The sequence below is a fragment of the Janthinobacterium sp. BJB401 genome (assembly GCF_013372745.1).
In the GTDB taxonomy this organism is placed as follows: Bacteria; Pseudomonadota; Gammaproteobacteria; order Burkholderiales; family Burkholderiaceae_D; genus Janthinobacterium; species Janthinobacterium rivuli.
The window spans coordinates 1-52,880 of record NZ_JABXFH010000043.1; the positions used below are offsets into that span (position 1 = coordinate 1).

Annotated in this window: 52 protein-coding genes, 4 tRNA genes and 1 pseudogene; 18 read left to right on the top strand and 39 right to left on the bottom strand. The window is 62.8% G+C overall.

What is annotated here, in order from left to right:
* Positions 1 to 279: pseudogene (locus tag HWE17_RS22295) on the top strand (hypothetical protein); the annotation flags it as partial.
* Positions 280 to 284: 5 nt separating this feature from the next.
* Here HWE17_RS22295 and HWE17_RS22300 read toward each other — a convergent pair.
* The gene (locus HWE17_RS22300; protein ID WP_176390286.1) at positions 285 to 1,076 is read right to left on the bottom strand and encodes an alpha/beta fold hydrolase; all 792 of its coding nucleotides are present in this window, start codon (positions 1,074 to 1,076) and stop codon (positions 285 to 287) included.
* A gap of 334 nt (positions 1,077 to 1,410) precedes the next feature.
* On the opposite strand from HWE17_RS22300, the gene HWE17_RS22305 reads away from it, so the two are divergent.
* On the top strand, positions 1,411 to 1,794 hold the full coding sequence (locus HWE17_RS22305) for a hypothetical protein (RefSeq protein WP_255206351.1): 384 nt from the start codon (positions 1,411 to 1,413) through the stop codon (positions 1,792 to 1,794).
* Between the two features lie 120 nt (positions 1,795 to 1,914).
* Here the strand turns inward: HWE17_RS22305 and HWE17_RS22310 are convergent.
* Positions 1,915 to 1,990 (bottom strand) — tRNA-Asn (locus HWE17_RS22310).
* 258 nt (positions 1,991 to 2,248) lie between these two features.
* On the opposite strand from HWE17_RS22310, the gene HWE17_RS22315 reads away from it, so the two are divergent.
* Entirely contained in the window at positions 2,249 to 2,956 is a 708-nt protein-coding gene (locus HWE17_RS22315; RefSeq protein WP_099400338.1) for a GntR family transcriptional regulator, read from the top strand.
* A 94-nt stretch (positions 2,957 to 3,050) separates the two neighbouring features.
* On the opposite strand, the gene HWE17_RS22320 is transcribed toward HWE17_RS22315, so the two are convergent.
* The 6 genes from HWE17_RS22320 to HWE17_RS22345 all read right to left on the bottom strand — a co-directional run bounded on the left by HWE17_RS22320 (position 3,051) and on the right by HWE17_RS22345 (position 9,887).
* A complete protein-coding gene (locus HWE17_RS22320; protein WP_099400337.1) occupies positions 3,051 to 4,349 on the bottom strand; it encodes an NCS2 family permease in 1,299 nt (432 codons plus the stop codon).
* A gap of 75 nt (positions 4,350 to 4,424) precedes the next feature.
* Complete coding sequence (locus HWE17_RS22325) at positions 4,425 to 4,826, bottom strand: GtrA family protein (RefSeq protein ID WP_099400336.1); 402 nt, start codon at positions 4,824 to 4,826, stop codon at positions 4,425 to 4,427.
* Between the two features lie 140 nt (positions 4,827 to 4,966).
* Complete coding sequence (locus HWE17_RS22330; RefSeq protein ID WP_176390287.1) at positions 4,967 to 6,436, bottom strand: c-type cytochrome; 1,470 nt, start codon at positions 6,434 to 6,436, stop codon at positions 4,967 to 4,969.
* Positions 6,433 to 8,091 carry a GMC family oxidoreductase gene (locus HWE17_RS22335; protein ID WP_176390288.1) on the bottom strand — a complete coding sequence of 553 codons (1,659 nt, stop codon included), beginning with the start codon at positions 8,089 to 8,091 and terminating at the stop codon, positions 6,433 to 6,435. The genes HWE17_RS22330 and HWE17_RS22335 overlap by 4 nt, the downstream gene beginning before the upstream one ends.
* Positions 8,088 to 8,747: a sugar dehydrogenase complex small subunit gene (locus HWE17_RS22340; RefSeq protein ID WP_176390289.1), complete on the bottom strand. Its 660-nt coding sequence runs from the start codon at positions 8,745 to 8,747 to the stop codon at positions 8,088 to 8,090. The genes HWE17_RS22335 and HWE17_RS22340 overlap by 4 nt, the downstream gene beginning before the upstream one ends.
* Positions 8,748 to 8,870: 123 nt before the next feature.
* On the bottom strand, positions 8,871 to 9,887 hold the full coding sequence (locus HWE17_RS22345; RefSeq protein ID WP_176390290.1) for a hypothetical protein: 1,017 nt from the start codon (positions 9,885 to 9,887) through the stop codon (positions 8,871 to 8,873).
* 150 nt (positions 9,888 to 10,037) lie between these two features.
* Between HWE17_RS22345 and HWE17_RS22350 the strand changes: the two genes are divergently transcribed.
* The 5 genes from HWE17_RS22350 to HWE17_RS22370 are packed head-to-tail and all read left to right on the top strand — an operon-like array spanning position 10,038 to position 13,296.
* The gene (locus HWE17_RS22350; RefSeq protein ID WP_176390291.1) at positions 10,038 to 10,526 is read left to right on the top strand and encodes a GNAT family N-acetyltransferase; all 489 of its coding nucleotides are present in this window, start codon (positions 10,038 to 10,040) and stop codon (positions 10,524 to 10,526) included.
* Positions 10,511 to 11,248 carry an aspartyl/asparaginyl beta-hydroxylase domain-containing protein gene (locus tag HWE17_RS22355; RefSeq protein WP_176390292.1) on the top strand — a complete coding sequence of 246 codons (738 nt, stop codon included), beginning with the start codon at positions 10,511 to 10,513 and terminating at the stop codon, positions 11,246 to 11,248. The genes HWE17_RS22350 and HWE17_RS22355 overlap by 16 nt, the downstream gene beginning before the upstream one ends.
* A complete protein-coding gene (locus tag HWE17_RS22360) occupies positions 11,245 to 12,267 on the top strand; it encodes a hypothetical protein (protein ID WP_176390293.1) in 1,023 nt (340 codons plus the stop codon). The genes HWE17_RS22355 and HWE17_RS22360 overlap by 4 nt, the downstream gene beginning before the upstream one ends.
* Positions 12,268 to 12,325: 58 nt before the next feature.
* Positions 12,326 to 12,706 carry a hypothetical protein gene (locus HWE17_RS22365; RefSeq protein ID WP_176390294.1) on the top strand — a complete coding sequence of 127 codons (381 nt, stop codon included), beginning with the start codon at positions 12,326 to 12,328 and terminating at the stop codon, positions 12,704 to 12,706.
* 17 nt (positions 12,707 to 12,723) lie between these two features.
* Positions 12,724 to 13,296: an alpha/beta fold hydrolase gene (locus HWE17_RS22370; protein WP_176390295.1), complete on the top strand. Its 573-nt coding sequence runs from the start codon at positions 12,724 to 12,726 to the stop codon at positions 13,294 to 13,296.
* 60 nt (positions 13,297 to 13,356) lie between these two features.
* Here HWE17_RS22370 and HWE17_RS22375 read toward each other — a convergent pair.
* The 5 genes from HWE17_RS22375 to HWE17_RS22395 form a co-directional block, all read right to left on the bottom strand.
* Positions 13,357 to 13,432: transfer RNA gene (locus HWE17_RS22375), tRNA-Asn, on the bottom strand.
* Positions 13,433 to 13,525: 93 nt separating this feature from the next.
* Entirely contained in the window at positions 13,526 to 13,852 is a 327-nt protein-coding gene (locus HWE17_RS22380; RefSeq protein ID WP_176390296.1) for a Dabb family protein, read from the bottom strand.
* Between the two features lie 123 nt (positions 13,853 to 13,975).
* Positions 13,976 to 14,051 (bottom strand) — tRNA-Asn (locus tag HWE17_RS22385).
* 134 nt (positions 14,052 to 14,185) lie between these two features.
* A tRNA-Asn gene (locus tag HWE17_RS22390) sits at positions 14,186 to 14,261 on the bottom strand.
* Between the two features lie 131 nt (positions 14,262 to 14,392).
* The gene (locus HWE17_RS22395; protein WP_176390297.1) at positions 14,393 to 15,607 is read right to left on the bottom strand and encodes an amino acid aminotransferase; all 1,215 of its coding nucleotides are present in this window, start codon (positions 15,605 to 15,607) and stop codon (positions 14,393 to 14,395) included.
* A gap of 112 nt (positions 15,608 to 15,719) precedes the next feature.
* Between HWE17_RS22395 and uvrB the strand changes: the two genes are divergently transcribed.
* Complete coding sequence (gene uvrB / locus HWE17_RS22400; protein WP_035820673.1) at positions 15,720 to 17,813, top strand: excinuclease ABC subunit UvrB; 2,094 nt, start codon at positions 15,720 to 15,722, stop codon at positions 17,811 to 17,813.
* Between the two features lie 137 nt (positions 17,814 to 17,950).
* Here uvrB and HWE17_RS22405 read toward each other — a convergent pair whose 3' ends face one another.
* On the bottom strand, positions 17,951 to 18,445 hold the full coding sequence (locus HWE17_RS22405) for a DUF3224 domain-containing protein (RefSeq protein WP_255206352.1): 495 nt from the start codon (positions 18,443 to 18,445) through the stop codon (positions 17,951 to 17,953).
* A 56-nt stretch (positions 18,446 to 18,501) separates the two neighbouring features.
* Here HWE17_RS22405 and HWE17_RS22410 point away from each other — a divergent pair, with 56 nt between their 5' ends.
* Positions 18,502 to 19,344, top strand: a complete 843-nt coding sequence (locus HWE17_RS22410) for a helix-turn-helix domain-containing protein (RefSeq protein ID WP_255206353.1) — start codon at positions 18,502 to 18,504, stop codon at positions 19,342 to 19,344.
* A gap of 8 nt (positions 19,345 to 19,352) precedes the next feature.
* Here the strand turns inward: HWE17_RS22410 and HWE17_RS22415 are convergent, their stop codons facing one another.
* Positions 19,353 to 20,267, bottom strand: a complete 915-nt coding sequence (locus HWE17_RS22415) for a LysR family transcriptional regulator (protein ID WP_176390298.1) — start codon at positions 20,265 to 20,267, stop codon at positions 19,353 to 19,355.
* A gap of 106 nt (positions 20,268 to 20,373) precedes the next feature.
* On the opposite strand from HWE17_RS22415, the gene HWE17_RS22420 reads away from it, so the two are divergent.
* The 3 genes from HWE17_RS22420 to HWE17_RS22430 are packed head-to-tail and all read left to right on the top strand — an operon-like array spanning position 20,374 to position 23,649.
* Complete coding sequence (locus HWE17_RS22420) at positions 20,374 to 21,465, top strand: porin (protein ID WP_176390299.1); 1,092 nt, start codon at positions 20,374 to 20,376, stop codon at positions 21,463 to 21,465.
* 17 nt (positions 21,466 to 21,482) lie between these two features.
* Complete coding sequence (locus tag HWE17_RS22425) at positions 21,483 to 22,280, top strand: substrate-binding domain-containing protein (RefSeq protein WP_035820681.1); 798 nt, start codon at positions 21,483 to 21,485, stop codon at positions 22,278 to 22,280.
* Between the two features lie 34 nt (positions 22,281 to 22,314).
* Positions 22,315 to 23,649, top strand: a complete 1,335-nt coding sequence (locus tag HWE17_RS22430) for an MFS transporter (protein WP_081922526.1) — start codon at positions 22,315 to 22,317, stop codon at positions 23,647 to 23,649.
* 2 nt (positions 23,650 to 23,651) lie between these two features.
* On the opposite strand, the gene HWE17_RS22435 is transcribed toward HWE17_RS22430, so the two are convergent.
* A complete protein-coding gene (locus tag HWE17_RS22435) occupies positions 23,652 to 24,278 on the bottom strand; it encodes a flavin reductase family protein (protein ID WP_035820683.1) in 627 nt (208 codons plus the stop codon).
* 197 nt (positions 24,279 to 24,475) lie between these two features.
* Here HWE17_RS22435 and HWE17_RS22440 point away from each other — a divergent pair, with 197 nt between their 5' ends.
* The 4 genes from HWE17_RS22440 (at position 24,476) to HWE17_RS22455 (ending at position 28,514) form a co-directional block, all read left to right on the top strand.
* The gene (locus HWE17_RS22440) at positions 24,476 to 25,537 is read left to right on the top strand and encodes an AI-2E family transporter (RefSeq protein WP_099400319.1); all 1,062 of its coding nucleotides are present in this window, start codon (positions 24,476 to 24,478) and stop codon (positions 25,535 to 25,537) included.
* Positions 25,538 to 25,540: 3 nt separating this feature from the next.
* On the top strand, positions 25,541 to 26,275 hold the full coding sequence (locus HWE17_RS22445; RefSeq protein WP_176390300.1) for a hypothetical protein: 735 nt from the start codon (positions 25,541 to 25,543) through the stop codon (positions 26,273 to 26,275).
* 278 nt (positions 26,276 to 26,553) lie between these two features.
* On the top strand, positions 26,554 to 27,012 hold the full coding sequence (locus HWE17_RS22450; protein ID WP_152598735.1) for a hypothetical protein: 459 nt from the start codon (positions 26,554 to 26,556) through the stop codon (positions 27,010 to 27,012).
* A gap of 74 nt (positions 27,013 to 27,086) precedes the next feature.
* Positions 27,087 to 28,514, top strand: coding sequence for a hypothetical protein (locus HWE17_RS22455; RefSeq protein WP_035820691.1), 1,428 nt, complete (start codon positions 27,087 to 27,089; stop codon positions 28,512 to 28,514).
* A gap of 73 nt (positions 28,515 to 28,587) precedes the next feature.
* On the opposite strand, the gene HWE17_RS22460 is transcribed toward HWE17_RS22455, so the two are convergent.
* From HWE17_RS22460 to ndk, 19 genes are all read right to left on the bottom strand, one after another.
* Positions 28,588 to 28,893, bottom strand: a complete 306-nt coding sequence (locus HWE17_RS22460; RefSeq protein ID WP_176390301.1) for an NIPSNAP family protein — start codon at positions 28,891 to 28,893, stop codon at positions 28,588 to 28,590.
* Complete coding sequence (locus tag HWE17_RS22465; protein ID WP_176390302.1) at positions 28,890 to 29,816, bottom strand: WD40 repeat domain-containing protein; 927 nt, start codon at positions 29,814 to 29,816, stop codon at positions 28,890 to 28,892. Before HWE17_RS22465 ends, HWE17_RS22460 begins: the two co-directional genes overlap by 4 nt.
* The gene (locus tag HWE17_RS22470) at positions 29,813 to 30,322 is read right to left on the bottom strand and encodes a GNAT family N-acetyltransferase (RefSeq protein ID WP_035820700.1); all 510 of its coding nucleotides are present in this window, start codon (positions 30,320 to 30,322) and stop codon (positions 29,813 to 29,815) included. Before HWE17_RS22470 ends, HWE17_RS22465 begins: the two co-directional genes overlap by 4 nt.
* 65 nt (positions 30,323 to 30,387) lie before the next feature.
* Positions 30,388 to 30,933 carry a phosphoribosyltransferase gene (locus HWE17_RS22475; protein ID WP_034752020.1) on the bottom strand — a complete coding sequence of 182 codons (546 nt, stop codon included), beginning with the start codon at positions 30,931 to 30,933 and terminating at the stop codon, positions 30,388 to 30,390.
* Between the two features lie 66 nt (positions 30,934 to 30,999).
* A complete protein-coding gene (locus tag HWE17_RS22480; RefSeq protein WP_034752021.1) occupies positions 31,000 to 32,313 on the bottom strand; it encodes an adenylosuccinate synthase in 1,314 nt (437 codons plus the stop codon).
* 3 nt (positions 32,314 to 32,316) lie between these two features.
* Complete coding sequence (locus HWE17_RS22485) at positions 32,317 to 33,477, bottom strand: ATP phosphoribosyltransferase regulatory subunit (protein WP_034752022.1); 1,161 nt, start codon at positions 33,475 to 33,477, stop codon at positions 32,317 to 32,319.
* A 266-nt stretch (positions 33,478 to 33,743) separates the two neighbouring features.
* Complete coding sequence (gene hflC / locus HWE17_RS22490) at positions 33,744 to 34,631, bottom strand: protease modulator HflC (protein ID WP_046685707.1); 888 nt, start codon at positions 34,629 to 34,631, stop codon at positions 33,744 to 33,746.
* Entirely contained in the window at positions 34,631 to 35,926 is a 1,296-nt protein-coding gene (hflK, locus tag HWE17_RS22495; protein ID WP_176390303.1) for an FtsH protease activity modulator HflK, read from the bottom strand. The genes hflC and hflK overlap by 1 nt, the downstream gene beginning before the upstream one ends.
* Before the next feature lie 2 nt (positions 35,927 to 35,928).
* On the bottom strand, positions 35,929 to 37,152 hold the full coding sequence (hflX, locus tag HWE17_RS22500; protein ID WP_035820708.1) for a GTPase HflX: 1,224 nt from the start codon (positions 37,150 to 37,152) through the stop codon (positions 35,929 to 35,931).
* Positions 37,153 to 37,266: 114 nt separating this feature from the next.
* The gene (gene hfq, locus HWE17_RS22505; protein ID WP_008450615.1) at positions 37,267 to 37,503 is read right to left on the bottom strand and encodes an RNA chaperone Hfq; all 237 of its coding nucleotides are present in this window, start codon (positions 37,501 to 37,503) and stop codon (positions 37,267 to 37,269) included.
* 241 nt (positions 37,504 to 37,744) lie between these two features.
* Positions 37,745 to 39,091, bottom strand: a complete 1,347-nt coding sequence (gene der / locus HWE17_RS22510; RefSeq protein ID WP_034752028.1) for a ribosome biogenesis GTPase Der — start codon at positions 39,089 to 39,091, stop codon at positions 37,745 to 37,747.
* Between the two features lie 4 nt (positions 39,092 to 39,095).
* On the bottom strand, positions 39,096 to 40,241 hold the full coding sequence (gene bamB / locus HWE17_RS22515; protein WP_176390304.1) for an outer membrane protein assembly factor BamB: 1,146 nt from the start codon (positions 40,239 to 40,241) through the stop codon (positions 39,096 to 39,098).
* 85 nt (positions 40,242 to 40,326) lie between these two features.
* Complete coding sequence (locus HWE17_RS22520; protein ID WP_176390305.1) at positions 40,327 to 40,995, bottom strand: tetratricopeptide repeat protein; 669 nt, start codon at positions 40,993 to 40,995, stop codon at positions 40,327 to 40,329.
* Positions 40,996 to 41,049: 54 nt separating this feature from the next.
* Complete coding sequence (gene hisS / locus HWE17_RS22525) at positions 41,050 to 42,411, bottom strand: histidine--tRNA ligase (protein WP_035820715.1); 1,362 nt, start codon at positions 42,409 to 42,411, stop codon at positions 41,050 to 41,052.
* Between the two features lie 33 nt (positions 42,412 to 42,444).
* Positions 42,445 to 43,713 carry a flavodoxin-dependent (E)-4-hydroxy-3-methylbut-2-enyl-diphosphate synthase gene (gene ispG / locus HWE17_RS22530; RefSeq protein ID WP_176390306.1) on the bottom strand — a complete coding sequence of 423 codons (1,269 nt, stop codon included), beginning with the start codon at positions 43,711 to 43,713 and terminating at the stop codon, positions 42,445 to 42,447.
* 38 nt (positions 43,714 to 43,751) lie between these two features.
* Positions 43,752 to 44,675, bottom strand: a complete 924-nt coding sequence (locus tag HWE17_RS22535) for a helix-turn-helix domain-containing protein (RefSeq protein WP_369681765.1) — start codon at positions 44,673 to 44,675, stop codon at positions 43,752 to 43,754.
* A gap of 67 nt (positions 44,676 to 44,742) precedes the next feature.
* Positions 44,743 to 45,474, bottom strand: coding sequence for a type IV pilus biogenesis/stability protein PilW (gene pilW, locus HWE17_RS22540; protein WP_176390308.1), 732 nt, complete (start codon positions 45,472 to 45,474; stop codon positions 44,743 to 44,745).
* 56 nt (positions 45,475 to 45,530) lie between these two features.
* A complete protein-coding gene (gene rlmN, locus HWE17_RS22545; RefSeq protein ID WP_034752035.1) occupies positions 45,531 to 46,706 on the bottom strand; it encodes a 23S rRNA (adenine(2503)-C(2))-methyltransferase RlmN in 1,176 nt (391 codons plus the stop codon).
* A 126-nt stretch (positions 46,707 to 46,832) separates the two neighbouring features.
* The gene (gene ndk, locus HWE17_RS22550; protein WP_034752036.1) at positions 46,833 to 47,249 is read right to left on the bottom strand and encodes a nucleoside-diphosphate kinase; all 417 of its coding nucleotides are present in this window, start codon (positions 47,247 to 47,249) and stop codon (positions 46,833 to 46,835) included.
* Positions 47,250 to 47,470: 221 nt separating this feature from the next.
* Between ndk and HWE17_RS22555 the strand changes: the two genes are divergently transcribed.
* Positions 47,471 to 48,157, top strand: a complete 687-nt coding sequence (locus HWE17_RS22555) for a Bax inhibitor-1/YccA family protein (RefSeq protein WP_035820723.1) — start codon at positions 47,471 to 47,473, stop codon at positions 48,155 to 48,157.
* 60 nt (positions 48,158 to 48,217) lie between these two features.
* Here HWE17_RS22555 and HWE17_RS22560 read toward each other — a convergent pair whose 3' ends face one another.
* The 4 genes from HWE17_RS22560 to HWE17_RS22575 all read right to left on the bottom strand — a co-directional run.
* The gene (locus HWE17_RS22560; protein WP_176390309.1) at positions 48,218 to 49,063 is read right to left on the bottom strand and encodes a LysR family transcriptional regulator; all 846 of its coding nucleotides are present in this window, start codon (positions 49,061 to 49,063) and stop codon (positions 48,218 to 48,220) included.
* Between the two features lie 28 nt (positions 49,064 to 49,091).
* The gene (cfa, locus tag HWE17_RS22565) at positions 49,092 to 50,267 is read right to left on the bottom strand and encodes a cyclopropane fatty acyl phospholipid synthase (protein ID WP_255206354.1); all 1,176 of its coding nucleotides are present in this window, start codon (positions 50,265 to 50,267) and stop codon (positions 49,092 to 49,094) included.
* A gap of 228 nt (positions 50,268 to 50,495) precedes the next feature.
* Positions 50,496 to 51,530 carry a cupin-like domain-containing protein gene (locus tag HWE17_RS22570; RefSeq protein ID WP_176390310.1) on the bottom strand — a complete coding sequence of 345 codons (1,035 nt, stop codon included), beginning with the start codon at positions 51,528 to 51,530 and terminating at the stop codon, positions 50,496 to 50,498.
* A 77-nt stretch (positions 51,531 to 51,607) separates the two neighbouring features.
* Positions 51,608 to 52,880 (bottom strand): glycoside hydrolase family 18 protein (locus HWE17_RS22575; protein WP_217916852.1); only part of this gene is annotated, 1,273 nt, incomplete at its 5' end.

Consider the following 52,880-nt stretch of genomic DNA (forward strand, 5'->3'; position numbering starts at 1 on the left):
ACGCCGCCGCCCGCGCGCCAGACGGCCGCGCGGCCACAAGGGACAAGGCCGGCTGCCGCGCCCGGCGACAGCGACGTCACCCTGCTGACGGCGATGGTGGCGCATGCGCACCGGCAAGAAGGCACGGCGGCACCCGCGCGCGACGTGGTGCTGCGCAGGCAGGAAGAAGAAACGGCGGAACTGTTGCAGCGCTGCAAGCAGCTGGGCCTGATCGAAGGCATGCTGTGCCGCTCGCGCATCTGCTCGGGCCGCTGGGACAGCGATCCCGCCTGCCATTGAGGAACTCATGTGTGTCTGGGATGCGTGGCCGCGTCCATGCGGCCTTGCAAGAAGCCTTCCATCAGCGCCAGCAATGCCTGCGGCTGCTCCTGGTGCGGCGTATGGCCGCATTGCTCGACCATGGCGGGCACGGCGTTGAGCGCCTGCGCCACGATGGTGTCGACCTGGGCCGCACTGCCGTACTGGTCCTCGCTGCCCTGCAGCACCAGCGCCGGGCATTCGACGGAGGGCAGCAGATACTCGATGTTCCAGAACTGGAAGCCATAGCTGAGCCACGTGTCCGACCAGGCCTTGAAGATGGCCTCCGTCTTGTCGCCATGGTATTTCGCCAGCGCGCGCAGCTTGCCCGCGCCAAACGCCGCGTCCGCCACGCGGATGCCATCGAGCGTGATGTCTTCGACAAACACGTGCGCCGCTTCGGTGATGATGCCGCGCAAGCGCGGCGGCTGCTGCGCCGCATAGATCAGGGCAATGCTGCCGCCATCGGAGTGGCCGACGAGAAAATGGTCCTGTCCCGGCAGCAGTGCCGCCAGCACTTGCGGCAGCTCGCACAGCGCATAGTCGTGCAAATAATGGAGCTGGCGGCGCGCCGCCAGCGGCGACGACTGCCCATAGCCGTGGCGGTCATACAGCAAGCCGCGACACCCCGTCGCCTGGCATAGCTGCGCGGGAAAATCTTTCCACATCGCACAGCAGCCGAGTCCCTCGTGCAGGAATACCAGGCAGGGCTTGGCGGGGTCGCCCTCGATCAATTCGTAATAGATATCGGTTTCGGCACTCAGGTTCAGTATCGGCATGGGCTAGGCTCGCAACGGGTTGCGTATCGGCAGGTGGCTGGGCCTATTGTGCCATTGTCCTGCCCGGCCTGCGTGGCGCCCCGTAAAAATAGCCTGCTGGAAAAGATATTGCCGCCTGTCTGCAAAGTGTTTGCGCCAGCACAAGCGAGCGCTGCTTTTCCGGCCGCCCGCCGCGCTTTCTCCTCCTGTGTACGCCTAGAATGAATTACTCCAACAGCATGGAGCAGGCGGCTACCTTATCAGCCAGGACGTGACACTGGCCGTCACGGCAATACAGATAGGGCGTCTTGCCGCACGACGACAGGCGCGGCGTCCAAACTATCAGGAGTACATCATGGAAATGAAAGTAGAACACCGCACCGGCAGCAACCTGGCCCCGGAAACCACCGACCTGCCAATGGAGCAGGACGGCCAAGCCGCGAAAGGCGCGGCCGCACAGGACTTGAACCTGAGCGCCGCCGCCTTCACCACCTACTACACGTGGACTGCCAATGGCGTCAATCCTTCGGTCAACTTCGCCAATGCCAACGTGCACGCCAATTCGCGCGTCTTCGTCAACATCAGCGAGTATGCCGCGACACCGCAAGACCGTTTCATCGGCGCCGCCCGCATGGCCGTGTACAACATCGCGCCCTATAACGGCGGTTTCCGCGCCTGGGTCGATATCTCGTGGGGCAGCCCGCTCAAGGTGCGTTTCGACGTGTTTGTCGATCCCTGATCCGGGAAACACCGCGCACGTCGCTGACGCATTGAAGCGATGACTGGCGTGAATGGGAAACCATGCGCGCATGACAAAAGGGCCACGTGTTGCCACGCGGCCCTTTGCTGCTGCTTGTTCTGGCTCCCCGACCTGGACTCGAACCAGGGACCTGCGGATTAACAGTCCGTCGCTCTACCAACTGAGCTATCAGGGAAAGGAGGCCGAATTATATACGTCAAAATTTCTCATGTCCAGTTGTTGCTGCATGACCAGCAAAACAGGCCGCCAGGAAGGACGCTTCACCGGGCGGTTGCGCCCGTCTGCGCGACGCCACGCAAGATAGTAGAATAGCCATGCCTTGCCGACACGCAAGGCGCACAACGGCATGCCGGCAGCGGAGCGTCACCACGCCGCCGCGCGGACATGCGCTTGCAAGGCTCACCTTGCTCTTGGCTTACTGCTCGCATCCGACATGACAGAATCAAGCGCAACCCTGGTGGACAAACCCGGCAGCGGCGACAGCTCGGCGGAAATTGCCCAGCATATCGCGACCGCCATCGTGGCGCGCCAATTGCCGCCCGGCACACGGCTGCGCGAAGAAGCGCTGTGCCGGCTGTATGGCGTCAGCCGCACGAAGATCCGCGCCGCCCTGCTCATCCTCTCGAAAGACAAACTCATACGCATGGTGCCCGACAAGGGCGCCTTCGTCAGCCAGCCGACCGAAGCGGAGGCGCGCGACATCTTTGCCGCGCGGCGCGTCATCGAGGCGGCCCTGGCGCGCGAATTCGTCGCGCGGGCCAAACCCGCCGACTACCGCATGCTGGAGCGGCACCTGAAAGCGGAACGCCTGGCGCTGGCGCAAGCGACGCCGCTGCGCTCGCAACTGCTGGGCGATTTCCACGTCTTGCTGGCGGACATCGCCGGCAACGCCGTGCTGCGCGACATCGTGCGCGAACTGGTGGGCCGCAGCTCGCTCATCACCATGCTGTACCAGTCGGGCCACGCCGCCGCCTGCTCATACGACGAGCACGGCCGCTTTCTCGAGGCGGCGCGCAGCGGCGATGCGGACCTGGCGGCGCGCCTGATGGTCGAGCACCTGACGCACGTGGAAGCGGCCCTGCGCTTCGACGGCAGCGCCGGCGAGGCCAAAAAAGATCTGGTGGCCGCGCTGCTGATGTAGGCGGCGCCATCAAAAAAGGCCGCCGGTGCGGATGCACGGGCGGCCTTGCCTTTTTACATGTCAGATGCAGCGGCAAGGCCGCTATTCGCCCACGCTACTCACCCAGGTAGATAAACTTGAACAGGAAGATGGCGGCGATGATGTAAGCCACCACGGATACCTGCTTGCCCTTGCCCGTCAACAGTTTCAAGACGGCATAGGTGATGAAACCAAACGCGACGCCGCTGGCCACGGAATAGGTAAACGGCATCATCAAGGCCGTGATGGCGGCGGGAATGCTTTCCGTGCTGTCATCCCAGTCGATGAAGGTCAGTTCGCGCAGCATCAGGCACGCCACGTACAGCAGTGCTGGCGCCGTCGCGTACGGCGGCACCGTGTGCGCCAGCGGGGCGAAGAACAGGCTGCCCAAGAACAGCAGCGCGACGGCCACGGCCGTCAAGCCCGTGCGTCCGCCCGCTTGCACGCCGGCCGCGCTTTCCACAAAGGCCGTCGTGCTCGACGTGCCCAGACAGGCGCCGGCGGCAATCGCCGTGCTATCGGCCAGCAAGGCCTTGTTCATGCGCTCCATCTTGCCGTCTTTCAGCAAGCCGGCGCGGTTGGCCACGCCCATCAGGGTGCCCGTCGCGTCAAACAGTTCGACCAGGAAAAACACCAGCACGACGTTGACGATGCCGATCGACAGCGCGCCCATGATGTCGAGCTTGAACAGTGTCGGTTCGATGGCCGGCGGCGCCGAGACGATGCCGTTGAACTGGTTGCCGCCAAAGAAGAAGCTGGCAATCGTGATGGCGAGGATGCCGATCAGGATGGCGCCCGGCACTTTCAGGCGATCCAGCGCGACGATGATGAAAAAGCCGAGGATGGCCAGAATAGGCGCCGCCTGGTGCAAGTCGCCCAGGGCGATGATGGTGGCCGGGTTCGACACCACGATACCGGCGCTTTTCAGCGAAATGATCGCCAGGAACAGGCCGATACCCACCGTGATGGCCGTGCGCAGCGCGGGCGGGATGCTGTTGATGATCATCTCGCGCACCTTGAACAGGCTCACCAGGATGAACAGGCAGCCGGAAATGAAAACGGCGCCCAGCGCCACTTCCCAGCTCATGCCCATGCCCTTGACCACCGTGTACGAGAAATACGCATTCAAGCCCATGCCCGGCGCCAGCGCGATCGGGTAGTTCGCATACAGGCCCATGATCAGGGTGCCGATGGCGGCCGCCAGGCAGGTGGCAACGAAAACGGAGTCTTTCGGCATGCCCGCGTCGCCGAGGATGGACGGGTTGACGAAGATGATGTAGGCCATCGTCAGGAACGTGGTCAGGCCGGCCAGCAGCTCCGTGCGCACATTGGTTCCGTTGTCCTTCAGTTTGAAATAGCGTTCCAGGAACTGCATGATTAACCCCTTGTTTTGGTAAAACTGCGCGCCTGGTCTTGGCCAAGACGCATCTTTTTTTCTTGCAATAACCAGTTACTTGGTCGCTGCGCCTGCCGGCTTGAAGGCCCACCAGCGGCTGCCCGCGAAATTCCAGACCAGCCCGATGCCCGTCGCCAGCACCTGCGCCAGCCAGTAATACCAGCCCAGCTGGTGCACCAGCAGCCACATCAGGCCCGTATTGATGCACCAGCCGATGCCCAGCAAGGCAAAATACTTGCTGGCCGCCTCGCCATGGCCCTTGTCGCTTTTAAACGTGAAAAAGTAATTGAGAAGGTAGTTGACGACGGAACCGAGGATGTAGCCGATGCCGGACGCGGCGGCGGCGCTGATGCCGGCCCATTCCACGCCACCCCACAGCACGCTGTATTGCACGGCCGTGCCGGAAGCGCCGACGGCGGCGAAACGTAAAAATTGGTGATGCAGGGAATGGGACATTGTCAATTTTAAAATAAGGCGAACACACTCGCCAGGATAGTGCCAGAATAAAAAATGGCTACGATTGCTCGTAACCATTTTTCAGCCTGCATTTTACTGCAAGTTGCGCCCAACGTTCATATTCGCCGCCGTTTCAGTACTTATTCCTTGCGCTGACGGCGCCGGCGCAGCCATACGGACAGCGCGATCAGCAGCAAGATGCCCACGATGCCGCCCGGCAGCATGAACGGCTGAGCACGGGCCAGCACGGGCTTCTCGCCACCGCTGCGCGCCTGCGCCACATACGCGGGCGTGACGGACACATCCGGGTTGCCATACTGTTTCAATACGTAATTGGCGATCGAAGCGATCTGCTCGTCCGTCAACGGTTGCACGTAGGAACGCTGGTCGAAACGGGGCATGAATGCTTCGTGCTCCTCCCCTTCGATCTTGCGCTCGACGCCGAACAGGATGGCCGACACCAGGTTGGCGGGCGTGTTGCCGCCCGTCGCCGTGTTGTTGAACAGGGCGGGATAGCTTTGTCCCGTGCTGCCGGCGCCGCTGGCCGAATGGCAGCTGGCGCAGTAGCCGGAAAACAGCACGGCGCCGCTGTTGAGCGAATGGTGCTCGGTGGAACTGGCCATGCCCCGCAGCAGCGGTTCTTCGCTGGCGGCGCTGCCGTGGCTGAAGGCAGCCTTGGTCTGGCCCGGTGCGCGCACGGGCGGCACCGTGCGCAAGTACGCCACGATAGCGGCCACGTCGTCATCGCGCAGGAACTGCAGGCTGTTCTGGATGGCTTCGGCCATGCCGCCCGCCGCCTGCCCCTTGCCTTCCACGTGGCCCGTCTTCAGGTAAGCCGTGAGTTCCGCATCCGTCCAGGCGCCGATACCGCTGACCTTGTCGGACGTGATGTTCGGCGCATGCCAGGAACCGAGCGACGCGCCGGCCAGGGTCTGGCTGCCGATTTCCGCCATCAGCGCATTGCGCGGCGTATGGCAGGCGCTGCAGTGCGCCAGGCCTTCGGCCAGGTAGGCGCCCCGGTTGATCTGCGCGCTCTTCGCCGGATCCGGCACGAAGCGCTTATTGTCGAGGAACAAGGTATTCCAGCCCAGCATCGACAGGCGCACATTGAACGGGAACGGCAACGCCGTCTGGCGCGCCGGCGCATCGACGGGCTTAACGGCCTGCATGAAGTAGTAATACAGGTCGCCCACGTCCGCATCCGTCAGCTGCGCATAGCTGGTGTAGGGCATGGCCGGATACAGATGGCTGCCATCGGCGCGCACGCCTTCGCGCAGGGCGCGCGCAAAGTCGGCTTCCGTGTAATGGCCGATGCCGCCTGTTTTCGACGGCGTGATATTCGTCGCGTAGATCGTGCCCAGCGGCGAATCGATGGCGTAGCCACCCGCATACGGCTTGCCGCCCGCTGCCGTATGGCACGCCATGCAGTCGGCGGCGATGGCCAGGTAGCGGCCCCGCTCCAGCCGTGCATCGGGCTTGGCAGCCACGGGCGCGGCCGGGCGGTCCGGCGTCAGGGTGACGGGCGGAACAGGTGACACCGGTGGCACAGCGCGCGCGGCCAGCGGCAAGCCGGCCGCCAAGGTCAGCGTCAGCAAGAGGCGGCGCATCATGCTGCCTCCCTTGCCAGAGTGCGGGCGATGTCGTCGGCCGCGCGCAGGCCGAGCGCGGCCATGCTGAGGGTGGTGTTGACCACGCTGGCCGACGGCATGGCGCCGCCGCCCGGCAGCCACAGGTTGGCGTGATCGTGGGCGCGGCAATTGCCGTCGACCACGGAGTCAAGACGATTCGAACCCATGATGACGCCGCCCATGATGTGGTTATTCGCGTTCAGGCTGTCGGTGATGTGGAATTCCACGGCGCCGAACAGCTTGCCGATGTGCTTGAGCTGCGCATGCGCGGCCTTCGCGCCATCGCGCACATAGTCGCCCACGTCGTAGTAAATGTCGGGACAGGCCAGGCCCAGCGGATCCTTGCGCGTCTTGCTCAGGGTCAGGCGGTTATGCGCTTCGGGCAGCGGCTCCAGGCTGATCGACAAGTCCACGCCGAACGCGGCGCGGCGGCGGATCTCGTCATCGAGATCCTTGCCTACCAGGCCCAGCTTCAACGACTGCTGGGTAGCCGGTCCGACACGCGTGATGTTATTCAGGATCATCTTGTTGGCCGAATACTGCGCACGGAAGGCGCCGTCGCGCGGGCCCACCAGGCAGCTGCTTTGCGCGGGGCCACGGCCCGTCCAGATCGGTTCATTGGCGAGGAAAGTACAGTGGAAACCCGAGTGGTCCATCATGTTGCGGCCCACCTGGTCGGAACTGTTGGCGATGCCGTTCGGATTGTTCTGGTTGGCCGCCAGCAACAGCAAGCGCGGTGTTTCGATGCCATTACAGGCGATCACGAAGGCCTTGCCGGTCGCCATGTGCGACTGTTTCTTGGCGTCGTACCAGTGCACGGCGGTGACTCTGTTGTTCTGGTCCGTGTCGATGCGGTAGACGACGGCCTCGGCCAGCACACCCGCACCCTTCAGCTCGGCCCGTTCCACGTGGTGGATGCCGTTGTACATGGCGCCGATGGGGCAGATCGGCTGGCAATTGTTATTGCCGCAGCAGGTCGGGCGGCCCTGCCATGGGCGGGTCGAACGGCCTTGCGGGATCGGCACGGAGCGGTAGCCGTGCGGGTTGACCACTTCGGCAAAGCGCTTGTCGCCATAACCCCAGGGCACCATGTCCATCGGGTACGGCGCGCTGCGCTCGCTCGGCGATTGCAGGGCCGGATCGTTGGGGCCGGCCACGCCCATTTCCTGCTCGGCGCGGCAATAGTACGGTTCCAGCTCATCGTAGGAAATGGACCAGTCGCGCCCTACCCCGTAATCGCTCTTCATGCGCATGTCGGACGGCAAATGGCGCCAGCACGACGCGGCCCAGTGCCAGGTCGTGCCGCCCACCGTGCGCAGATAGCCCTGCTGGAAACTGCTGCCGTTGGGGCCGGACACTTCCACGTAGTTATTCTTCGGGAAATACAGGGGCGCGGGCGCGTTTTCCGCCTGGGGATACAGGCCCTGGAAGTCGGAACCGACGCGGTTTTCGAACGGCATGTTGCGCCAGTTTTCCACGGCCTGGCCGCGCTCGATGCGCAGGCCCGCTTCCAGCATGATCACGGAGTGACCCTGTGCGGCCAGCTGGTCGGCCATCATGGCACCGACGACGCCCGTGCCGACGATGACGACATCAGCGACGACGTCGCCATTACTCTTGAATTGGGGTGATTTCATTTTGCTTGCTTGCCTTTAGTTTCAGGGGTGCCGGTGGTGGCCGGGGCCGGTACGGGTTTCGGTTCCACGGGTGCGGAAACGCGCACGGCCGGCGGCGCCTTCAGCCACCACAGGGGGCCGTAATTGCAATAGGTCGGCACGACCTGGCCATCGGCCACCGTGCGGTACATCAAGGCCTCGGCGTAGGCGACGACGATGGACTTCGTGCCCTGCGCCGCGTTGCCGGCGACGGTGCCCGTGTACCAGGCGGCAACGATGGCCAGCGCCAGTTCGCGCAGGCCGGCATCGGCGGCGCTGGCGGCCGCCAGCAGGGCTTTCGCTTCCTGGCCCGTGACGAGCAGCGCGCCCAGCTGCGGCAAGCGCTCGGCGAAGCCGGGCACATTCGTACGCATGGCTTGCTCGATGCGCGCCGCCGTCGCGGCGGACAAATCGCGGTGGCCCGTGATCGTTTGCGACAGGGTGTAGAACAGCATGGTGGCGGGCGCCAGGCCCGTTGCCGGCCCGCTGGCCGGCGCCTGCATGGCGGCCGACAGGGGATTGCTCCAGAAACCGGCCTGCGCCAGCAAGGCGGCCAGGCCGATCAGGGCGTGGCGGCGGCTGATACGGGGAAAGGATGAAACGGATGTTGCAGATGGATCGCTGTCTGGATGGTTCATGAGACTCCCGCAAGACTTGTTGTTTTATTGACTTCGATGATTGCGCCACATTGCATTTGCGCATATATGGAACCGGTTCCATAATTATCCTACAGAACTGAATTATTTGCTGATGGAGTATGACTACCGGAAGTCTGGCTTGGGCAATGCCTGCGTGAATGCGGGCGTTTCGCGCAGGGAAAATACCAGTCCCGGCTGGCCGCCCAGGCGGTACTGAAAATCGAGCACGCTGCCGCCAGCCAGACTTGGCTTGCCCGGCAAAGCCAGTGGCAGGTTCAGGCTGCACGCATGGTCGCCCAGAACGATGTCGCCATGCACGCGGATGCGCGTGAGCAAGCGCGGCGCCTCGTCCAGCACGTCGGGCAGGCGGATGCTGGCGGCCGGCAGCGTGTCGCCCGGCTCACCCTGCCAGGCGCGCAAGGCGTCCGCATCAAGGGTAAATACGCGGCCCCAGTCCGTGCACGGCTCGCCAGGGCTGCGCCGATCCAGGCCCAGGTGCACCGTGACGGCCGCCGGCAGCAGCGCCGCCGCAGGCGCTTGCGCATGCAGATTGCGCAGGATGGCCACCTGCGGCTCCTTGCCCAGCGCCGTATTCATGGTTTCGCTGACGATGACGTCCGGCATGGCGCCGGCAGGCATTTGATAGGCGGCCGCGTCGGCGCAAATATACTCAGCGACGTGGCTGTCGAGGCCCAGGGCGGCGATCAGCTCGCGCGCATAGTCCAGGGTTTCCGCATGCACGTCGAGGATGGCAAACTGCACTTCGCTGGCGTCCAGCACGGCCATCACCGGCAGGGCCAGCAGCGCAAACGGGCCGCAGCCCGCATATAGCACGCGCACGGGCCGGCCGCCGCTCACGGCCAGACGCTCGCGCACGGCCAGCGCCAGGCCCTGGATGAAGGCGGCGCTGCGGTAGGGCTCGCGCGCGCACAGTCCCGCCTGCACGGGCGAGATGGCCCAGCCGCTGGGCAGAAAACTCTCGCCATCGCGCAAGCCGTCCTGCCGGTCCATGGCCAGGCCCGAATGGCGCTCGACGAGCTGGCGCAGCTGCACCGTTTCGCCGACCAGGCTGGCCAGGGAACGCCGCGGATCGCACAGCGCGGCCGCGATGGCAGCCAGTTCCGCGCGCGCCGAAGTCACGCGCGACTCCACGCGCGACTCCACGGATAAGGCAGGATAAAGACAGAATGCATGGCGGCTTCCTTGAAATGATTGCAAGTACGCGGAAAAATTGGCAGCATAGCAAATAAATACACGCCTGCGCATTTGCCACCACCTGCCGGAGCACCGATGCACGACTTGCCGCTTTCCGCCCCCTACCAGTTGCGCCTCCAGCGCGACGACGACGATGGCTTTGCCGCCGCGCTGTACAGTTCCACGCGCGACGACTTGCGCCAGATGCCGGCCGAACCCGCCGTCATCGAACAGCTGATCGCCTTGCAGCAGCGCATGCAAAGCCACGGTTACCGACAGGCGTATCCGCACGCCGCGTACCTGGTGCTGCTGCACGGCGATACCCCCATCGGCCGCCTGATCCTCGACCGCCAGAATCAGGTGCTGCACCTGGTCGACATCGCCATCCTGCCCGCCGCGCAGGGCCAGGGCACCGGCAGCGCCGTGCTGCGCAGCCTGCAGGCGCAAGCGGGCGCGCAGCAATGCCGGATCCACCTTGCCGTCAACAAAAGCAACACGGCCGCGCGCGCACTGTACCAGCGGCTGGGCTTTCGATTGCGCGGGGAAAACGACGTCCAGGAGCAGCTGGAATGGAGCGCGCCATAGTGCCGGCGCCGAATCCGCCCAGCACCTGGCTGCGACTGCCGCTGCGCTTCGACGTGGCGCGCATGCAGCGCGAGAGCGACCAGTTCGCCGCCGGCGAGTGGATCAGCCATTTCAATACGGGCGCCTATGAAAACGGCTGGAGCTGCGTGCCGCTACGCTCGGCAGGCGGAGCAGCCGACGACATCATGCCCGTCGACGGCGCCGCCTATGCCGCCACACCGCAACTGGCGCGCTGCCCCGGCCTGCGCGAAGTGCTGGCCAGCTTCGCCTGCGAGATCCGCGCCGCGCGCCTGATGGCCCTGGCGCCGGGCGCCGTCATCCGCGCGCACCGCGACGCCGGCACGTCACTGGCCGATGGCCTGGTCCGCATCCACATCCCCATCCACACTACGCCACAGGTGCTGTTCAGCATCGACGGCGAGAACGTCCACTTTGCGGCCGGCCACGCCTGGTACATGGATGCCAGCTGCCTGCACGCGGTGCACAACCAGGGCACGGCGCCGCGCATCCACCTCGTGCTCGACTGCGTCACCAATGCCTGGCTCGAAGCGCTGTTCGCCTCGGCCGGCTTCGTGCCGAAAGCGGCCCCGAAATATGGCGACCCCAGCATCAACGATGGCAATGTGCGGGCCGTCATCGCCCAGCTGCGACTATCGCCCTCGCCTGCCAGCCTGGCGCTGGCCAGCGAATTGGCCGCGCTGGCCGACGGGAGCGCGCCATGAGCGCCGCGCCGGGCCTGGCGCAGCAGGAACGCTTGCTGGCCAAGGGGAAGTCGGTGACATGGCACGAAGGCATGGACTTGCGCGACTGGTATCCGCTGTACGTGGAGCGCGGCGAAACATTGGCGGACGCTGCCATGTGCTGGCGCCACCTGGGGGAAACGGCGTTCAGCGACGCCTTCTTTGTCAATACCCTGGCGCGCCAGCCGCATGAGGAGCGCCGCGTCTGCCGCACGCCGCTGACCACGATGGCCACGCTGGGCGATGGCCTGGCGCCCGACGCCTTCATCTTCCACGTCTCGCGCTGCGGCTCAACCCTGCTGAGCCAGCTGCTGGCGTCCCTGCCGCAATGCATCGTCATGTCCGAGCCGCCCGTGATCGATTCGCTGCTGCGCCTGCATCACGATGGCCTGGCGGGCAGCGACAGCATCGCCCTGCTGCGCCAGGCCATCCTGGCCCTGGGCCAGCGCCGCTCAGGGGACGAGACGCACTTCATCATCAAGTTCGACTGCTGGCACATCCACAGCCTGGACTTGCTGCGGCAAGCGTTTCCCGGCACGCCCTGCCTGTTCGTCTACCGCGAACCGCTGGCCGTGCTGGCCTCGCACCAGCGCCAGCGCGGACCGCAAATGGTGCCCGGCATGCTGCACCCGGCGCAGCTGCCGCTGCCCGCGCACCAGCTGGAACCCGGCGAACTCGATGGCTATACGGGCCTCGTGCTGGCCAGCCTGTTCGACGCCGCCCTGCCCCATGCGGCCGCCGGCCAGCTGCAGTTAATTCACTATAAGCAATTGCCAGACATCGTGTTCAGCGATTTGCTGGCCCGTTTCGGCATCACCCCCACAGCGGCGCAATTGCAAGCGATGCACGCGCAAGGCGGTGTGCATGCGAAGTACGGCACGGCTTACCACGGCGATCCGCCCGTGCCCGCAACAGACGGCCTGGCTGCCATCGCCGCGCAGTTACAGCCCGGCTATCTGGCGCTGGAAGCGTTGCGGCTGCCTGCAGGGCAACGCCAATGATTTCTATGAAACCAACCTCTGACAGCCTGAAACTGACCCTCACACCATGATAAAAAAAATGACATTGGCAGTATTCTTTACGGCCCTGCTTCCCTTCTACGCATGCCAGGCGCAAACCATGGCGGAAGCGAAACCCGTTTCCGCGGAAGTCACCACCACCCTGACACCTGACATTGGCGGGATAAAGCAGGTGCTGGAAATCAAGACGGACGACGCGAACAAGCCCGTGCTGCTGTTTTTGTCCGGCGGTCCGGGCAGCTCCATGATCAAGGGAGCGGATGCCTTTACGAATATCCTGAAAAGCAGATTCACGATTGTCCAATGGGACCAGCGGGACGCCGGAAAAACCTTGAAACTGAATCCTTCCCCACGCAGCCATCCGTCAGGCAGATGGAGAACGACACGTACCAAGTCATCCAATTCCTGCGCAAAGAATTAAAACAGGAAAAAATATACTTGCTGGGTAGTTCCTGGGGCAACGTCCTGGGCTTTTATATCGTCAAGCATCACCCGGAACTGCTGCATGCCTATTTCGCGTCGAATCCTGTCGTGAGCCAGCTGGAAAGCGAGAAAGAATTGCTGCAAGCCTTGAAAGCGCATTTCAAGGACAATGCCGTCGCCAGCCAGGAACTGAACAGTATCAGTTTCCCGTTTACTAGTGACGAAAGCATGTTTTACTTAAGGAAATGGCTTTTTTACAAGGATGGCAAGGCATTCGCAACGAGCGAGGGATTCAAGACGGGCTTTCTTGAATGGTCGAAGACCTGGTCGCCCGTCTGGAACGAGGTCATGAACATTGATCTGCCCAAGACCTTGAAGAGCGTTGACTGCCCCGTGTACTTCTTCGTCGGCAAGAACGACATCCAGACCTCGACCAGGATCACGCAAGCGTATTTCGACACCTTGAAGGCGCCAAGGAAGGGGCTGTTTTTCTTCGAACATTCCGGGCATCAGATACACCAGGATGAACCGGTGAAATTCCAAGAGGCCATCATCAAGACGCTGGAGACAATTCAAGCGAGCAAGTAAGAGCGCCTGAAACGCAAAAAGCCCAACCGTGAAGGCTGGGCTTTTTGCTACTGCGTGTTCTGGCTCCCCGACCTGGACTCGAACCAGGGACCTGCGGATTAACAGTCCGTCGCTCTACCAACTGAGCTATCAGGGAAAAGAGGCCGCATTCTATAGGGTAAATTTTACGGTGTCCAGATTTCCCCCGGAAAAATGTGTATTTTCCCGACGTCCCCCTGCCCGGCAGCGGTCAGCCGGGATGCTCTTGCGGGTAGTAATCAAAGACCAGCACCCGCCCCAGCCATGGCTTGAGCTGCTCGACAAAGGCCAGGTGGGCCGCATGGGTCAGGTACACGTCGCGCGCGCCGGCGTCATCGAAGGTCAGGGTAAAACAATCGGTAAAGCCATCATCGAGGCCTTCCGGGCTGACGTTCGGCCCCCATTCAAATTGCCGCACACCGGGTATGCGGTGTTTCAACTGGGAAAATTCGTAGACGAGCTCGGCGTGCTTGGCAGACGTGATGCCATCGAGGAAGTCGCACAGGACGATATGGCGCAAGGCGGAGGTACAAGTCATGGGAAGGTGCTCCTGAAGTGATGCATTCAGGATAGCGCAAAACGCGATTACGCACAGGCAAGCCCTGCTGATGGCTGCGGAAAACAAAAAAGGCCATGTTTTTCAACATGGCCTTCCGAATTCTGGCTCCCCGACCTGGACTCGAACCAGGGACCTGCGGATTAACAGTCCGTCGCTCTACCAACTGAGCTATCAGGGAAAAGAGGCCGTATTATATAGGCCAAACTTAGGGCTGTCCAGATTTCCATAGGGAAAATCTTATCGTGCCGCAAGCTGCGCGCCGGCGGCGCAAAAACAAAAAGGCCACGTTTTTCAACGTGACCTTTCGAATTCTGGCTCCCCGACCTGGACTCGAACCAGGGACCTGCGGATTAACAGTCCGTCGCTCTACCAACTGAGCTATCAGGGAAAAGAGGCAATATTATATGTCGCTTGTTCCATATTTGCAAGACTGATACTGCATCGCCACAAACACGGCCATCGCCGACTTTCTACCGCCATCAGCGCCGCACTTGCATGCAGCGCCGAAGAAGCAAGATATTAAAGTACTTTGGCGATCGCGTCAATGACGATGTCGATATTGCGCGAATTCAATGCTGCCACGCAGATACGGCCCGTGTCGACGGCGTAAATCGATTGCTCGCGCAAGGACGCAACCTGCTCCTTGGTGAGGCCCGAGTACGAGAACATGCCGATTTGCTGGCGCACGAATTCGAAGTCGTGGGCTGGCGCCTTGGCTTTCAGCTTTTCCACGAAAGCATTGCGCATTTCGCGGATGCGCACGCGCATGCCAGCCAGTTCCTCTTCCCACAGCTGGCGCAGTTCCGGCGTGGCCAGGACGGTGGCGACCACCTTGCCGCCGTGGACTGGCGGGTTCGAGTAGTTGGTGCGCACGACGCGCTTCAGCTGCGACAGCAATCGGGCCGCCTCATCGGCGCTCGATGCGACGACGCTCAGGGCGCCCACGCGCTCGCCGTACAGCGAGAACGATTTCGAGAACGAGTTCGACACCAGCAGCGGGCCGCCCGCGTCGGCGAAGTGGCGCACCACGGCGCCGTCTTCGGCGATGCCGTTGGCGAAGCCTTGATACGCCATGTCCAGGAACGGCACCAGGCCGCGCGAAGTGACGACAGCGATGATCTGATCCCATTGGGCCACGCTCAGGTCGGCGCCAGTCGGGTTGTGGCAGCAGGCGTGCAGCACGACGATGGAGCCGGCTGGCATGGTGTTCAGGCTGGCCAGCATGCCGTCGAAGTTCACGCCATGGGTGGCGGCATCGTAGTAGGCGTAGTTGTTCACGACGAAACCGGCGTTTTCAAACAGCGCGCGGTGGTTTTCCCAGCTTGGGTCGCTGATGTAGACTTGCGCGCCCGGCGCGAAGCGCTGCAGGAAGTCGGCACCGATCTTCAGTGCGCCCGTGCCGCCGATGGCTTGCACGGTCACGGCGCGGCGCTCTTGAATTACGGCGCTGTCGGCGCCAAATACGAGTTCTTGTACGGCCTTGTCGTAGGCGGCGAGGCCTTCGATCGGCAGATAGGTGCGTGGCGCCGCCTGTTCGATCAGGATGGCTTCCGCCTTGCGTACGCAAGCTAACAGAGGCACTTTACCGTTGTCGTCATAATAGACGCCAACGCCCAGATTGATTTTGGCGGGATTCTGGTCCGCGTTAAATGCTTCGGTGATGCCCAGGATCGGGTCGCGTGGGGCCATCTCGATGGCGCTAAACAGACTGGCAGAAACAGTTGGGTTCGTCATGATAAGATTGGATTCGATTGGAAGCAGGTTCACAGCGGAGTTGTAGACAGCGCCCCAAAATACAACGCCAGGGCCGCCAGCAGAGCACTATTCTAACAAAGGTCTGATTCACATGCCCGAATTATCTACCGCCAGCGAGGCGGAAAGCGCAATTATCTCTTTCCCGGACTCCCCCTTCAAGCTGCACCAGCCCTTCCCTCCGGCCGGCGATCAGCCCACGGCGATCGACCAGTTATCCGAGGGGATCGCCGACGGACTGGCCTTCCAGACCCTGCTGGGCGTGACCGGTTCGGGCAAGACCTACACCATGGCCAACGTCATCGCGCGCATGGGCCGGCCCGCCATCGTCTTCGCACCGAACAAGACGCTGGCCGCGCAGCTGTACAGCGAGTTCCGCGACTTTTTCCCGCAAAACGCGGTCGAATACTTCGTCAGTTACTACGATTACTACCAGCCCGAAGCCTACGTGCCGCAGCGCGACCTGTTCATCGAAAAGGACTCGTCGATCAACGAGCATATCGAGCAGATGCGCCTGTCGTGCACTAAGTCGCTGATGGAACGGCGCGACGTCATCATCGTCGCCACCGTCTCGGCCATCTACGGTATCGGTAACCCGAACGAATACCACCAGATGATCCTGACGTTGCGCGTCAAAGACAGGGTCGCCCAGCGCGACGTCATCGCGCGCCTGATCCAGATGCAGTACACGCGCAACGAAGTCGATTTCGGCCGCGGCACCTTCCGCGTGCGCGGCGATACCATCGACATCTTCCCCGCCGAGCATGCGGAACTGGCCGTGCGCCTGGAAATGTTCGACGACGAGATCGAATCGATCCAGCTGTTCGACCCGCTGACGGGCAGAGTGCGGCAAAAAATCCCCCGCTTCACCGTGTATCCGGGCTCGCACTATGTGACGCCCCGCTCCACCGTGCTGCGCGCCGTGGAAACCATCAAGGACGAGCTGCGCGAACGCCTCGAATTCTTCCGCAAGGAGAATAAGCTGATCGAAGAGCAGCGGCTGGAACAGCGCACGCGCTTCGACCTGGAAATGATGGCCGAAATCGGTTTCACCAAGGGCATCGAGAACTACTCGCGCCACCTGTCCGGCGCGCTGCCGGGCGAACCGCCGCCGACCCTGGTCGATTATTTACCGCCCGACGCCTTGATGTTCCTCGACGAGTCGCACGTGCTGACGGGCCAGCTGAGCGCCATGTACAACGGCGACCGTTCGCGCAAGACGAATCTGGTCGACTATGGTTTCCGCCTGCCGTCGGCACTCGACAACCGGCCCTTGAAATTCGAGGAATTCGAGCAGAAGATGCGCCAGACCGTGTTTGTTTCGGCCACGCCGGCCGAATACGAAAAGACGCATTCCGACCAAGTGGTCGAACAGGTCGTGCGTCCCACGGGCCTGGTCGACCCGCAAATCATCGTGCGCCCCGCCAGCAGCCAGGTGGACGACCTGATGTCGGAAATCGTCGAGCGCATCAAGAAGGACGAGCGCGTGCTGGTAACGACCTTGACCAAGCGCATGTCCGAGCAATTGACGGAATACCTGGGCGACCATGGCATCAAAGTGCGTTACCTGCACAGCGATATCGAAACGGTGGAGCGCGTGGAAATCCTGCGCGACCTGCGCCTGGGCACCTTCGACGTGCTGGTGGGGATCAATCTGCTGCGCGAGGGCCTGGACTTGCCGGAAGTGTCGCTGGTGGCCATCCTTGACGCGGACAAGGAAGGCTTTTTGCGTTCCGAACGCAGCCTGATCCAGACCATCGGCCGCGCCGCGCGTAACCTGAACGGCACGGCGATCCTGTACGGCGACCGCATCACGGATTCCATGCGCCGCGCCATCGACGAGACGGAACGCCGCCGCGCCAAGCAGATCGCTTTCAATACGGCCAACAACATTATCCCGATCGGCGTGAAGAAATCGATCCGCGAAATGATCGACGGCGTCTACAGCCCGCAGGAAGCGCGCGAAACCCTGCAAGTGGCGCAGGAAGCGGCCAAGTTCGAGTCCATGAGCGAGAAACAGGTCAGCAAGGAAATCAAGCGTTTGGAAAAACTGATGGTCGACCACGCCAAGAACCTGGAGTTCGAAAAAGCGGCGCAAGTGCGCGACCAGCTGCACATCCTCAAGCAGCAGCTGTTTGGCGCACCGGGTACCGACAATGTGACATCGATACTGGGTAGGTCGGATTAGGCCCTGCGGGCCGTAATCCGACAACATCGTTGGCGCTGGTCGCGGTGTCGGATTACGCGGCCGTGCCGCTAATCCGACCTACTTGAAAAGCCTTGACCGCACCAGCGAGTACAGGATTGCTGCCCATGGGCTTTGCCCTACTCCGGCAGCGAATAGTCGATGTCGTAGAAATGCTGGCCATCGATGATGCGGATGGCCAGCGTCCCGCTGATGCCCGTCAGCTGCCCCGTGCCGGAATGGGGCACGATGACGATGGACAGCGTCTGCTGGCCATCGGCCATGGTGCCCGCATGCTGCGCCACGAAGCTGCCTTGCCGGCCCTGCAGCACGCCCGTGATGGCTTCCATGGCGACATAACCGGCCGCGCCTTTGGTGTCCGTCACGGCGCTGAGCATCTCCCCTTTGGCCGTGGCGACCAGGTCGCCGGCATACACTTTGTCTAGCAGCACTTTGCCCAGGGTCGTGCGCCCCGAGCGCTGCGGCGCTGCGGATGGCGTCATGGTGATGCTGAAACTTCCCGTGGCGTGCACTTGCATGCGATGATCTCCCTCTGCAGATGAGGCGGCGCCGGCCGGCGCCACCGATAGACAACATGCGGCCAGCATCAGGCCCGGCAAACTGTATGATTTCATGATTCCCTTTCAATCGATGCGAGAGTGCCATCCTGGTGCCGCGCAGGAGACAAATATTGGATAAAGCCGACAGCATGCGCAATGTGCTGGCCGCGCGCGGCCAGGCGCCCAAAGGCATCGTCGACCCGCAGGCGGCGGCACGCCGCATACGGCTGGCGACCTATCCGCCGGCTGGCGCGCTGGCGCCGTTCGTCGAGTATTTCTGGGTGGTCGAATGGGACAGGCGGGACTGCGCGCCGCAGACGCAGCGCGTGCTGCCCTACCCGAACGCCCACCTGGTGTTCGACCTTGGGCGCACGGCCATCCATGGCGTCGTGCGCGGCGCCTTCGACCGGCCATTGAGCGGAGCGGGCAAGGTGCTGGGCGTGCGTTTTTCGCCGGGCGGCCTGCGCCCGTTCATCAGCCAGCCCTTGTCGTCATTCACCGATACGACCATCGCCGCCGACGCCCTGCTGGACATGCCGGCCGCGCAAGCCGAGGCGCTGGTGCTGCTGCAAGCCGACGATACGGCGATGGTGGCACAGGCACAGGCGCTGTTGCTGGCAAGGCTGCCGCAGGTCGATGACGCGGCCCTGCTGGCCGCCAGGCTGACGGCCGCCGCGGCGGCCCGCAATGGCCCGGCGAGCGTGGCGCAGCTGTGCGAAAAAATGGGCATCGGCGAACGCCGGCTGCAGCGCCTGTTCGCCAACTATGTGGGCGTGCCGCCGAAGTGGGTGATCCAGCGCTACCGCCTGCAGGAAGCGATCTGGCGCCTGGCGCAGCCCGATGCGCCCGACCTGGCCAGCCTGGCGCAGGAACTGGGCTTTTTTGACCAGGCCCATTTCAGCCGCAGCTTTGCGGAACTGGTGGGCAGCACGCCGCTCGACTATCGCCGCTCGCAGCGAGAGGCAGCCGCCTAACTCTGCGCTTACCCCCGCCGCCCCTGCTTGCCGATGCTCGCGTTCATCATGTCGAACAGGGTGCGCGACGCGGGCGGCATCGCGTGCTGATGCCGGCTGATCAGGCCCAGCGTCCGTTTCACGGCGGGATTGACGAGCGGCACGCCGACCACCGTGCCTTGCCGCTCCGGCAAAATCGACAGCCCCGGCACCGCCGCCACACCCAGGCCCGACTCCACCAGCGCCAATATGCCTGACACGTGGTTGATCTCGCACGAGATCCACGGGTGCTTTTCCACGCCGGCCAGCGCCGCATCGAGCACGCTGCGGTTGCCGCTCGACTTGGCCACCGAGATATAGCGTTCGTCGACGGTGTCTTTCCAGCTCAGCTTCTTGCGCTTGGCCAGCCGGTGATCGTTGCGCATCGCCAGCACGTAGGTCTCGACGTAAATGGGCTGGAAATGGATTTCCGGATTTTCCGCGCCCGTGAAGCTGATGCCGAAATCCGCCTCGCCTGTCAGCACAAGATTGAGCACGTCCTGCGCACTTTCGTCATGCACGCGCACGCGGATTTTTGGAAACTGCGCGCTGAAGCGCTTGAGCACGTCCGGCAGAAAATGCCACACGGCCGATGGCACGCAGGCGAACGTCACCGTCCCGGTGCGGTGCGCGGCCAGGTCGGCGACACCGAGCACGGCATCCTCGAGGCCGTTGAGCGCATCGCGCACGTTCACCAAAAACACCTGCCCCACATTGGTCAGCTGCACGCGCCGGGTGGTGCGTTCGAACAGCTTGACGCCCAGCGCATCTTCGAGTTTTTCAATGCGGCGGCTGAGCGCCGGCTGCGACAGGAACAGGTCGGCCGCGGCCTGGCGAAAGCTGTTGCGCTCGGCCACGGCCACGAAGGCCTGCAAATCATGAAGTTCGTAATTGATGCGCTGCATGCATGAATCCCCGGAAAAATTGCAATTATCAAATTATGCCATTTCAACGATGATGGGGTCTTAATGCTGAGCCTCGCCAAGAAGGCATCACCCCGAGGGAGACACCATGCGACATTGTTCCACGTTCGCGCTATTGTTCGCGGCCAGCGGCACCTGCCTGGGCCAGAGCGGCGCGGTTTTGTATGGCATCGCGGATGCCGGCATCCGTTATGGAAAAGGCTTGACCGCCGCCAACGCACCGACGGCTGGCGGCGCCACGCCCGCCATCAGCAGCGGCATCAACAACACGAGCCGCTGGGGCCTGCGCGGCCAGGAAGACCTCGGCGGCGGCTGGCAGGCGCTGTACCGTCTCGAGGGCGGGCTGAATCTGGACACAGGCAGCGCGGCCAAATCCGACAAGCTGTTCGACCGGCAAGCGTGGGTGGGACTCAAGTCGCCGCTGGGCTCCGTGACCCTGGGGCGCCAGGCAACCTTGCTGGCCGACGCCATCGCGCCGGTGGATCCGCTGGGCATCCGCTACGCCTCATTCAATCCGAACGTCAACATCACGGGCTTGAGCAACACGGCTTTTGGCCGGCATTCGTTCAGCCAGCAATACGGCAGCAGCGGCTATGCCGACAACTTCTACCGACTCGACAACATGGTGAAAACCAGCGCCAGCCTCGGGCCGGTGGTGGCGCGCGCCGCCTATTCCTTCGGCGAGGTGGCGGGCGCCACGTCGCCATTGTCGACCTGGGGCGGCGCCCTGACCTACCAGCAGGCGGGGCTGGCCGTGTCCGGGGCAGTGATGCGCTTGCGCAATCGCGACAACCGCAGCCTCGACGCCGCCACCGTGGGCGCCGCCTACAAGGTGGACATCTGGCAGTTCAAGGCCAACCTCGGCGTCAACCGCGCCGACGTGAGCGCCGGCAAATCCGTGCGGCAGGGCGTGCTGTCCGCCGGCGTAAGCCGGCAAATGGCGCCGGACGTGCTGCTCACGACCGCCTACTACAAGGTGCGGCGCAGCGCCACGGGCCACGTCGACGACGGCTTCCAGCGCGCTTTCGCCTACCTGGAAAAAACGCTCTCGCCGCGCTCGACCCTGTACCTCGAATCGGACTACACCACGTGGCAAGGCGATGCCGCCGGCGTCACGGGAACGCGCGCCAACGACCGCAAAGGCATGGGCTTGACGCTCGGCCTCATGCACAAATTTTAACGACAGGAGAAACAACCATGCTTCAACAGACCCTCGTGCGGCGCTCCGCCCCCCTACTGGCCGGCTTCATGCTGCTGGCCGCCGGCGCGGCCCATGCCGCCGACATCCGCGTGGTCAGCTCGGGCGGCTTCGCCCAGGCCTACAAAAACCTGGCCCCCGCCTACGAGCGCGCCAGCGGCGACCATCTGGTCTCCGAATGGGGACCATCGATGGGCACCACCAAGAATGCGATCCCGGCGCGCCTGGCGCGCGGCGAGCAGATCGACGTCGTCATCATGGTCGGCGACGCGCTCGACAAGCTGATGCAGGAAGGCCGCCTGGTCCCCGGCAGCAAGGTGGTGCTGGCCAATTCGCCGATTGCCTGCGCCGTGCGGCGCGGCGCGGCCAAACCCGACATCAGCACCACCGAGGGCTTGCGCAGCGCCTTTCTGAAGGCGGGCAAGGTCGCCTATTCGGACAGCGCCAGCGGCGTCTACATCGAGACGCAGCTGATGAACAAGCTGCAGATTTCGGAGCAGATGCAGGGCAAGGCCGCAAAAATTCCCGCCACCCCCGTCGGCGAAATCATCGCCCATGGCCAGGCCGATTTCGGCTGCCAGCAGCGCAGCGAGCTGCTGCCGGTCGAGGGCATCGACATCGTCGGCCTGCTGCCGCCGGAAGTGCAGAAGATGACGCAGTTTTCGGCGGCGCTGGTCCCCGGCGGCAAGGAGCTTGAGGCCGGCCGCGCCTTGCTGCGCTTCCTCGCCGCCCCTGCCAATGCGGGCGCGATCGAAGCGACCGGGCTGGAACCGGCGTCAGGATCAACTACGCACTAGGCGACGTCACTCATCTTTCATCAATAGGTAAATCATGGCCATTCCCTCCACCGCCGCACCCATCGCCGAGGCAGCGCCGCCGCGCGCGCAGGTGCGCCCGCCCTCGCGCATCGCCACCGTCATCCGGGTGACGAGCGGGAACTTCATCGAAATGTACGATTTTTTCCTGTTCGGCTTTTACGCCACGTACATTGCCAAGGCCTTTTTCCCCGCCACCAGCGAATACGCGGCCCTGATGATGACGTTCGCCACCTTCGGCGCGGGATTTTTCATGCGTCCGCTGGGCGCCATCATCCTCGGCAGCTACATCGACCGCATCGGCCGCCGCAAGGGCCTGGTGCTGACCCTGGCCATCATGGCTTCCGGCACGGCGCTGATCGCCTTCGTGCCCGGCTATGCCACCATCGGATTGCTGGCGCCGTTCCTCGTGCTGATCGGGCGTTTGCTGCAAGGTTTTTCCGCCGGCGTGGAACTGGGCGGCGTGTCCGTCTACCTGTCCGAAATGGCGACGCCCGGCAACAAGGGATACTACGTCAGCTGGCAGTCGGCCAGCCAGCAGGTGGCCATCATCTTTTCCGCCGCGCTGGGCTACTATCTCAACGAAACCTTGAGCAAGGAATTCATCGCGGACTGGGGCTGGCGCATTCCGTTCTTCATCGGCTGCTCCATCATCCCCGTGGTGTTCTACATCCGCCGTTCGCTGCAGGAGACCGAGGCCTACCTGACGCGCAAATCGCATCCCACGTTCCGGCAGATGCTGGCGACCATCGCCCTCAACTGGCCGCTGGTGGTCACCGGAACGATGCTGATCGTGCTGACGACGGTCGCCTTCTACCTGATCACCGTCTACACGCCGACCTTCGGCAAAAACGTGCTCAAGCTGAGCACCGAGGAAAGCCTGCTCGTCACCTTGTGCATCGGCCTGTCGAACTTCATCTGGCTGCCCGTCATGGGTGCGCTGTCCGACCGTATCGGGCGCTGGCCCATCATGGCCGTATGCTCGGCGCTAACGGTATTGACAGCGTATCCGGCCCTGTCCTGGCTGGTCGCCCATCCCAGCTTCGACCACATGCTGATGGTGGAGCTGTGGCTGTCCTTCCTGTACGGCAGCTACAACGGTGCCACCATCGTCGCGCTGACGGAAATCATCCCGGCCAGCGTCAGGACGACGGGCTTTTCGCTGGCCTACAGCCTGGCCACGGCGCTGTTCGGCGGCATGACGCCGCTCGTATCGACCTTGCTGATCGAGAGCACCGGCGACAAGGCGGCGCCAGGCTACTGGATGGCCGGCGCCGGCGCCATCAGCCTGCTGGCGACGTGGCTGATCTATCGCGGCATCGTCAGAGAGCGCCATCCGCTCCCGGCATGATGTTACGGCCAGGCGGGCCGGCGCATGTGGAACAGGCTGTCCGGCCCGATCTCGAAATAATCGGCCGGACCGCCGCCGCGCAAGATCGGTGCGGCGGCCGCCGTGTCGTACACGCCATCGCTCAACAGGTGGCGCGCGATGTGCACGCCCACCACTTCCCCCAGCACCAGCCAGCTGCCGACACCGTCGCCATTGACGCCTTGCAGCTCGATGATCTGCGTGCGCCGGCATTCGAAGGAGACGGGACTTTCGGCCACGCGCGGCACCTTGACGATGCGCGAGGCGGCCGGCGTCAGGCCGGCCAGCGCGAATTCATCGACCTCGGGCGGCGCCGGCGCGCAGCTGATATTCATCGCGTCGGCCAGTGGACGGGTGGCCAGGTTCCACACGAATTCGCCCGTCTGTTCGATATTGCGCAAGGTATCCTTGCGGCCGATGCTGGAAAAACCGATCAGCGGCGGATGGTAATTGAAGGCGTTGAAAAAGCTGTACGGCGCCAGATTGAGCACGCCCTCGCTGCTGCGCGAGGCGATCCAGCCGATGGGCCGCGGCCCCACGATGGCGTTGAACGGGTCATGCGGCAGGCCATGGCCCTGTGCAGGTTCATAAAAGTGAATGTTGTCGGCCACGCGCGTTCCTGAAATCGAAGTCATAGGCGCCCGGGATGGAACGCCTGGAGCGACAGCTTACTGGAATTGCCGCCACCGCGTTGCCAGCCCGCCGGCGCCAGGCGCGCTCACGCACGCATCATGACAATTGTATGGCGCTCAGCACCACGCCTCGCTTATGATGGGACAACTCAACCCTTATCATTCCGCTACCGCCCATGCCTACCCTCACGCTGCACCAGAAAGTGTTCCTGCTCCTCCTGAGCATCGTCACCATCGGCTTCGGCTGGATACTGGCGCCGTATGCGGGCGCCATCTTCTGGGGCGTCATCCTGGCGATCCTGTTCGCCCCCGTGTACCGCTGGCTGCTGCGGAAAACCAAGGGCCGCGCCGGCCTGGCGTCGCTGCTGACCTTGCTGCTGATCATCGTCATCGTGATCCTGCCGCTGTCGCTCATTTCCGTCTCGCTCGTGAACCAGGCGGCCAGCGTCGTGGAAATGGTGCGTTCGGGCGAGATCACGGTCGCCATGTTCTTCAATAAAATCATGGCCGTGCTGCCGCAATGGCTGATCAATTTGCTCGACCGCTTCAACCTGACCAGCCTGGCCAGCCTGCAGGACAAGCTGGCCGAGGGCGCCACGCAGGTGAGCCAGGTGGTGGCGGTGAAAGCCATCAACGTGGGCCTGTACACCTTCGAATTCCTCACCAGCCTGTGCATCATGCTGTACCTGCTGTTTTTCCTCATGCGCGACGGCTCGACCCTGTCGGCCCGCATCAAGGGCGCCGTGCCATTGAGCCGCAAGTACAAGCAGCGCCTGTTCACCAATTTCACCACCGTGATCCGCGCCACCGTGAAAGGCAACATCCTCGTGGCGATCGCCCAGGGCGCCCTTGGCGGGCTGGCGTTCTGGTTCCTCGACGTGCCGGCGCCCCTGCTGTGGGCCGTGCTGATGGCTTTCCTGTCGCTGCTGCCGGCCGTCGGCGCCGCCCTCGTCTGGGCGCCCGTGGCCGCCTATTTCCTGGCCACCGGCGCCATCTGGCAAGGCGCAGGCCTGGCCGCCTTCGGTGTCTTCGTCATCGGCCTGGTCGACAACGTGCTGCGCCCCATTTTGGTCGGCAAGGATACCAAGATGCCCGACTACGTGGTGCTGCTGTCGACCGTGGGCGGCATGGCCCTGTTTGGCCTGAACGGTTTCGTCATCGGACCCGTGGTGGCAGCGCTGTTCATCGCCTCGTGGGATCTGTTCGTCTCGGCCAGCGAATTCCAGGCCGAGGATTGAGGCGTGGCGGCCTGGGCAGGCGGGAAACAGATGCGCATCGGCCTTGCACGACAAAAGCATGATTTTTCTCTCGGCCAGCGCTCCCATGGCCGCTACATCGCCGCGATTGTCGTGCTGCACCTGGCGCTGTTCTGGGTAGCCACGCGGCCTGTACACAGAAGCGTCGAGCACGATAAGCGGATCTGGCTGCAGCTGATGCCGCCACAGCGCCCAATGCAACGCTTCATTCCCCCCGCCAAGCCCGATCCGGCGCCGGCACGCGCGCCAGCCCTTCCATCGAGCGCGGCAAGCGTGTCGCCGCCAAAGAAGGCGACGGCATCGGTGCAGGACCAGCCGCAAGACGATGCCCTGCCGGCAGAACCGGCGCCTGCCGCACCCAGGACCGGCGCCCTCCCCCTGGCGCAACGGGCGCTGCAGGCAGCCGGCGCCATCGACCGCCAGCTGCGCGCCGAGCATCCGCAGGAGTTCGTGGCGCCGCCCGATACGCCGCAGACGCGCCTGGCAAAGGGATTTGCGGAAGCGCATGCGGCGGTCAAGCCGAAGTGGTTCGAAGCGGCCCGCATCGAGCTGTTCAGCGCGCCAAACGACCCGAAACGCATCTACCGCGTCATCACGGCGACCGGTGAATACTGCATCTATTTACCGGACAAAGGCAGCATGTCGCTGAACCTCAGCGCGCGGTCCGGCTACGCCGGTTTCGGCGAAGGGACGGCGGCGCCTTGTCCCATCCGGTTTTAACAGCGGTCGATGCAGCGCGCCTCCAATAAAACCTGCGGAACCCTGCGCTGCCGACGGCGCCACTTGCGCTTCCTGAAACAGGCGGGAACAGCCTGGCGGCAGAGTGTCCGCCGGCGCCGGCCAGCCTCGGCAACTATCCACATGAGACCGCATTTCGCATATTTATCATGTTGCAATAGTATACATTTAGCAACATGTGCGAAAATATAGTTTTTGACGCACCAGGCGCCGCGGCGTAGTGTCGGTCCTCCCGACAACCACGTAATGAGGAGCCTTCCATGGCAAATCCACTGTGCTTAATGATGCCGGTACTTCCCGGCACCAACCCGACCGCCATCGCCGCGACATTGGTGGAATACCAGGCGAAGATCAATGCCGCCCTCACCGAGATTGGTACCGTGCACTTTGCCCGTTTCACCCTGCTTGACCGCTCCCAGGCCAATCTGCTGCCCAACCTTCAATCGGTGGGCACTTCCGATACCCTGATCATCGGCGTGATCACCGAGTATGACGGCAGCTTCAACGACTACATCGAAGATTTCGTGGACCAGCTGGGCGAGGTATTCGACGCACTGCTGCAGTTTGTCGTGGGTGGCAAGGCGTTGATGCCCGTTGCCAAGCACGTGACCGCATTTGAAGCCTTCATCACGGCCAACGACGCCGCGCAGCACGTGCCCAATAATGGCCTGTATAGCGCCTATCCGCAGACCGTTCAGAAAATCCTCGCCTCGGTCTGAACCAAACACCACGCCGAGGCTGCGCAAGCGGCCCCACCACCCTGCCAGCCACCACCCCAGCCCCCGGAGACAGCATGGCCGATCCCACCATCGATTACGACGACGTGCAAGGCACGATCCTGCGCGGCTACCGCGTCAACCTGGCGCGCCACTTCATCTTCAGCATCACGGATGCGGCGCAGGCACGGTGCACCATCGCGGCCCTGCTCGACGGCAGCGACGGCTTGCCGTCCGTTACCACCGCGCGCCATATCCGCCCCAAGCCGCCCTGCTTCCTGAACCTCAGCTTTACCGCTCCCGGCCTGTCGGCGCTGGGCGTTGCCGCGACCGATCTGGCCACCTTTGACCAGGCATTTCAACGGGGTGCAGCCGACCCGGCCAGCGTCAAGGCCGTGGGCGACGTGGGCGACAGCGCCCCCGAACACTGGCTCGGCAACCTGGGGCCGGCCACCCAGGCGGGCCAGGTGCATGCGTTGTTGAGCCTGTGGGTCAGCGAATCGACGGAAGTGCTGGAGGCAAGCTCGGCCAGACTACGCCGCGCCTTTGCCGCCGGCTGGCGTGAACTGTATGCACACGACGGCGTGGCCCTGCCAGACAACCGCGTGCATTTCGGCTACCGCGACAGCATCGCCCAGCCGGACGTCGATGGCGCACCGCAGCGCAAGCACGAACACGACCCTGACCCGCTCAACAGCGTCATGACGGGGGAATTCCTGCTCGGCTATCAGAATGAGAACGGCGGCACCTACGAGGTGCAGCCACCGCAACTGTCCACCAATGGCAGCTACGCCGCCTTCCGCATCCTGGAGCAGGACGTGCCCCTGTTCGACAGCATCCTGAGCCAGGGCGCGGCCAGTTCCGGGCTCAGCACCGAAATGGTGGCCGCCAAGATGTGCGGGCGCTGGCGCAACGGCAATCCGCTCGTGCTCAGGCCGGACGAGGCCGGCCCCGTGCTGCCGGACGCCAGCCTGAACCGCTTTCACTATGTCGATGAACAGCCGGAACTGGACGACACGCTGGGTCTGAAATGCCCGATCGGCGCGCATATCCGGCGCAACAATCCGCGCGACGAAGCCGTCGTGGGCGCCTCCGCCCGCCACCACCGCATCGTGCGGCGCGCCATGCCCTACGGTAGCGAATATGATCCGGCCGCCCCCATCGCAGAGCAGCGCGGCCTGGTCGGCTATTTCATCAATGCCAGCCTGCGCAATCAGTTCGAATTCCTGATGAAGCAGTGGAACAATGAGGATATTTTCGTCAAATCGGCCGTCGGCCCGGCCGGTCCCGAGGCGGGCAATGCCACGCTCAACATCAGCGGCCAGGACGTGTTTCTGGGTGTCAACGACCCGGCCGTCAGTTCCTTCACCTTGCCCGGCGTGGGGCCCAAGGGCAGCGGCAATACCACACTGCAGCATTTCTCGCGCAGCGTCATCACGCGTGGCGGCGTGTATTGCTTCTTCCCCAGCATCACGGGCTTGCGCTACCTGGCGAACCTCGGCTAGGCGGACGGGCTAAGGAGGCAAGCGGGAACGTCCCGGACCGCTTGCCTTGATCCTGTCAGCGCGATGGACGCTATTAGGCAAACACGGGCCGGAAAAAACTGCGCTCATAACTGATGATGCAGCGCGTCTCTTCGGCATAGCGGAAGGCGGCCTGGCATTCGGCGTCCTGCATCGAGTCGCTGCGGTACTGCTCGTACAAGGCCAGGCTGGGGAACGAGAACATGGCCAGCGCCACATTGCTGGCGCCCTCGGATGGCAAAAAATAGCCGTGGTGCTGGCCGCCGAAGCGTTCGACCAGCGGTATCCACAGCTTGCCGTAGGCTTCGAATTCCCGCAATTTATACGGGTCGATGATGTAACGCAGGTAGCAGGTGATCATGCGGTTTCCTTGTAAACGTTCAGATCCATCAGCATGCCGGACTCCCAGGAGCCGATGGCGGTCAATGGCGAGCCAGGCACAAAATCCAGCGCGCAGGGATAGGTAACATCTTCCTGCGCCAGGACGGCAAGCCCGGGCCAGGCGTAGAACAGCAGCTTGCCCTTGCCGATGCGTCCCAGCGCGCTGCCGTCGGGCAGCCAGCGCAAGGCGTCGCCCGTGCCGGCGCCCGCCTCCACGCGCGTCGTGGCCAGCACGCGGCCATCGTCCATCGCATGCACGGATAAGAATTCCTCGCCGCCGGTGTCATGCAGCACGGCCAGGCGCTCGCCGTCGGGCGATGGCGCGCACGACGCCAGGCTGGGCAGCGACAGCACCTTGCGCCCGCCTCCCGCCTGCAAGGGCCAGTCCCATACGCTGCAGTAGTCTGGCGGCTGCGCCTGCCCTTCCTCCACCGATTTGACGCCATGCAGGACCAGCAAACGCCGCCCGCCATCGATGGCGTAGGTTGCGCGCAGCATTTCGCCCGGGTGCTCGTGCTTGAACAGTACTTCGCCCGTCTGCGCATCGCGCACCCGCAAGCAGCCATCCCAGCCGCCGTCGGCCAGATACCGGCCGCACGGCGACCACGCGGGGCCGCTGCCTTCGCCATCCTTTTTATTCTGGAAGCTCACCAGCACTTGCCCCGCTACGGCATCGAGCACGGCCAGCTGGCCCGTCGTGCTCTTGATGGCCAGCCGGCGGCCGTCGGGCGAGAATGCCATACTGGAGCAATGCGCGATGAATTTGCCGCGCCACAGTTTCTGGCGCACCGCCACGTCCCACAGCACCAGGTCGCGCCCCAGCACGGCCAGGCGCGTGCCATCGGGCGAAAAGCGCACGCCGTAGCTGCAGCCCAGCTTCAGGGGATTCTGCGCTGCCGTCATGGGCGCGCCAGCCGGTAGACGACGCTATCGAGGTCGTAATGGCGCTCCATGCCCGCGTACTGCATGCCCAGGCGCGTCATGACCTTGATCGATGCCGCATTGTCGGGATGGGCGACGGCCACCACTTCGGGCGCGCCGACGACGTCGAACGCGTGCGCGACGATGGCGGCCGCCGCTTCGCTGGCATAGCCCTGCCCCCAGCTGGTGCGCGCCAGGCGCCAGCCGATTTCCAGGGGATTGGCCTTGACGCCGGAGAGGTGCTGCAGGCAGGCCATGCCCACCAGTTCACCATCGTCGAGGCGTATCATCGCCCACCACGAATAGCCCCACTCGGCCCAGCGGCCCATGGTGCGCGTGATGGCCGCGCGCGTGTCCTCTTCCGTCTCGGGCTGGCCCGCGTTCAAATAGGTCATCACCTCGGGATCGGTGTTGAGCGTGCGCATGCGCTCGTAATGGCTCTCGTTGATCGGTTCCAGGCGCAGGCGCGCCGTCGTCAGTATGGTCATCGCATTTCCTTGGACGAAAAAAAAGACGATACACGATCGTCTTTTTTTTGCAAGCGCGCACGCAATTACTTGCCTGCTTCGCCCTTCTTGATCCACGCCGCCAGCTGGTGCGGACGCAGGCCGTCGTAGTCTTCGAACGGCTGGTGGATCCACGGGTTGTGCGGCAGTTCGTCGAGGAAGTAGTCGGGACGCACGACGGAGCAGCCTTTCAGCCAGATCACGGCCGATTTGACTTCGGTCACGTCAGGGAAGTTTTCCTTCAGGTGACGCGTGACCTTGTCCAGGGTGACGCCCGAATCGGCCAGGTCGTCGACCAGCAGAATGCGGCCGGCCAGCGGGCCCTTGGTCATGGTCATGTACTTGGCGATATCGAGGTCGCCGCGCACCGTGCCCGCGTCTTCGCGGTAGGAGCTGGTCGACAGGATAGCCAGTGGCAAATCAAAAATGCGCGAGAAGACGTCGCCGGGACGCACGCCGCCGCGCGCCAGGCACAATACCTGGTCGAATTTCCAGCCCGATTCGTAGACCTTGAGCGCCAGGCGCTCGATCAGGCGGTGGTATTCTTCCCAGTTGACCCAGAGGTGTTGATCGTTCGATTGTGGGGTAGTCATGATAGTGGAATCTTATTATTAGCGTGATTAAAAAAATCCGCCTTGCGGCGGATTGTGTCCAGCAGCTTACTCGAATGGGTGACGCAGCACGATCGTTTCTTCACGATCCGGACCGGTCGAAACCATGTCCACCGGTACGCCGACCAGTTCTTCGATGCGCTTGATGTAAGCGCGCGCCGTTGCTGGCAGGGCTGCCAGCGATTTCGCGCCGACCGTGCTTTCCGTCCAGCCTGGCATCTCTTCGTACACCGGCACGCAACGGGCGGCTTCTTCAGCGCCCGATGGGAAGATGTCCGTGGCCACGCCGTCGATGGTGTAGCCGGTGCACAGTTTCAGCGTTTCGATACCGTCCAGCACGTCCAGCTTGGTCAGGCACATGCCCGTCACGCCGTTGATCTGCACGGAGCGGCGCAGCAAGGCGGCGTCGAACCAGCCGCAGCGGCGGGCACGGCCCGTCACGGTGCCGAATTCATGGCCGACTTGCGCCAGGTGGTGGCCGACGCCCGCATCCGTTGGCAGTTCCGAAGGGAACGGGCCGGAACCGACGCGCGTCGTGTAGGCCTTGGTGATGCCCATGATGTAGTGCAGCATGCCAGGACCGACACCCGAACCGGCGGCGGCATTGCCGGCCACGCAGTTCGACGAGGTGACGAACGGATACGTACCGTGGTCGACGTCAAGCAGGGAACCCTGCGCGCCTTCGAACAGCAGATTCGCGCCGGCCTTGTGCGCCTTGTACAGCGCGCTCGACACGTCGGTGACCATCGGACGCAGACGCGGCACATAGGCCAGCGCGTCGTCGAGGGTCTTCTGATAGTCGACTTTCGGCGCCTTCAGGTAGTTTTCCAGCACGAAGTTGTGGTAATCGAGGTTTTCGGCCAGCTTTTCGGCAAAGCGCTTCTCGTTCAGCAGGTCGGCGATACGGATCGCGCGGCGCGCCACTTTGTCTTCGTAGGCCGGGCCGATGCCCTTGCCGGTGGTGCCGATCTTCGCATCGCCACGCTTGGCTTCACGCGCCAGGTCGATCGCGGTGTGGTAAGGCAGGATCACGGGCGCCGCGTCCGACACTTTCAGGCGCGAGGCGACTTCGACGCCGACCGCTTCGAGCTTGTCGATTTCACGCAGCACGTCCGGCACGGAAACGACCACGCCGTTGCCGATGTAGCAGGCGACGCCTGGACGCATGATGCCCGACGGGATCAGCTGCAGCGCGGTTTTGACGCCGCCGATGACCAGCGTGTGGCCTGCATTGTGGCCGCCCTGGAAGCGCACCACACCCTGGGCGTGATCGGTCAACCAGTCGACGATCTTGCCTTTACCTTCATCGCCCCATTGGGTGCCGATGACAACGACGTTCTTTGCCATAATTTTCTTTGACATCACTTAACCTAAGTTTTTAAGAATCCAGCTACTACCATTATCGGCAAGTACCAGCACGCGATCGCACTCGAACTCGTCTTGTTCATTACTGTGACCCGGCATACTCTGGATCACGACCTCGCCCGCCTTGCGCAACTCGGCGATTTTTTCCTTCAATTCTGGCGCGCTGCCCCACGGCGCGCGGATCGAATGCTTCCGTTCCGCGGTCGGCAACAGGCGCGCCAGTTCGCGCAAATCGAGCGAGAAGCCGGTCGCGGGACGTGCCCGGCCGAACGCTTCGCCGACGTGGTCATAACGGCCGCCGCGCGCAACCGCGTTCGGCAAGCCAGGTACATACAGCGCAAACATCGCGCCACTTTCATATTGGTAGCCGCGCAGGTCGGCCAGGTCGATCGCCACTTCGGCGCGGCCCAGCGCGGAGCCTGCCAGCGCGGCCAGCTCGGCCAGCGCTTTCAGCACGCCCGGCAACGGCGGCAGCACTTCGCGCGCACGCGCCAGCACGTCGATGTCGCCATACAGGTTAGGCAAGGCCAGCAGCGCATCGCGCGTGACGGCATCGTAGGATGCGGTCAGGGCGCGCAGGCCCGGCGCATCTTTCGCGCGCAGCAAGGCGTACAGCGCAGCTTCGTCGCGCTCGGCGGCGGCGTCTTGCGCAATGATAGCGCGCAACAGGCCGACGTGCGACAAATCCAGGCGGACGCTATCGAAACCGGCCAGTGCCAGCGAAGCGAGCGCCAGTTCCTGGATCTCGGCATCCGCTTCCAGGCCGGCGTGGCCATAGATTTCGGCGCCGATCTGCAGCGGCTCGCGGGTGGCGTGCAGACCCGACGGACGGGTATGCAGCACGCTGCCGGCGTAGCACAGGCGGGTGACGGTGGCACGGTTGAGCAGGTGCGCGTCGATGCGCGCCACTTGCGTCGTCATGTCGGCACGCAGGCCGAGCATGCGGCCCGACAGCTGGTCGACCAGTTTGAACGTGCGCAGGTCGGTATCCTTGCCAGCGCCGGTCATCAGCGATTCCAGATACTCGAGCAGCGGCGGCATCACCAGTTCATATCCGTACAGACGGAAATTATCCAGCATGAGGCGGCGCAGCTCTTCGATCTTGCGCGCTTCCGACGGCAAAACATCGGCAATATTTTCGGGCAAAAGCCAATTCGGCATGAGGGAGCGAGATACGGAAGAAAGTTGAAAAATGCATCATGCGAGGCAGCGGCGGGCGCGCCAGGCAAGAGGCCGAACCTGATATTTTACGCGAAAACACGGGCCTTTAGGGATAAGTTGTCCGAAACGCTGCCGCACAGCCCTAAAAACACCGCATTTACGCCTTCCCGCAACAGCCTGACGGGCACAAAAAAACGGGGCCGGCATCGATGCCGGCCCCGCTGCCGCCACCCGGTCTTGCGGCCGGGGGCAGTGTCGATGCTGTTTTACTTCTTGGACGGAGCGGCCGTGCCGTTACCCTTGAAGTACTTGAAGAATTCCGAACTCGGATCGACCACCATCACGTCGCCCTTGTCCTTGAACGTGGCGCGGTAGGCTTCCAGGCTACGGTAAAACTTGTAGAACTCCGGATTCCGGCCAAACGCTTCCGCATACACTTGCGATGCCTTGGCGTCGCCCTCGCCGCGGATCTTCTCGGCTTCGCGATACGCTTCGGCCAGGATCACCGTGCGCTGCTTGTCGGCGTCGGCGCGGATTTTCTCGGAGTCGGCCGAACCGGTCGAACGCAGCTCGTTGGCCACGCGCACGCGCTCGGACTTCATGCGCTCGTACACGGAGTTGTTGATCTGCTCGACGTAGTCGACGCGTTTCAGGCGCACGTCGACGATGCCCACGCCGATGGCCTCGGCCTCGGCGGCCACCTTGGCCTTGATCGCCTGCATCACCTTGCCGCGCTCGCCCGAGATCACTTCGCGCACCGTGCGCTTGGTGATTTCATCATTCAGCGCGGCCTTGACGATTTGCGACATGCGGTTGCGGGCGCGGCTTTCATCACCGCCAAAGCTGCGGAAATAGGTCTTCGGATTGACGATGCGCCACTTCACATACGCGTCGACGAGAATATTCTTCTTCTCGGCCGTGATGAAGCGCTCCGGCTCCGGCGTGTCGAGCGTCAGGATGCGCTTGTCCAGGTAGATGACGTTCTGGAACGGCGGCGGCAGCTTGAAGTACAAGCCTGGTTTGCTGATCTCGTCCTTGACTTCACCGAGGGCGAAGACGATGGCGTATTTACGCTGATCGACGACGAACACGGTCGAGGAAAGGAGCATGATCGCGATAAAGCCCGCGATCAGGGCAGCAACGATACGGTTCATTAGCGGCTCTCCCGTTCACGCGAAGAGCGGCTGTCGCGACGCGAATTGACTTCTACTGTCTGCATGGCTTCCTGTGGCATTACGGTATTGGCTGCGGGTGCGGCCGCTGTGGCGCGCGCTGCCGCGGCCGAGGCGTCCGACGCCGCCTGCTGGGCGATCAACTTGTCGAGCGGCAGATACAGCAGATTGCTGCCCGTCTTGGCGTCAACCATGACCTTGCTGGCACTGCTGAACACTTGCTGCATCGTTTCCAGGTACATGCGGTCGCGCGTGACGGCCGGCGCCTTCTGGTACTCGACCAGCACCTGCTTGAAGCGCGACGCATTCCCTTCGGAGTTCTCGGTCACCATGGCCCGGTAGGCCTCGGCTTCCTGCACCAGGCGGAATGCTGCGCCGCGTGCTTTAGGAATGACGTCATTGGCGTAGGCCTGGCCTTCATTCTTCTGGCGTTCACGGTCCTGGCCTGCCTTGACGGCATCGTCGAAAGCGGCTTGCACCTGCTCCGGCGGCTGCACGGCCTGCATCGTCACGTTGTTGATCAACACGCCAGACTTGTAATCTTCAAGAATCTGCTGCATCAATTTTTGCGTGTCGAAGGCCACTTTTTCACGGCCTTCATACAGCACGAAATCCATCTTGCTGCGGCCGACCACTTCGCGGATCGCCGTCTCGGCGACCTGGCGCAAGGTGTCTTCCTGGTCGCGCAGGCTGAACAGCCATTCCACCGGATCTTTCAAGGTGTACTGCACCGCGAACTGGATGTCGATGATGTTTTCATCGTCCGTCAGCATCAGCGACTCGCTGGCCTGCTTGTTGCGCAGCGACGTGCGATAGCCAACTTCCACCGTGCGCACCTGCGACACGTTGACGGTTTCATCGGTCTGGAACGGATACGGCCAGCGCCAGTTGAGACCGGCCGGCGCCGTGCGCGTGTATTGGCCAAACGTCAGCACGACGCCGCTCTGGCCCTCTTGCACGATGAAGGCGCCGCTGGCGAGCCAGATGAAGACGGCGATCACGCCGACCACGCCGGCGGTGATGCCGGCGCCCTTCATGTCGGGACGCGGGCCACCGCCACCGCCGTTGTTACTGCCGCCGTTGTCGGGACGGTTCTTCTGTCCGAAAAAGGCGTTCAGGCGCTGATTGAAATCGCGCCACAACTGATCGAGGTCCGGCGGACCTTCGCCGGGCTTTTTGCCTTCTTGGGCTTTCTTGCCGTCGTCCTTGCGATTGCCCCAGCGGGGATCGTTCAGGGACAACTTCAAGCCTGTTTTTTTGAGTAGGGAGACAAGCATAACTATCGTGTTCCGACTTGGGAGTGGGTGGAAATCCTATCGTCCTCGCCAGGCTCTTCGTCCTGGTCCGGGGCGGCGCCATCGTGCTGGTCGTACTGACCGTCAAACTGATCTTCCTGCGGTGCTGCGTCGTTCTGGTACAGGTGGGCCGAACGAGGCGCCTTCCTGGCCATCTCGACGATCGCATCGCGCAGCAGGTCGAGCCCGCTGCCCTTCTGCGCACTGACGAACACGCGACTGATCGTAGCATATTCATCGCGTTCCACCGAAGGCTCCAGCCCGGCCGCATCGATCTTGTTCCACACGAGGATTTGCGGAATATGATCGGCGCCGATCTCTTTCAAGACCAGGTTGACCTGTTCGATCTGCTCCATGCGTACCGGCGACGCGGCGTCGACGACGTGCAGCAGCAAATCGGCATGGATGGTTTCTTCGAGCGTGGCGCGGAAGGCCGCCACCAGCTGATGCGGCAATTCGCGCACGAAGCCGACCGTGTCGGAGATCACCACATTGCCCACTTCCTGGCCCAGGTAAACCCGGCGCGAGGTGGTGTCGAGGGTGGCGAACAACTGGTCGGCGACATACACGCCGGCCTTGGTCACGGCATTGAACAGGGTCGACTTGCCGGCATTGGTATAGCCGACCAGGGACACCGAGAATGTGTGATTGCGGCCGCGCGCGCGGCGCTGCGTTTCGCGCTGCTTGTGCAGCTTTTCCAGGCGGGCGCGCAAGGCCTTGACGCGGTCGCCGATCAGCCGGCGGTCGGTCTCGAGCTGCGTCTCGCCGGGACCGCGCAAGCCGATACCGCCCTTTTGCCGCTCAAGGTGGGTCCAGCCGCGGATCAGGCGCGTGGCCAGATGCTGCAGCTGTGCCAGCTCGACTTGCAGCTTGCCCTCGTGGCTCTTGGCGCGCTGCGCGAAGATGTCGAGAATCAGGCTGGTACGGTCGAGCACGCGCACATTCAGGCGCTTTTCCAGATTGCGCTGCTGTGCGGGCGACAGGGCATGGTTGAAGATGACGATTTCCAGGCCATCGTTGACGACGACGTCGCCAATTTCATCGGCCTTGCCGCTGCCGACGAAATACGCGGAATCGGGACTGGAACGCTTGGCCGTGATGGTGGAAATCGGGTCGGCGCCAGCCGAACGCGACAACAGCATGAGTTCCTCCATGCTGGCGGCGAAGTCGCTGTGACCGAAGTCAACCCCGACTAGTGCCGCGCGCATGATGGCAACTGATGAGTTGTGGCGGACGCCGACGCCGATGCAAACGCATCAGCGCCGCTGGCGCGGACGGGGGCGATGGAGGGTGAAAGGCGCTGGGCCGTCAAGCTCAACGCTTTACTCCGCTTCAGATTCAATATTGAGATTGACGGCACGGGCCGGCACCACTGTCGAGATGGCATGCTTGTACACCATCTGTGTCACCGTATTGCGCAGCAATACGACATATTGATCGAACGATTCGATATGGCCCTGCAATTTAATGCCATTGACCAGGTAGATCGAGACAGGAACATGCTCTTTGCGTAATGCATTGAGGAATGGGTCTTGTAACAGTTGCCCTTTGTTGCTCATAACAGCTCCGTTGTTTATGTTGTTGTGTAAGAATTGGAGGCGACTCGCTTGATTTCAAGTGCTCTCACACCTTTCAAAGAAAGAAAGATGCGTCATAGCTACTGTAACCTGTTTTCGCGATCGCTGTCGCGCATGGCGCATTAACACTTTATTATTTCCGTGCAAACAGCCATTAAATGGTGGCCGGCGCCGCATTATCTCCGCGGCGCCTTAATCTGCACTTAATTCAGCATGTAAAACATTACTTGCTTGGCGTGCGTGCAAACGGGTTTTTACCCGTGCGCAGTTCGATGCGCAGCGGCGTGCCGACCAGCGCAAACGTATCGCGGAAATGTTTTTCCAGATAGCGTTTGTACGGATCGCCGACGGCGTCGAGCGCATTGCCGTGAATGACGATCACCGGCGGGTTCATGCCGCCCTGGTGGGCGTAGCGCAGCTTCGGACGGATCGAGCCCTTGCGGCGCGGCTCTTGCTTCTCCACGGCCTCGATCAGGGCGCGCGTCAGCTTCGGCGTCGACAGGTCGCACATGGCGGCCGCATACGCGGCGTTGAGCGACTTCATCAATGGACCGATGTTGGTGCCCTTCAGCGCCGAAATGAAATGCATCTGCGCGAACGACAGGAAATCGAGCTTGCGGTCGATATCGATCTTGATTTCATCGCGCTCGTGCGATTGCAAGCCATCCCATTTGTTCACGGCCACGACCAGCGCGCGGCCCGATTCCAGGATAAAGCCGGCGATGTGCGCGTCCTGCTCCGAGATATCCTGCTGCGCGTCGAGCATCAGCACGACCACGTTGGCTTCGGAAATCGACTGCAGCGTTTTCACCACCGAGAATTTCTCGATCGCTTCAAACACCTTGCCGCGACGGCGGATACCGGCCGTGTCGATCAGGGTGTATTGCTGGCCATCGCGCTCGAACGGGATTTCGATCGAGTCGCGCGTCGTGCCCGGCATGTCGAAGGCGATCACGCGCTCTTCGCCCAGCAGGGTGTTGATCAAGGTCGACTTGCCCACGTTAGGACGGCCGACGAGGGCGATCTTGATGCCGCGGTCGGTCTTTTCCAGCTCTTCAGGCTCGTCCGGACGCTGCGCGAACGCCAGGTCCAGCATCACTTCGACGAGGTCGTTGACGCCGTCGCCGTGCGCCGACGAGATCGCATACGGATCGCCCATGCCCAATTCATAGAATTCGGACACGACGGCCGTATAGCGCATGCCTTCGCTTTTGTTGACCACCAGCAAGACCGGGCGGCCGCTCTTGCGCAGGAAGTCGACGATGGTCTTGTCATGCGGGGTCAGGCCTTGACGGCCGTCCACGATGAATACCACCACGTCGGCCTCGGCCACGGCCTGCTTGGTCTGCAGTGCCATCTGGTGCATGATGCCTTCCTTGGCGACGGGTTCGAAACCACCCGTATCGATGACCAGGAAGGGACGTTCGCCGACACGGCCTTCGCCATAGTGACGATCGCGCGTCAACCCAGGCAAATCCGCCACCAGCGCATCGCGCGAGCGGGTCAGACGATTGAATAAAGTCGATTTCCCAACATTGGGTCGACCTACTAGTGCAATTACCGGCTTCATTGTATTACTCGACCGCGAGAGCGGTCACTGTCCCTGATTGGGTTTGAAAAATCAAATTCGAACCGGCAACAACGGGAGCCGAAACAATCGGGCTACCGTCGGTGCTGACACGACCTATTAATGCGCCATCTTCCCGTGACAGGAAGTGGATGTAACCTTGATAGTCACCGACGGCGACGCTGCGGCCGTAAGAGGCCGGCGTCGACAGGCGGCGGCGCGCCAGCGCCTCATTCTTCCAGGCGCTCTGGCCGCCTTCGCGGCTGAATGCCACGACGCCGCCCTGGTCATCGGCAACAAACACGAAACGCTGGTCGACGGCCACGCCCACATCGGACGAGATCGGCTTGGTCCAGCGCGGCACGCCTGTGGCCGCATCGAAGCAGCCCGCCTTGCCCTGGTACGTGACGGCGCATACTTCGCCTTCGAACACCACCGGCGCACCGGCGATGTCGGAGACACGCTCCAGTTCGGTGGCGCCGCGCGGTTCGCTGACGACGATCTCCCAGCGTACCACACCGGTGGCCGCCGTCAGTGCCAGCAGCTTGCCGCCCGGCTGGGCCACGTAGATGTTGGCGCCGCCCAGCACCATGCCCGGCGCATTGCGCAAGGTCAGTGCCGGCGTGGCGCGCTGTACCGTCCACTTGCGCTCGCCCGTCTTGGCGTCGAAGCCGACGATGCGGTTGTCGACGCTGCGCACGACGACCACGCCCTGCCCCACAACGGGCGCCGTCAATACTTCGCTGGACGCCTGCGCTTTCCACAGTTGCTTGCCATCGGCGTCGAACGCCAGCACGGCGCCCTTGGCGGCGCCCACTGCGACGACCGTGCCATCGCTGCCGGCGCTCGACGTGATGTCGCTGCCGGCCTTGATGCGCCACGTCTCACGGCCGCTGGCCGCATCCAGGCGCGCCAGCGCGCCATCGGCATTGACCACGTACAGGCTGCTGCCGGCCAGCGCAGGCGTAAACGCGTACACGCCGGCCTTGCCGATCGAATACTTCCACGCGTCGCGCACGGCGATGCTCGATTTTAACTCGACCAGCTTGGCCGGTTCGACTTTCGGATCTTTCGAGGCGAACGGGTTCCAGGACGAGCAACCGGCCATCAGGGCCAACAGACTTGCAGCTACCAGCTTTTCAGTGACACGCATAAGTGTTATCCAACCTTTTTCTTGTACTTGTAAGGGCAAGGCAGGCGACGCACAACGCCGCGCTGCACAACCATCAGTGTTCCTGTCAGGCGGCAGCCTTGTCAGCCTTGGCCTTGTCTTCCGGTACCGTACCGCCGATCGCTTCCAGTTTGACCTGGATCAGCTGACGGCCTGGATTGTTCTTGTCCGTCGCGGCCAGAGCGGCCAGGTATGCCGTGCGCGCATCGGCCAGCTTGTTTTGCGCCACCAGGATGTCGCCCTTGCGGTCGGCCACGGCGCCGGCAAATTGCGCCACGGAAGCCGTCGCCAGCACTTTCAGCGCTTCATCGTAGGCTTTTTCATCCAGCAGCACGCCTGCCAGGCGCAGCTTGGCGATGGCCTTGTACTCTTCCGTGCCATGCTCGGCCACCCATTGCAGCTGGGTCTTGGCCGTTTTCAGGTCATTCGCGTCGAACGCCACCTTGGCAGCGGACAGGGCGCTCATCTGCGCATATGCCGTGCCGCCGAAACGCGATTGCATGTCGCCGGCCGCGCGCATCACCTTGGCCGTGTCCTTGGCGGCGATGGCGTTTTGCAGTTCGTCGTACAACTGGCCCGCTTGCGCAGCCTGCGTGCGCTGGTAGTACTGCCAGCCAGCCCAGCCGCTGTAGCCTGCCAGCGCCACGATCAGGACCCAGGAGGTCAGATTGCCATTGCGCTGCCACCAGGCCTTGAGGGTTGCCAGTTGTTCTTGTTCTTCGTGATCGTATGCCATGGGTCGTCAGTTTTAATGAGTAGTTGATCGAGGGTAGAACGGTCTTGCTGCAAATCAGTGGTGGTGATGCACGTGGCCGCCAGGACCGTGGTCATGGCCGCAATCGTGGTCGCCGATGATCTGGTCCACCACGTAGTCGACGACGTCGTCGAACGGCACCGTGTTCTGCTGCGCGCCGGCATCGGCTTCGCGCATGGCTTTCACCGTCGCGACATTGTTGGCGATTTCATCGTCGCCCATGATCACGGCAAACGCCGCACCGCTGGCGTCGGCCTTTTTCATTTGCGTCTTGAAGCTGCCGCCACCGTTGCTCGCTGCGCAATGTAGCACAACGTCCAGGCCCGCATCGCGAATCCGCTCTGCCAGCACGAACGCTTGCAAGCCTGCCTGCTCGCCCTGATGCACCAGGTAGACGTCGCACTGGGCTGGCTGTTCCGGTTCGGCCGCATCTTTCATCAGCAGCACCAGGCGTTCGACGCCCATGCCGAAACCGACGGCCGGCGTCGATTTGCCGCCGAACATTTCCACCATGCCGTCATAGCGGCCACCGGCGCAGACCGTGCCTTGCGCGCCCAGCTTGTCGCTGACCCACTCGAACACCGTGCGGTTGTAGTAATCGAGGCCGCGCACCAGGCGTGGATTGATGACGAATGGAATATTGTTGTGGTTCAGAATCTTCTGCACGCCGTGGAAGTGGGCCAGCGATTCCTCGCCCAGGTAGTCCAGCAGCTTCGGCGCGCCATTGACCAGATCCTGCATGGCAGGATTCTTGGTATCCAAAATGCGCAGCGGATTGCTGTGCAGGCGGCGTTTGGCTTCTTCGTCGAGCAGCTCGCTGTGGCTTTCCAGGTAGGCGATCAGGTCGGCGCGGTGGCGCAGGCGCTCGGCCGCGTCGCCGATCGAGTTCAGTTCCAGGCGGATGCCTTCCAGGCCCAGATCATCCCACAGGCGGCGGGTCATCATGATCAGCTCGGCGTCGATATCCGGGCCCGTGAAGCCGATGGCTTCCGCGCCGAACTGGTGGAACTGGCGGTAGCGGCCCTTTTGCGGACGCTCATGGCGGAACATCTGGCCCTTGTACCACAGGCGTTTCGGGCCTTCGTAGACGAGGTTGTGCTCGACCACGGCGCGCACCACGCCGGCCGTGCCTTCCGGACGCAGGGTCAGGTTGTCGCCGTTCATCGAATCGGTGAACGAATACATTTCCTTTTCCACGATATCGGTCACGGCGCCGATGGCGCGCGCGAACAATTTCGTTTCTTCCACGATCGGCGTGCGGATTTGCTGGAAGCCATAGCTTTGCAGCACGGATTGCGCCGTGTTTTCAAACAGTTCCCACAGCGGAGCGTCGGCCGGCAGGATATCGTTCATGCCTTTGACGGCGGTGATCTTGTCGAGCTTTTTATTTTCGGACATAGTGTTCTTCTTTACTTTTTTATCGGATCAGGCTCAGACGGCAGCCGTGTTTCCATAGTGACTCTGTACATACTTCAAGACGATGTCCTGGAATTCCTCGACGATGCGTTCGCCGCGCAGGGTGACGACTTTTTCGCCGTCGACAAACACGGGCGCGGCAGGCGACTCGCCCGTGCCGGGCAGGCTGATGCCGATGTTCGCATGCTTCGATTCGCCGGGACCGTTGACGATGCAGCCCATGACGGCAACGTTCATCGCTTCCACGCCCGGATACGATTTCTTCCATTCCGGCATCTGCTCGCGCAGATACGTCTGGATGTTGTCGGCCAGCTCCTGGAAGGTGGTCGACGTCGTGCGGCCGCAACCTGGGCAAGCGATGACCATGGGCGCGAACTTGCGCAAGCCCATGGTTTGCAAAATTTCCTGGCCGACGATCACTTCGCGCGTGCGGTCGCCGCCCGGTTCGGGCGTGAGCGAAATGCGGATGGTGTCGCCGATGCCCTCTTGCAGCAGCACGGCCAGCGCCGCGGTGGACGCCACGATGCCCTTGCTGCCCATGCCCGCTTCCGTCAGGCCCAGGTGTAGCGGATAGTCGCAGCGCTGCGCCAGTTCGCGGTACACGGCGATCAGATCTTGCACGCCAGAGACCTTGCACGACAGGATGATCTTGTCGCGCGCCAGGCCCAGCTCTTCGGCGCGCACGGCGTTTTCAATCGCCGACGTCACCAGCGCTTCGTACATGACGGCTTGCGCCGGCCACGGTTCGACGCGGCCCGCGTTTTCATCCATGATGCGCGCGAGTAACGCTTGATCGAGGCTGCCCCAGTTCACGCCGATGCGCACCGGCTTGTCGTAGCGGCAAGCCGCTTCGATCATTTGCGCAAATTGCGTGTCGCGCTTGGCGCCCTTGCCCACGTTGCCGGGATTGATGCGGTACTTCGACAGCGCGCGCGCGCAATCGGGGTAGTCGTTGAGCAGGGTATGGCCGTTATAGTGAAAATCGCCCACCAGCGGCACGTCGATGTCCATCTTGTCGAGCTGCTCGCGGATGTACGGGACGGCCGCGGCCGCTTCCGGACGGTCCACCGTCAGGCGCACCAGTTCCGAACCGGCACGCGCCAGTTCCTTGATCTGGATCGCCGTGCCGATGGCGTCGGCCGTATCCGTGTTTGTCATCGACTGCACCACCACGGGGGCGTCGCCGCCCACCCAGATCTGGCGCTGGCCGTGCGCGATCAGCACCTTGCGGCTGTCGCGCCGGCCGGATGGACCGGAGCCGATCGCTGTTTTCGAGGTAGCCATAATATTATCTTCTGAGTTTGCTTGAACGGTTACTGCAATTATTTGATGCTGACGCGCGAGATCGTGCCGCCGGCAACGGTCGGCAGCTCCAGCTTGGCGCCGCGCAAGGTTGCCTGCACCACACCTGGCTTACCCACCACCAGGGTGGCCGGTTCCGTGATATCGAACGTTTCCGTGCTGCCCGCCTTGACCATGCGCGAAATCAGCGGCGCGCTGCCAGGGCGGCGGATTTCCACCCAGGAATCCTGCTCCACCTTCAGCACCAGCGCATTCGCGCCCACGGCAGCGGTGGTAGTAGCGGTAGCCGCAGGCGGCGTGACGACAGCCGTCGCCGGGGCTGGCACGGCCGCTGGCGGCACTTCGGCAGCGGCTGGCGCCGAAGCGGTGGTGGCAGGTGCGCCCGTCTGCGTATCGTTGCCTGGTGGCGGCGGCACGGAAATCAGCGGCACGGACGGCGACTGCACCGGCGTCAAGTCCTGGCCCGGCTTGATCAGGGTCGTTTCCACGGGGCCCACTTCCGCATGCGCCGTTTCTTTCCCGGCCTGCGAGGACAGCAGGCTGGCCGGCACGTAACCGAGTTTATAGGCGCCAAAGGCGGCCGCCACGACGACGGCCACGGCCCCGGCGATCCAGAGCGGAGTCTGGTTCGACGAGCGCTGCGTCATCGACGGGAAGCGCGACTCGGAAAACGTGGCGGAAATCTCGCGCCGCACGGGCGCGGCCGGGTCTTGCGCCGGCGCCGGATGGACTTCGATCATGGCCACCAGCGGCGCCGCGTCGAGACGCACCACCTTGGCGTAGGCGCGCACGAAACCGCGCACCACGGCCACGTTCGGCAAAGCCGCCATGTCGCCCTCTTCCAGCGCGATCACCTGGCGCGGCGCCAGCTTGAGCTGGTCGGCCACCTGTTCCACCGGCCAGCCCAGCGCTTCGCGCTGCGCCTTCAACTGTGCGCCTGCCAACGCAAGATTGCCCTGGGGCTGCTGCTGAGGCGTTTCTGCCCACTCTGAATTCATTGGTATCCCTGTCTCACTCATCAAACGCCCCATTTTGATAAGCAGCATATTCGGGGGAGCCGGAATGGTGGGTGCGCAAATGCGCCCCCAGGCCAGCTTCCGCACCCGCATCCCCGAGCTTATGCTGCACCTTGATCCCGAGCCACAGCACATCGGCCGTCTGGCTCTCCATTGTCGCCGCTTTACCGAGCCGCTCAAGATAATGAGCCGCTTGCCGGTAGTCTTGCTGTTGGTAATACACGCGCACCAGACCGGCATATGTGATTGCCGCGCCAGGTGCGATGCGCTCCGCCTTGAGCCAGTAGCCGGCGGCGCGCGGGTAATCTTTCATGACCAGGCTGCACGCGGCCGCATTATGCAGCGCCAGTTCAGGCGTGCCATACGCGGCATCTTGCAATGCGGCATCAAAATACGCCAGCGACTGCGCCGCGCGCCCGGTCTGGCACAGAAACAGGCCATAATTATTGCTCAACTCGGGATTGTGGGGCGCAAGGCGCAATGCGTAAAGAAAATCTTTTTCAGCAGCGGCAGGTTGGCGCAAGGCAGCAAAAATCAGGGCGCGCATGCCGCGCACCTGGGCGTTGCCCGGCAGTAGCTGCACCGCCTGATCCGCTTCTGTCAACGCCACCGCAAACTGGTCTTGCATATAATAGGCGCTGGCCAGCTGCAAGCGCAAGGCGGCGCGCTGCTCGACCGATGCGGCTTGCTCCTTGTCCACGGTGGAAGCACAGCCGGCCAGCAGCACGCCCAGGCTGACAATAGCCGCGGCAAGTACGCCAGGATAAGCCATGCGTCCCCGCATCAGGAGCGGATCTCCACGATCTTGCCGAAATTGGCGCCAAATTTCTGTTGATACTCAGTCATCTTTTCCATGCGTTCCTGCACCCGCGTGCGGTCCTTGACTTCGCCGGCCAGCTGGCCGCAGGCCGCATCGATATCGTCGCCGCGCGTCTTGCGCACGGTGGTGATGATGCCGCCATCCATGAGCACTTGGGCGAACGCCTTGATGCGCGGGTTTTTCGAACGGAACAGGCCCGACTCGGGAAACGGGTTGAACGGAATCAGGTTGAACTTGCAGTTCACGCCGAACTCGCGGTCCTGCACCAGCGCCAGCAGTTCGCGCGCGTGCTCGTCGCTGTCGTTGACGCCGTCGAGCATGCAGTATTCAAAGGTGATGAAATCGCGCGGCGCGAATTCAAGGTAGCGCTTGCAAGCCGCCATCAATTCCTTCAGCGGGTATTTCTTGTTCAGTGGAATCAAACCGTCGCGCAGGGCATCGTTCGAGGCGTGCAGCGAGACGGCCAGGGCCACCGGCACTTCCTGCGACAGCTTGTCCATCATCGGTACCACGCCCGAGGTCGACAGGGTCACGCGGCGGCGCGACAGGCCGTAGGCGTTGTCGTCGAGCATCAATTTCAGGGCCGTGACGGTCGGCTCAAAGTTCAGCAGGGGCTCGCCCATGCCCATCATCACCACGTTGGTGATCTGGCGCTCGCCTTTCGGGCCCGGCTCGATACCCTTGGTGCGGCGCAATTCGAATTCTGCCATCCACAGCTGGCCGATGATTTCGCCGACACTGAGGTTGCGGTTGAAGCCTTGCTTGCCCGTCGAACAGAAACGACAGTTCACGGCGCAGCCGGCCTGGGTCGAGATGCACAGGGTGCCGCGGTTTTCTTCCGGAATAAACACGGTTTCCACGGCATTGCCATTGCCCACATCGACCAGCCACTTGCGCGTGCCATCCGTCGACGTATGGTCGCTGATGATGGCCGGGGCGCGCACTTCGGCGCGCGTGGCCAGCTTGTCGCGCAGCGACTTGGCCAGGTCCGTCATGGCGTCGAAGTCGGAGGCACCGAACTGGTGTATCCAGCGTTGCAATTGTTTCGCACGAAACGGTTTCTCTCCCAACTCGGCGCAATAGGCGATGAGTTGCGCGGGATCGAGGTCCAGCAAGTTGGTGAGGGTCGTCGTATTCATGATCTTGTCTATTCTAAAAATCCGTCCCCGCGCGCATCGGGAGCGAAAACTCCACAGCGCAGCGGGAACAGGGGGGTGATAAGTTATTTCACAGATAACGCCAGGAAATAACGTTATCTAAGGCAATTAAGCCTTCAGTTCTGGGAAGAAGTAAGCGATTTCCACTTTAGCAGCTTCGACAGCGTCGGAACCGTGTACGGCGTTAGCGTCGATCGAATCGGCGAAATCGGCGCGGATCGTGCCTTTTTCTGCTTTCTTCGGATCGGTCGCGCCCATCAGGTCACGGTGGGCCAGAACGGCGTTTTCGCCTTCCAGGGCTTGAATCATGACTGGACCGGAAACCATGAAGTCGACCAGATCTTTGAAGAAGCCGCGTTCTTTGTGCGCTGCGTAGAAGCCTTCAGCTTGTTCGCGCGACAGTTGGGTCATGCGTGCTGCAACGATTTTCAGGCCAGCGTTTTCAAAACGCGAGTAGATTTGACCGATTACGTTTTTTGCAACTGCGTCTGGTTTGATGATCGACAGGGTGCGTTCGATTGCCATGTGTGAAAACTCCAATAAAAAGTAAGGTTTAAAACGGTAAATTGAGAACTCAATCAACCTTTGATTTTACCATACTCCACCCCATATCACCCAGAGAGGCAGGGGGCATCTTGCCGCCCCACCCCCGTTTAATGAAATCTTAAGCTGCTTTTTTGGCAAATTCCGGCCCTCATGCTATCCTTGGGTAAAGCAGTAATTTGAATTGACAACACGGAGGCACTATGAATCAGAACATGCAACGCACCTTTGACCTGTCGGGGGGCATGCAGCAAGTCCGCCATCAGGTCTTGCGCAACACTTACTGGCTGCTGGCGCTGTCCATGATCCCGACCGTGCTGGGCGCCTTCATCGGCGTGCAAATGCATTTGCCGATGCTGACCGGCGGCATGGGTTTCATCATCTTCATGGTCGTCGCTTTCGGCTTCATGTACGCGATTGAAAAAACCAAGAACTCGGGCCTCGGCGTCGCCGTCCTGCTGGGCTTTACCTTCTTCATGGGCCTGATGCTCACGCCTATCCTGACGCGCACGCTCGGCTACTCGAACGGCGGCATGCTGATCATGACGGCATTCGGCGGCACGGCCACCATCCTGGCCGTGATGGCAACCATCGCCACGGTCTCGAAGCGCGACTTCTCCGCCATGGGCAAATGGCTGTTCGCCGGCGTGATCGTGCTGATCCTGGCATCGGTGGCGAATATTTTCCTGGGCCTGTCGGCACTGTCGATCGTGATCTCCATGGTCGCCATCGCCATCTTCTCGGCCTACATCCTGTATGACGTGCAGCAAATCATCAACGGCGGCGAGACCAACTACATCTCGGCCACCCTGCGCATCTACCTGGACGTGTACAACATCTTCACCAGCTTGCTCTCTTTGCTGGGCTTCGCTGGCGGCAGCCGCGACTAAGCGCTAGGGTATGAAAACAAAAAGCCGACCCTAGGGTCGGCTTTTTTACGTCTGTCGCATCTACTTGATTCTCTCCGCCACCTCGAGCAGGCAGGCGCGGGCGCGGTCCAGGGTCGGGTTGTCGCGCTGGGCCGCGTAGACGGCGTAGGCGGAATGCGAGAATTCGGGCGCGTCGCGCACGCGGTGCAGCAAACCCGCATCGAGATAGGGTTGCGCGCTGCCGATGCGGAAATAGCTGGCGCCGCCCACGTCCAGCAGGTAGACGAGGGCCAGCGGCCCCAGCGAGATCGACACAGGCGGACTGCTCAGTTCCGGATACGCTGCCTGGTGGTTCGCGGCAAACGCCGGCCCCCAATCCACGTACACATAGGCATCGGCATGCATCTGCCCGTCATCACGCGTGGTCACCATCACCAGCTTTTCCTCGGCCAGCAATTCGCTGGCCAGGCCCGGACGCTGCGGCGGGTTGTACAGCACGGCCAGGTCGAGCGAGCCGTCATGCACGGCGTCGAGCAGGCGCGCGGAACTGTCGACTTCCGCGCGCAGGGCGATCTCGGGGCAATCGCGCGCCATGCGGATCAGCCAGTCGCCCAGCAGCGGCTGCCACAGACTCAGTTCGCAGCCGATGCTGATGGCGTCATCGCGCCCCGGCGGCAAGGCCACCTGATGGCGCGCCCGCTCCCACACTTGCACCATGGTGGCGGCATGGCGCATGAAGCGCTCGCCGGCCGACGTCAGCCGCGCGCCGGCCTTGTTGCGCACGAACAGCTGGCGCCCCAGTTGCTGCTCCAGGGTGCGGATGCGTGCGCTGACGGCCGTCTGCGTCACGTGCATGCGTTCGGCGGCCATGATGAAACTGCCACAGGAAGCCACTTCCAAGAAGGTACGCGCTTGATTGATATCCATCAATCCATCATATCAGCTGCCGAGCATCTCAACTGACACGCTCGTAGCCGCCCAGCACGCCCTGCTTCGACAAGACCCACTGCCACAGCTGCAAGTCGCGCGCGCGGAAAGCGCCGGCGCAGGACAGCAGATAGTATGACCACATGCGGTGGAAGCGCTCGCCCAGCTGGCCAGCAAAACGCGGCCACGCCTGCTCAAAGTTCGCATGCCAGGCCATCAGGGTCTTGTCGTAGTCGGCGCCGAAGTTGTGCAAGTCTTCGGCGACGAACAGATCGTCCATGGCGTCGCCGATCTGGCCGATCGACGGCAAGTCGCCATTCGGGAAGATGTATTTGTCGATCCACGGGTCGCACGTGGAATGGCGCTTGTTCTTGCCGATCGTGTGCAGCAAAAACAGGCCGTCATCTTCCAGGCAGCGGTGCGCCACTTCCATGAAGGTGCGGTGATTCTTGTGCCCCACGTGCTCGAACATGCCGATGCTGACGATGCGGTCGAATTTTTCATCGGTGTCGCGATAATCCTGCAGGCGGAAGTCCAGCTGCTCGCCGCCCGGCATGGCGCGCGCATACGCGGCCTGCTCTTGCGAGATCGTCACGCCCACGCACCGCACCTGGTATTTTTCGGCCGCATAGCGCATGAAACTGCCCCAGCCGCAGCCGATGTCGAGCACGCGCATGCCCGGCTTCAGCCTGAGCTTGCGGCAAATCAGATCGAGCTTGGCTTCCTGCGCCTCGGCCAGGTTGCCCGCATCCTTCCAGTAGCCGCAGGTATATGTCATGCGCGGATCGAGCATGGCCGCATAGAAGGCGTTGCCCAGGTCGTAGTGTTCCTTGCCCACCATCCAGGCGCGCCGCTCCGTCTGCAGGTTGAACAGACGCGCGGTCAGGGCGTGGAAGGCCAGGCGCATGGGGCGCACGTCGTCGGCCACCCTGGCGCGCAGCAGATGGCAAAAGAATTCGTCGAGCTGCTGCGCATCCCAGTCGCCGTCCATGTAGGCTTCACCGAGGCCCAGGTTGCCGCTGGCGAAGGCACGTTCGGGCACACCCCGTTTGCGCAGCTGCATGTCCCAGGCGGCGCGGCCATTCAAATGGATGCCGGCCCTGGCCAGCAATCCGGCCGCCTCGCGCGTCAGCCGCGTGTCAAGCCGAAGTTCTGTACTAGCTGCTGGTGCTTGCTGTAACTGTGTCATTTGCTGCGTGTTCATGCCCTGCCGCCTCCAGATGGTTGTCGGTGCTGGCGCCGCGCCAGCCATCAAATTATCCGCCCGCCATCGCCATCTGGATAATGAAACATCGTGGCCATTCATATCAAAATAATTGCTGCAAAATGATTTGAATCAATTAATTTATGGAAATATCTTATACAAGAAGCGCGCCGTAGCATGAAAAAAGCCGCCTGTACGGCGGCTGTTCGGGGCGGGTTAGCGCTACAATCAAAAGTCGTGATTCGATGGATACTTGCTGTAAAAATCGTTATCCCATTTGAAGTTGGTAAACGCCACCGTCATCGAGACGTCGAGCGCTTCGACGAAATGCCAGCAGCCGACGGGCAGGAACAGGATCTCGCCCGGCGCCAGCACGCATTCGCGCACTTGCACGTCGGCCATCAGCGGATAGCGCCGCAAATCGATGTCGCGCCCGTCGACGGGGGTAAAACAGTGGCGCTGGTTGTACACGCGCGCCACCTCGCAGGCGGCCATGATGCGCAACCGCTTGCGCCCTTTGACCTGCGCCATGAAGTTGTTTGTCAGGTCGTGGTGGAACGGCGTCACGGTGCCGGCCGGGCCAAACCATAAAAAACCCGTGCGGCCGCCACTCTGCTCCAGGTATTCGGGCAGCTGGCCGATATCGTCCCACAGCTCGCGCAGCGCCTGCCGGTTCTGCGAATTGTTATTCGCCGTCATGTAGAAATCGTTGGTCGCGCCACTGCCCTCGACCAGGCTGGCGTACTCGCCAAAGGCCATCTTGCGCTTGTGCGCCACGCTGTTCATTTCGTACTGCGCGTCCGCTTCGCGGCCGAACTGCACTTCCACTTCGCGCTGCGCGTAATGCGCGCGGAAATAGGCCGGACTCCATTTATCGATGGCGGGCCAGTCGTCCATCATGCCCGTGATGATGACGGGCTGGTTGGTGGAGTAGTACTCGTCGAGGAATGCCTGCGCCGTCAATTTGTCGCGGCGCGGAATCTCGGGCGAACGCAGCTGATTGAGCTTGCGCTGGATGTCGATCACCCAGTCGCGCTTGGCCAGGCGGTTCGACAGGCGCACGGCGCCGGCCAGGTAGGGGCTTTGCAGCGCCAGCTCGATTTCGCGGCGCGCCAGGGGCTCCGCGATGCCGGCCTGTTGCAGCACCGGCATCAGCGCCGACGGGTGGCTGCCCAGCATGAGGTTTTCCGCGATCCAGCTGCGCCATTCGCGGCTCAGCTCCTGTTCCGGATGTTTTACTCCGAATGTCGATACCGCCGCCATCGCCCGTCTCCTGTTTTTTATGTGAACAAGCGGCCGGACAGCAATGCCGCCCGGCCGCGTCTTACTCTACTCCAGTGTTACCGCACTTTCCACACTTCGGTCGCCAGCACGCCATTCGCGTCGCCATCGAGTTCCCACGAGAACGCGCCGCGCAAGCCCTGGTCCTTCACATATTTCACCTTGGTGCCGATGACGGTCGGGTCATCGTAGCTCCACCACTGGCCGCCCGCCCCCGTGTACAGGTACAGCTGCTTGGTCACGGGATGGTAGTAGCGCGTGCCAGCCTTGGCGACGAGGATTTTATAGTCCTCGATGCCCGACTCGTAGGTGCCCGGCGCCGTACCCGTGGCTGCCTGGTACAGGCCATCGCCGTTCGGTCCCGGCGCCACGCCCGTCCAGCCGCGGCCATAGAACGGTATGCCCAGCAGCAGCTTGTCGCGCGGCACGCCGGCGGCAATCATGTACTGCACCGCCTTGTCGCCCACGTATTCGCGCGCCATGCCCGTTGACGGATCGGCAGGGTCGGCAAACAGCTGGGCGTTAAAGTTGGTGCTGTTTTCCCAGCCGCCGTGGAAGTCGTAGGTCATCAGGTTGATCCAGTCCATGTACTGCGAGTACAGGGCCGGTTCCGTGTTGTCGATCTTGTCCTTGCCGGCACCGACAGCGGCCGTCAGCAGATAGCGCTTGCCATTGGCTGCGCCGAGCGCATCGAGCTGGCTGCGGAATTCCGCCATCAGCAAGGTGAAGTTGCGCTTGTCGTTCGGGCTGACCGTGTTGTACGGCTGGCCGCCGCCGACCGGATATTCCCAGTCGATGTCGATGCCGTCAAAGATGTTCGCCGCCGCGCCCACGCCACCGCGACCGCCCTGCACCGGCAAGTTACCCTTGATGTAGATGTCGATGCACGAACGCACCATCTGCTTGCGCAGCGCATCGGTGGCCGAACCGACGGAGAAGTTCTTCGACCAGCTCCAGCCGCCCAGCGAGATGAACAGTTTCAGGTTCGGGTGCGCCGCCTTGAGTTTTCTCAGCTGCAGGAAGTTGCCCGACAATGGAGCATCCCAAGGGATGGCCTGGCCATCGACGGTACGCTTCGGCGTGCGGATGTAATCGGCCTCGGCATCGCCGCCCGTGCCCGCGTCCGGCGAATTCGGATTCGTCGCACCCGGCTCCGTCTTGGTGATCATGGCGCATTCATAGCCGCCATTTTTCGGATAGATATTACCGAAAGCGTAGTTGATGAAGGTGAGCTTGTCGGCCACGCCGCTCGTGTGCACGTTCGCCACTTCATAGTCGCGGCCATACACGCCCCACTGCGCGAAGTAGGAACCGACTTCGCGGCCCGTTGGC

Bases quoted from the DNA above. Each gene is read 5' to 3' on its own strand.
- HWE17_RS22300 (WP_176390286.1), bottom strand. From the start codon at position 1,076: ATGCCGATACTGAACCTGAGTGCCGAAACCGATATCTATTACGAATTG.
- HWE17_RS22305 (WP_255206351.1), top strand. From the start codon at position 1,411: ATGGAAATGAAAGTAGAACACCGCACCGGCAGCAACCTGGCCCCGGAA.
- HWE17_RS22315 (WP_099400338.1), top strand. From the start codon at position 2,249: ATGACAGAATCAAGCGCAACCCTGGTGGACAAACCCGGCAGCGGCGAC.
- HWE17_RS22320 (WP_099400337.1), bottom strand. From the start codon at position 4,349: ATGCAGTTCCTGGAACGCTATTTCAAACTGAAGGACAACGGAACCAAT.
- HWE17_RS22325 (WP_099400336.1), bottom strand. From the start codon at position 4,826: ATGTCCCATTCCCTGCATCACCAATTTTTACGTTTCGCCGCCGTCGGC.
- HWE17_RS22330 (WP_176390287.1), bottom strand. From the start codon at position 6,436: ATGATGCGCCGCCTCTTGCTGACGCTGACCTTGGCGGCCGGCTTGCCG.
- HWE17_RS22335 (WP_176390288.1), bottom strand. From the start codon at position 8,091: ATGAAATCACCCCAATTCAAGAGTAATGGCGACGTCGTCGCTGATGTC.
- HWE17_RS22340 (WP_176390289.1), bottom strand. From the start codon at position 8,747: ATGAACCATCCAGACAGCGATCCATCTGCAACATCCGTTTCATCCTTT.
- HWE17_RS22350 (WP_176390291.1), top strand. From the start codon at position 10,038: ATGCACGACTTGCCGCTTTCCGCCCCCTACCAGTTGCGCCTCCAGCGC.
- HWE17_RS22355 (WP_176390292.1), top strand. From the start codon at position 10,511: ATGGAGCGCGCCATAGTGCCGGCGCCGAATCCGCCCAGCACCTGGCTG.
- HWE17_RS22360 (WP_176390293.1), top strand. From the start codon at position 11,245: ATGAGCGCCGCGCCGGGCCTGGCGCAGCAGGAACGCTTGCTGGCCAAG.
- HWE17_RS22365 (WP_176390294.1), top strand. From the start codon at position 12,326: ATGACATTGGCAGTATTCTTTACGGCCCTGCTTCCCTTCTACGCATGC.
- HWE17_RS22380 (WP_176390296.1), bottom strand. From the start codon at position 13,852: ATGACTTGTACCTCCGCCTTGCGCCATATCGTCCTGTGCGACTTCCTC.
- HWE17_RS22395 (WP_176390297.1), bottom strand. From the start codon at position 15,607: ATGACGAACCCAACTGTTTCTGCCAGTCTGTTTAGCGCCATCGAGATG.
- uvrB (WP_035820673.1), top strand. From the start codon at position 15,720: ATGCCCGAATTATCTACCGCCAGCGAGGCGGAAAGCGCAATTATCTCT.
- HWE17_RS22405 (WP_255206352.1), bottom strand. From the start codon at position 18,445: ATGAAATCATACAGTTTGCCGGGCCTGATGCTGGCCGCATGTTGTCTA.
- HWE17_RS22415 (WP_176390298.1), bottom strand. From the start codon at position 20,267: ATGCAGCGCATCAATTACGAACTTCATGATTTGCAGGCCTTCGTGGCC.
- HWE17_RS22420 (WP_176390299.1), top strand. From the start codon at position 20,374: ATGCGACATTGTTCCACGTTCGCGCTATTGTTCGCGGCCAGCGGCACC.
- HWE17_RS22425 (WP_035820681.1), top strand. From the start codon at position 21,483: ATGCTTCAACAGACCCTCGTGCGGCGCTCCGCCCCCCTACTGGCCGGC.
- HWE17_RS22430 (WP_081922526.1), top strand. From the start codon at position 22,315: ATGGCCATTCCCTCCACCGCCGCACCCATCGCCGAGGCAGCGCCGCCG.
- HWE17_RS22440 (WP_099400319.1), top strand. From the start codon at position 24,476: ATGCCTACCCTCACGCTGCACCAGAAAGTGTTCCTGCTCCTCCTGAGC.
- HWE17_RS22450 (WP_152598735.1), top strand. From the start codon at position 26,554: ATGGCAAATCCACTGTGCTTAATGATGCCGGTACTTCCCGGCACCAAC.
- HWE17_RS22455 (WP_035820691.1), top strand. From the start codon at position 27,087: ATGGCCGATCCCACCATCGATTACGACGACGTGCAAGGCACGATCCTG.
- HWE17_RS22460 (WP_176390301.1), bottom strand. From the start codon at position 28,893: ATGATCACCTGCTACCTGCGTTACATCATCGACCCGTATAAATTGCGG.
- HWE17_RS22465 (WP_176390302.1), bottom strand. From the start codon at position 29,816: ATGACGGCAGCGCAGAATCCCCTGAAGCTGGGCTGCAGCTACGGCGTG.
- HWE17_RS22470 (WP_035820700.1), bottom strand. From the start codon at position 30,322: ATGACCATACTGACGACGGCGCGCCTGCGCCTGGAACCGATCAACGAG.
- HWE17_RS22475 (WP_034752020.1), bottom strand. From the start codon at position 30,933: ATGACTACCCCACAATCGAACGATCAACACCTCTGGGTCAACTGGGAA.
- HWE17_RS22480 (WP_034752021.1), bottom strand. From the start codon at position 32,313: ATGTCAAAGAAAATTATGGCAAAGAACGTCGTTGTCATCGGCACCCAA.
- HWE17_RS22485 (WP_034752022.1), bottom strand. From the start codon at position 33,477: ATGCCGAATTGGCTTTTGCCCGAAAATATTGCCGATGTTTTGCCGTCG.
- hflC (WP_046685707.1), bottom strand. From the start codon at position 34,631: ATGAACCGTATCGTTGCTGCCCTGATCGCGGGCTTTATCGCGATCATG.
- hflK (WP_176390303.1), bottom strand. From the start codon at position 35,926: ATGCTTGTCTCCCTACTCAAAAAAACAGGCTTGAAGTTGTCCCTGAAC.
- hflX (WP_035820708.1), bottom strand. From the start codon at position 37,152: ATGCGCGCGGCACTAGTCGGGGTTGACTTCGGTCACAGCGACTTCGCC.
- hfq (WP_008450615.1), bottom strand. From the start codon at position 37,503: ATGAGCAACAAAGGGCAACTGTTACAAGACCCATTCCTCAATGCATTA.
- der (WP_034752028.1), bottom strand. From the start codon at position 39,091: ATGAAGCCGGTAATTGCACTAGTAGGTCGACCCAATGTTGGGAAATCG.
- bamB (WP_176390304.1), bottom strand. From the start codon at position 40,241: ATGCGTGTCACTGAAAAGCTGGTAGCTGCAAGTCTGTTGGCCCTGATG.
- HWE17_RS22520 (WP_176390305.1), bottom strand. From the start codon at position 40,995: ATGGCATACGATCACGAAGAACAAGAACAACTGGCAACCCTCAAGGCC.
- hisS (WP_035820715.1), bottom strand. From the start codon at position 42,411: ATGTCCGAAAATAAAAAGCTCGACAAGATCACCGCCGTCAAAGGCATG.
- ispG (WP_176390306.1), bottom strand. From the start codon at position 43,713: ATGGCTACCTCGAAAACAGCGATCGGCTCCGGTCCATCCGGCCGGCGC.
- rlmN (WP_034752035.1), bottom strand. From the start codon at position 46,706: ATGAATACGACGACCCTCACCAACTTGCTGGACCTCGATCCCGCGCAA.
- ndk (WP_034752036.1), bottom strand. From the start codon at position 47,249: ATGGCAATCGAACGCACCCTGTCGATCATCAAACCAGACGCAGTTGCA.
- HWE17_RS22555 (WP_035820723.1), top strand. From the start codon at position 47,471: ATGAATCAGAACATGCAACGCACCTTTGACCTGTCGGGGGGCATGCAG.
- HWE17_RS22560 (WP_176390309.1), bottom strand. From the start codon at position 49,063: ATGGATATCAATCAAGCGCGTACCTTCTTGGAAGTGGCTTCCTGTGGC.
- cfa (WP_255206354.1), bottom strand. From the start codon at position 50,267: ATGAACACGCAGCAAATGACACAGTTACAGCAAGCACCAGCAGCTAGT.
- HWE17_RS22570 (WP_176390310.1), bottom strand. From the start codon at position 51,530: ATGGCGGCGGTATCGACATTCGGAGTAAAACATCCGGAACAGGAGCTG.